The sequence below is a fragment of the Pseudomonas sp. GM60 genome (genome assembly GCF_000282415.1).
Lineage (GTDB): Bacteria > Pseudomonadota > Gammaproteobacteria > Pseudomonadales > Pseudomonadaceae > Aquipseudomonas > Aquipseudomonas migulae.
In genome coordinates, this window is sequence record NZ_AKJI01000020.1 from 1 (window position 1) to 50,919 (window position 50,919).

The 50,919-nt window shown below is 58.9% G+C and carries 43 protein-coding genes and 5 pseudogenes; 19 read left to right on the top strand and 29 right to left on the bottom strand.

The features are described from left to right. Window positions 1-97 precede the first annotated feature (97 nt). Window positions 98-730 (bottom strand): response regulator, encoded by a 633-nt coding sequence (locus tag PMI32_RS26670; protein WP_017339266.1) that lies wholly within the window; start codon window positions 728-730, stop codon window positions 98-100. Window positions 731-756: 26 nt separating this feature from the next. Beyond that, window positions 757-2,118, bottom strand: coding sequence for a cache domain-containing protein (locus PMI32_RS26665; protein ID WP_008024711.1), 1,362 nt, complete (start codon window positions 2,116-2,118; stop codon window positions 757-759). A gap of 444 nt (window positions 2,119-2,562) precedes the next feature. Between PMI32_RS26665 and PMI32_RS26660 the strand changes: the two genes are divergently transcribed. Together PMI32_RS26660 and PMI32_RS26655 are read left to right on the top strand one after the other, a co-directional pair. After that, window positions 2,563-4,620, top strand: coding sequence for a carbon starvation CstA family protein (locus PMI32_RS26660; RefSeq protein ID WP_008024713.1), 2,058 nt, complete (start codon window positions 2,563-2,565; stop codon window positions 4,618-4,620). A 14-nt stretch (window positions 4,621-4,634) separates the two neighbouring features. Continuing rightward, window positions 4,635-4,832 carry a YbdD/YjiX family protein gene (locus tag PMI32_RS26655; RefSeq protein WP_007900300.1) on the top strand — a complete coding sequence of 66 codons (198 nt, stop codon included), beginning with the start codon at window positions 4,635-4,637 and terminating at the stop codon, window positions 4,830-4,832. A gap of 136 nt (window positions 4,833-4,968) precedes the next feature. Here the strand turns inward: PMI32_RS26655 and PMI32_RS26650 are convergent, their stop codons facing one another. Then, a complete protein-coding gene (locus tag PMI32_RS26650) occupies window positions 4,969-5,196 on the bottom strand; it encodes a hypothetical protein (protein WP_238541013.1) in 228 nt (75 codons plus the stop codon). Between the two features lie 233 nt (window positions 5,197-5,429). Between PMI32_RS26650 and PMI32_RS26645 the strand changes: the two genes are divergently transcribed. The 3 genes and pseudogenes from PMI32_RS26645 (at window position 5,430) to PMI32_RS30995 (ending at window position 8,652) form a co-directional block, all read left to right on the top strand. After that, a complete protein-coding gene (locus PMI32_RS26645; protein ID WP_008024720.1) occupies window positions 5,430-6,161 on the top strand; it encodes a CPBP family intramembrane glutamic endopeptidase in 732 nt (243 codons plus the stop codon). Window positions 6,162-6,771: 610 nt separating this feature from the next. Beyond that, window positions 6,772-7,794: pseudogene (locus tag PMI32_RS30990) on the top strand (methyl-accepting chemotaxis protein); the annotation flags it as partial. A 102-nt stretch (window positions 7,795-7,896) separates the two neighbouring features. Beyond that, window positions 7,897-8,652, top strand: coding sequence for a methyl-accepting chemotaxis protein (locus PMI32_RS30995; RefSeq protein WP_411736698.1), 756 nt, complete (start codon window positions 7,897-7,899; stop codon window positions 8,650-8,652). A gap of 61 nt (window positions 8,653-8,713) precedes the next feature. Here the strand turns inward: PMI32_RS30995 and chrA are convergent, their stop codons facing one another. The 3 genes and pseudogenes from chrA to PMI32_RS26630 form a co-directional block, all read right to left on the bottom strand. Next, window positions 8,714-10,072: a chromate efflux transporter gene (gene chrA / locus PMI32_RS26635; protein WP_008024725.1), complete on the bottom strand. Its 1,359-nt coding sequence runs from the start codon at window positions 10,070-10,072 to the stop codon at window positions 8,714-8,716. Then, window positions 10,065-10,199, bottom strand: a pseudogene (locus PMI32_RS30540) (chromate resistance protein ChrB domain-containing protein); the annotation flags it as partial. The gene chrA and the pseudogene PMI32_RS30540, both read right to left, overlap by 8 nt. A 19-nt stretch (window positions 10,200-10,218) precedes the next feature. Continuing rightward, complete coding sequence (locus PMI32_RS26630; protein ID WP_008024727.1) at window positions 10,219-11,136, bottom strand: LysR family transcriptional regulator; 918 nt, start codon at window positions 11,134-11,136, stop codon at window positions 10,219-10,221. A 278-nt stretch (window positions 11,137-11,414) separates the two neighbouring features. On the opposite strand from PMI32_RS26630, the gene PMI32_RS26625 reads away from it, so the two are divergent. After that, a complete protein-coding gene (locus PMI32_RS26625) occupies window positions 11,415-12,179 on the top strand; it encodes an SDR family NAD(P)-dependent oxidoreductase (RefSeq protein ID WP_008024728.1) in 765 nt (254 codons plus the stop codon). Between the two features lie 45 nt (window positions 12,180-12,224). On the opposite strand, the gene PMI32_RS26620 is transcribed toward PMI32_RS26625, so the two are convergent. Beyond that, entirely contained in the window at window positions 12,225-13,127 is a 903-nt protein-coding gene (locus PMI32_RS26620; protein WP_008024731.1) for a helix-turn-helix domain-containing protein, read from the bottom strand. Between the two features lie 154 nt (window positions 13,128-13,281). On the opposite strand from PMI32_RS26620, the gene PMI32_RS26615 reads away from it, so the two are divergent. The 3 genes and pseudogenes from PMI32_RS26615 (at window position 13,282) to PMI32_RS26610 (ending at window position 14,182) form a co-directional block, all read left to right on the top strand. After that, the gene (locus tag PMI32_RS26615) at window positions 13,282-13,722 is read left to right on the top strand and encodes a DoxX family protein (protein WP_008024732.1); all 441 of its coding nucleotides are present in this window, start codon (window positions 13,282-13,284) and stop codon (window positions 13,720-13,722) included. Between the two features lie 106 nt (window positions 13,723-13,828). Further along, window positions 13,829-13,909: pseudogene (locus PMI32_RS30215) on the top strand (oxidoreductase); the annotation flags it as partial. Window positions 13,910-13,924: 15 nt separating this feature from the next. After that, entirely contained in the window at window positions 13,925-14,182 is a 258-nt protein-coding gene (locus PMI32_RS26610; RefSeq protein ID WP_008024734.1) for an Atu4866 domain-containing protein, read from the top strand. Window positions 14,183-14,224: 42 nt separating this feature from the next. Here the strand turns inward: PMI32_RS26610 and PMI32_RS26605 are convergent, their stop codons facing one another. Next, a complete protein-coding gene (locus PMI32_RS26605) occupies window positions 14,225-15,136 on the bottom strand; it encodes a LysR family transcriptional regulator (RefSeq protein ID WP_008024735.1) in 912 nt (303 codons plus the stop codon). 122 nt (window positions 15,137-15,258) lie between these two features. On the opposite strand from PMI32_RS26605, the gene PMI32_RS26600 reads away from it, so the two are divergent. Then, window positions 15,259-16,158, top strand: coding sequence for a pirin family protein (locus tag PMI32_RS26600; RefSeq protein WP_008024736.1), 900 nt, complete (start codon window positions 15,259-15,261; stop codon window positions 16,156-16,158). Window positions 16,159-16,258: 100 nt separating this feature from the next. Here PMI32_RS26600 and PMI32_RS26595 read toward each other — a convergent pair whose 3' ends face one another. Continuing rightward, window positions 16,259-17,650, bottom strand: coding sequence for an aldehyde dehydrogenase family protein (locus PMI32_RS26595; protein WP_008024739.1), 1,392 nt, complete (start codon window positions 17,648-17,650; stop codon window positions 16,259-16,261). A gap of 100 nt (window positions 17,651-17,750) precedes the next feature. On the opposite strand from PMI32_RS26595, the gene ptrR reads away from it, so the two are divergent. Beyond that, window positions 17,751-18,632, top strand: coding sequence for a putrescine utilization regulator PtrR (ptrR, locus tag PMI32_RS26590; RefSeq protein WP_008024741.1), 882 nt, complete (start codon window positions 17,751-17,753; stop codon window positions 18,630-18,632). On the opposite strand, the gene PMI32_RS26585 is transcribed toward ptrR, so the two are convergent. From PMI32_RS26585 to PMI32_RS26545, 9 genes are all read right to left on the bottom strand, one after another. Then, window positions 18,621-19,409 (bottom strand): SDR family oxidoreductase, encoded by a 789-nt coding sequence (locus PMI32_RS26585; protein WP_008024743.1) that lies wholly within the window; start codon window positions 19,407-19,409, stop codon window positions 18,621-18,623. The two genes, ptrR and PMI32_RS26585, sit on opposite strands and share 12 nt — an antisense overlap. 55 nt (window positions 19,410-19,464) lie before the next feature. Then, window positions 19,465-21,012, bottom strand: coding sequence for an amino acid ABC transporter permease/ATP-binding protein (locus tag PMI32_RS26580; protein ID WP_008024746.1), 1,548 nt, complete (start codon window positions 21,010-21,012; stop codon window positions 19,465-19,467). 55 nt (window positions 21,013-21,067) lie between these two features. Next, on the bottom strand, window positions 21,068-21,868 hold the full coding sequence (locus PMI32_RS26575; RefSeq protein ID WP_008024749.1) for a transporter substrate-binding domain-containing protein: 801 nt from the start codon (window positions 21,866-21,868) through the stop codon (window positions 21,068-21,070). Window positions 21,869-22,053: 185 nt separating this feature from the next. Then, window positions 22,054-23,538, bottom strand: a complete 1,485-nt coding sequence (locus PMI32_RS26570) for an aldehyde dehydrogenase (RefSeq protein WP_008024751.1) — start codon at window positions 23,536-23,538, stop codon at window positions 22,054-22,056. A gap of 49 nt (window positions 23,539-23,587) precedes the next feature. Beyond that, window positions 23,588-25,198: a 5-guanidino-2-oxopentanoate decarboxylase gene (locus tag PMI32_RS26565; protein WP_008024753.1), complete on the bottom strand. Its 1,611-nt coding sequence runs from the start codon at window positions 25,196-25,198 to the stop codon at window positions 23,588-23,590. A 76-nt stretch (window positions 25,199-25,274) separates the two neighbouring features. Beyond that, window positions 25,275-26,810 carry a purine-cytosine permease family protein gene (locus PMI32_RS26560; protein WP_008024754.1) on the bottom strand — a complete coding sequence of 512 codons (1,536 nt, stop codon included), beginning with the start codon at window positions 26,808-26,810 and terminating at the stop codon, window positions 25,275-25,277. 237 nt (window positions 26,811-27,047) lie between these two features. Beyond that, window positions 27,048-27,998 carry an agmatinase gene (gene speB / locus PMI32_RS26555; RefSeq protein ID WP_008024756.1) on the bottom strand — a complete coding sequence of 317 codons (951 nt, stop codon included), beginning with the start codon at window positions 27,996-27,998 and terminating at the stop codon, window positions 27,048-27,050. A 27-nt stretch (window positions 27,999-28,025) separates the two neighbouring features. Further along, window positions 28,026-29,345, bottom strand: a complete 1,320-nt coding sequence (locus PMI32_RS26550; RefSeq protein WP_008024758.1) for an aspartate aminotransferase family protein — start codon at window positions 29,343-29,345, stop codon at window positions 28,026-28,028. Beyond that, entirely contained in the window at window positions 29,342-30,409 is a 1,068-nt protein-coding gene (locus PMI32_RS26545; protein WP_032828568.1) for a phosphotransferase, read from the bottom strand. Before PMI32_RS26545 ends, PMI32_RS26550 begins: the two co-directional genes overlap by 4 nt. A gap of 333 nt (window positions 30,410-30,742) precedes the next feature. Between PMI32_RS26545 and pdxR the strand changes: the two genes are divergently transcribed. After that, a complete protein-coding gene (gene pdxR, locus PMI32_RS26540) occupies window positions 30,743-32,218 on the top strand; it encodes a MocR-like pyridoxine biosynthesis transcription factor PdxR (RefSeq protein ID WP_008024762.1) in 1,476 nt (491 codons plus the stop codon). A 10-nt stretch (window positions 32,219-32,228) separates the two neighbouring features. Here pdxR and PMI32_RS26535 read toward each other — a convergent pair whose 3' ends face one another. The 8 genes from PMI32_RS26535 to PMI32_RS26500 form a co-directional block, all read right to left on the bottom strand. Further along, entirely contained in the window at window positions 32,229-32,843 is a 615-nt protein-coding gene (locus PMI32_RS26535) for a helix-turn-helix transcriptional regulator (RefSeq protein ID WP_008024764.1), read from the bottom strand. Window positions 32,844-32,951: 108 nt separating this feature from the next. After that, window positions 32,952-33,512 carry a helix-turn-helix transcriptional regulator gene (locus PMI32_RS26530; protein ID WP_008024765.1) on the bottom strand — a complete coding sequence of 187 codons (561 nt, stop codon included), beginning with the start codon at window positions 33,510-33,512 and terminating at the stop codon, window positions 32,952-32,954. 140 nt (window positions 33,513-33,652) lie between these two features. Further along, a complete protein-coding gene (locus PMI32_RS26525; protein ID WP_008024768.1) occupies window positions 33,653-34,771 on the bottom strand; it encodes an aminotransferase in 1,119 nt (372 codons plus the stop codon). A gap of 42 nt (window positions 34,772-34,813) precedes the next feature. After that, window positions 34,814-35,776: an ornithine cyclodeaminase family protein gene (locus PMI32_RS26520; protein WP_008024770.1), complete on the bottom strand. Its 963-nt coding sequence runs from the start codon at window positions 35,774-35,776 to the stop codon at window positions 34,814-34,816. Between the two features lie 262 nt (window positions 35,777-36,038). Beyond that, a complete protein-coding gene (gene aotJ / locus PMI32_RS26515) occupies window positions 36,039-36,815 on the bottom strand; it encodes an L-arginine-binding protein AotJ (protein ID WP_008024772.1) in 777 nt (258 codons plus the stop codon). 122 nt (window positions 36,816-36,937) lie between these two features. Beyond that, window positions 36,938-38,077 carry a succinylglutamate desuccinylase/aspartoacylase family protein gene (locus PMI32_RS26510; protein WP_008024775.1) on the bottom strand — a complete coding sequence of 380 codons (1,140 nt, stop codon included), beginning with the start codon at window positions 38,075-38,077 and terminating at the stop codon, window positions 36,938-36,940. A gap of 254 nt (window positions 38,078-38,331) precedes the next feature. Continuing rightward, on the bottom strand, window positions 38,332-40,119 hold the full coding sequence (locus PMI32_RS26505) for an IlvD/Edd family dehydratase (protein ID WP_008024776.1): 1,788 nt from the start codon (window positions 40,117-40,119) through the stop codon (window positions 38,332-38,334). A 47-nt stretch (window positions 40,120-40,166) separates the two neighbouring features. Further along, window positions 40,167-41,348, bottom strand: a complete 1,182-nt coding sequence (locus tag PMI32_RS26500) for a fumarylacetoacetate hydrolase family protein (protein ID WP_008024778.1) — start codon at window positions 41,346-41,348, stop codon at window positions 40,167-40,169. Window positions 41,349-41,462: 114 nt separating this feature from the next. Here PMI32_RS26500 and PMI32_RS26495 point away from each other — a divergent pair, with 114 nt between their 5' ends. From PMI32_RS26495 to PMI32_RS26475, 5 genes are all read left to right on the top strand, one after another. After that, window positions 41,463-42,413 (top strand): LysR family transcriptional regulator, encoded by a 951-nt coding sequence (locus PMI32_RS26495; protein WP_008024779.1) that lies wholly within the window; start codon window positions 41,463-41,465, stop codon window positions 42,411-42,413. 128 nt (window positions 42,414-42,541) lie between these two features. Continuing rightward, window positions 42,542-44,122: an aldehyde dehydrogenase (NADP(+)) gene (locus PMI32_RS26490; protein WP_008024781.1), complete on the top strand. Its 1,581-nt coding sequence runs from the start codon at window positions 42,542-42,544 to the stop codon at window positions 44,120-44,122. Window positions 44,123-44,211: 89 nt separating this feature from the next. Next, complete coding sequence (locus tag PMI32_RS26485; RefSeq protein WP_032828569.1) at window positions 44,212-45,594, top strand: MFS transporter; 1,383 nt, start codon at window positions 44,212-44,214, stop codon at window positions 45,592-45,594. Continuing rightward, window positions 45,591-46,331, top strand: coding sequence for an SDR family oxidoreductase (locus tag PMI32_RS26480; protein ID WP_008024784.1), 741 nt, complete (start codon window positions 45,591-45,593; stop codon window positions 46,329-46,331). Before PMI32_RS26485 ends, PMI32_RS26480 begins: the two co-directional genes overlap by 4 nt. 38 nt (window positions 46,332-46,369) lie before the next feature. After that, complete coding sequence (locus tag PMI32_RS26475) at window positions 46,370-47,218, top strand: ureidoglycolate lyase (protein ID WP_008024786.1); 849 nt, start codon at window positions 46,370-46,372, stop codon at window positions 47,216-47,218. Window positions 47,219-47,364: 146 nt separating this feature from the next. On the opposite strand, the gene PMI32_RS26470 is transcribed toward PMI32_RS26475, so the two are convergent. Together PMI32_RS26470 and PMI32_RS30220 are read right to left on the bottom strand one after the other, a co-directional pair. Next, complete coding sequence (locus PMI32_RS26470) at window positions 47,365-47,820, bottom strand: VOC family protein (RefSeq protein WP_008024788.1); 456 nt, start codon at window positions 47,818-47,820, stop codon at window positions 47,365-47,367. Window positions 47,821-48,012: 192 nt separating this feature from the next. Next, window positions 48,013-48,186: a hypothetical protein gene (locus tag PMI32_RS30220; protein WP_157214342.1), complete on the bottom strand. Its 174-nt coding sequence runs from the start codon at window positions 48,184-48,186 to the stop codon at window positions 48,013-48,015. 214 nt (window positions 48,187-48,400) lie between these two features. On the opposite strand from PMI32_RS30220, the pseudogene PMI32_RS31000 reads away from it, so the two are divergent. Further along, window positions 48,401-48,754 (top strand): annotated as a pseudogene (locus PMI32_RS31000) (methyl-accepting chemotaxis protein); the annotation flags it as partial. Window positions 48,755-48,958: 204 nt separating this feature from the next. Beyond that, window positions 48,959-49,957: pseudogene (locus tag PMI32_RS31005) on the top strand (methyl-accepting chemotaxis protein); the annotation flags it as partial. Between the two features lie 145 nt (window positions 49,958-50,102). On the opposite strand, the gene PMI32_RS26460 reads toward PMI32_RS31005, so the two are convergent. Further along, window positions 50,103-50,919 (bottom strand): sensor histidine kinase (locus PMI32_RS26460; RefSeq protein WP_008024791.1); only part of this gene is annotated, 817 nt, incomplete at its 5' end.

The following is a 50,919-nucleotide window of genomic DNA, read 5'->3' on the forward strand; positions in this document are numbered from 1 at the left end:
ACGCCCCCCCCTGTAGGAGCCAGCTTGCTGGCGATGGCGATCTTGAGGACGCCATCGCCGGCAAGCCGGCTCCTACAGGGGGTAGTGTTCAGCTGGCTTATGGGGAAATGATCCCGTGGTCGATAGCGTACTTGACCAGCGCCGCCGGTTTGTCGATGTTGAGTTTGCGGCGGATGCTCAGGCGATGGGTTTCAACCGTGCGCACGCTGATGTCGAGGTCGCGGGCCATTTCCTTGTTGTTCATCCCCTGGGCCATTTTGTACAACACCTGGCTTTCACGCGGCGTCAGCTCATTGTCGGTACTTTTGTCAGCAATGAGCCGCTGGGCAATTTCCGCGCTGTAGAACGTGCCGCCGCTGGCAATGGCTTCGATGGCGGCGATGATTTCCCGTGACGGCGCGTTCTTCAGCACATAGCCGCTGGCACCCGAACGCACGGACTCGCTCACGTATTCATAATTGTCGTACATGCTCAGCACCAGCACTTTGAGCGACGGGTACTGGCTGCGCAGCAACCGGGTCAGCTCCAGCCCGTTCATGTCCTTGAGGCTGATGTCGACCAGCAACAGGTCAGGCTGGCAGCGTCCGACCATCTCGATGGCGTCCGCGCCATTCTCGGCTTCACCCACCACTTCCAGCGGGGCCATGACGGACAGCAGCGCCTTGATCCCGTCGCGAACCAGGGAGTGATCGTCGACCAGGGCGACGCGGATCGGGGAGGGCAGGTTAATCACGGGCATTCACTCTTGTTGTCTGATCAGCGTTTTGCGCCGGGCATTTTCATGGGCAGCAGCACGTCCAGCTCACTTCTTCCCGGCACCGAGATCAGCTCGAACCGGCCGCCAAAGTGCTCGACACGTTCACGGATATTACGCAGGCCGATGCCGGCATGGCCACGTTCGACCTGGGCGACGTTGAAGCCGATACCGTCATCGATCACCGTCAGCCGGATGGATTCTTCAGAACCGTGCAGGTTGATGGAAACGTTTTTTGCCTGTGCATGGCGTTCAATGTTGGTCAGGCCTTCCTGCACAATGCGAAACAACGAAACCGCCGCGCCATCGACCAGATGGCAGTCGAATTCGTTGTCGTTATAGGTCACGGTGAGGCCGCTGCGTTGCTCGAATTCCTCGGCAAGTTGACCGATGGCCGCCGACAGCCCCAGGGTGTCGAGCAAGGATGAGCGCAGGTCGTGGGAGAGGCTGCGCACCTCGCCAATCGCTTCGCCGAGACGTTCCGTGGCCTCTCTTAAAATACTCAAACCCTTGTCTTGTCCATTCTCCAGCACATGGCTGGCAAGTTCGAACTGGAACTTGATGGAGACGAGCACCTGACTGATGCCGTCGTGCAGTTCACGGGAAACCCGCGAGCGTTCTTCCTCCTGCAAACTGACGATTCGCTGGGTCAGGCGTTGCAGTTTTTTGTCGGCCAGACGGTGCTCGCTGACGTTCAGCGTCATGCCGCTGGCAAACACGAACAGCACCGCCACGAGCGCCACGGCGGCAATCGCCAGCATGGTTTTGCGGATGCCCTGGGCCACCTCGTCACGCGCCTGTTGGGTCGCGCGCTCGACGTCCTCAAGGTATATGCCGGTGCCGAGCATCCAGCCCCAGTGATCCAGCATCACCACGTAGGCGAGCTTGTCGGTGACCTGGCCGGAAGAGGGCTTGTTCCAGGCGTAGCGTTGAAAGCCTTCGCCCGATTGCGCACTTTTGAGCAATGCCTGAATCACCGGCAGGCCGTGCGGGTCCTTCATGTCCCACAGGTATTGGCCGACCAGTTCCGACTGCCGCGCGTGCATCAGGCTGCGACCTTCGCGGTCGTACACGAAGAAGTAGCCATTGATGCCAAAGCTGAGTTTGCGCAGTTCTTCCAGCACGCGTTGCTGGGCGTGTTCGTCACCGTGGCCGTCGTCGTACAGCGGCGCGATCAGGCTTTGCGCCATTTCCACGTAGTTTTTCAGTTCGGCGCGCTTGCTCGCCAGGATGCTGTCTTCGATCAGTTGCGCCTGTTGATCACCCACCTGGCGGTTCAGGGAAATCACCAGCCCGCAGATGACAGCGATCGCCAACACCAGCGGCAAAATCCCGAGCGCGACGATTTTGTGTTTGAGCTGCATCTGGGCTCCTGAGAACTTTGTAGGAGCGAGCTTGCTCGCGATGGTCGTTCACGAAAACGCGTGTTTGCCGGATACACGCGTTGTTCTTCAGACCATCGCGAGCAAGCTCGCTCCTACAAGGGCGGCGTTAGGCGAAGGCCGGCATCATATGCCAAAGATGCGCACGTCCAGTAGCGCTGCTGGACGGAATGACCGGACAACGCCGAATTGTAGGAGCCGGCTTGCTGGCGATGGCGGCGTGACTGATACACCGCGTCGCCTGGATCGCCAGCAAGCCGGCTCCTACAGGTTTTGCGCTTCTACGTAGAACTACGTAGAGAGCGCGTACGTAGTAACGCGGATTTATTTGTAGACGGCATGCGCGGATATTGGGCCAGCTCCGCACAGCGGACACAATTATAAAAATTACCGCCGCAGTCACAAACTGTCGGCAGGAGACACGCTATGCCCCGTCTGGCTAAACACCTCGCCTGGTTTGCCGTGGCTGTTCTGGGAGCGTTTGCGCTAAGTGTCGTGGCCCTGCGCCGCGGCGAAGCGATCAACGCCCTTTGGATCGTAGTCGCAGCCGTCGCCATCTACCTCGTCGCATACCGCTACTACAGCCTGTTCATCGCCAACAAGGTGATGCAACTGGACCCCAATCGAGCCACTCCCGCCGTACTCAATAACGATGGTCTGGACTACGTTCCGACCAACAAGCACGTACTCTTCGGTCACCACTTCGCAGCCATCGCCGGCGCAGGCCCGCTGGTCGGTCCGGTATTGGCGGCGCAGATGGGCTATCTGCCCGGCACACTTTGGCTGATCGCCGGTGTGGTGCTGGCCGGTGCGGTTCAGGACTTCATGGTCCTGTTCATGTCCACCCGCCGCAACGGTCGCTCCCTGGGCGATATGGTCCGCGAAGAAATGGGCCGCATCCCCGGCACCATCGCGCTGTTCGGCTGCTTCCTGATCATGATCATCATCCTCGCGGTGCTGGCGCTGATCGTGGTCAAAGCCCTGGCCGAAAGCCCGTGGGGCATGTTCACCGTGATGGCGACCATCCCGATCGCGATGTTCATGGGCATCTACATGCGCTACATCCGTCCGGGCCGCATCGGTGAAATCTCGATCATCGGCGTGTTCCTGCTGCTGGGCTCGATCTGGCTGGGCGGGCAGATTGCCGCTGACCCAGTGTGGGCCAAGGCGTTCACCTTCACCGGCATTCAAATCACCTGGATGCTGATTGGCTACGGTTTCGTTGCCGCGGTACTGCCGGTGTGGCTGATACTGGCACCGCGTGACTACCTCTCCACGTTCCTGAAAATCGGCACCATTGTGGCATTGGCGATCGGCATTCTGATCACCATGCCCGAGCTGAGAATGCCGGCACTGACCCAGTTCATCGATGGCACCGGTCCGGTGTGGAAGGGCGGTATGTTCCCGTTCCTGTTCATCACCATTGCCTGTGGCGCGGTATCGGGTTTCCACTCGCTGATCGCTTCCGGCACCACGCCGAAGCTGCTCGCCAGTGAAGGTCATGCCCGCTACATCGGTTACGGCGGCATGCTGATGGAATCCTTCGTCGCCATCATGGCCATGGTTGCGGCATCGGTGATCGATCCGGGCGTGTACTTCGCCATGAACAGCCCAGCGGCGATTGTCGGCGCGGATGCTGTTTCGGTTGCGCAGACTGTCAGCAGCTGGGGCTTTGCCATTACCCCGGAAGCGCTGCAAGCGGTGGCCAAGGACATCGGTGAAACCACCATCCTGGCCCGTGCCGGCGGTGCACCGACCCTGGCGGTCGGTATCGCGCAGATCCTGCACCACGTCCTGCCGGGTGAAAACACCATGGCGTTCTGGTACCACTTTGCGATCCTGTTTGAAGCGCTGTTCATCCTGACCGCAGTCGATGCCGGTACCCGTGCCGGTCGCTTCATGCTCCAGGATTTGCTCGGTTCCTTCGTGCCGGCACTGAAACGCACCGAATCGTGGACCGCCAACCTGATCGCCACCGCCGGTTGTGTGGCGATGTGGGGTTACTTGCTCTACCAAGGCGTGATCGATCCACTGGGTGGCATCAACACCTTGTGGCCGCTGTTCGGTATCTCCAACCAGATGCTGGCCGGTATCGCGCTGATGTTGGCGACGGTTGTGCTGATCAAAATGAAGCGCCAGCGTTACGTCTGGGTGACCATGCTGCCAGCGGTATGGCTGCTGATCTGCACCACCACCGCCGGTTTCATCAAGCTGTTCGACGCCAACCCGGCCATCGGCTTCCTCGCGCTGGCCAAGAAGTACAGCGATGCCTTGGCCAACGGTCAGGTACTCGCGCCGGCCAAGAGCATCGAGCAGATGCAGCACGTGATCTACAACGCCTACACCAACGCGACGTTGACCGCGCTGTTCCTGTTGGTGGTGTTCAGCATCCTGTTCTTTGCCCTCAAGGTCGGCATTGCCGCGTGGGGAACCAAGGAGCGCACGGATAAAGAAGCGCCATTCCAGGCCCTGCCGAATGCGTGATCGAGGAGTGCAGCATGTTCAATGACCTGAGTCGCCTCGGTAAATACCTCGGTCAGGCCGCGCGCCTGATGGTCGGCATGCCCGACTACGATACTTACGTCGAGCATATGCAGACCAAACATCCGGACAAACCGGTGATGAGTTACGAGGTGTTCTTCCGGGAACGCCAGGAAGCGCGTTACGGAAGCAAGGCCGGGCCAAAGTGCTGTTGACCCGGTTGTCGGTTTAACAGCAATCCCTGTGGGAGCTAGCCTGCTGGCGATGGCGGCTGAACATTCAACATCACTGTTGATTGACAGTCCGCCATCGCCAGCAGGCTAGCTCCCACATTGTTTTGCGCAGTAATTTTCAGGGTTTACGTTCGATGAGGGTTCGCCCCGGTTCATTGCGGCATACAAGCTTGTCCCGATAGTTGTCACACAGCGATTTCAGCACATCACTCGCGCAAGCCCCGCTGATCTGCCGATCAATCGCAAAACCCGCCACGTCCCCCTTCAGTTGAATATCCACCCCCGACACCGTCTCCAATCGCTGCTTGATCGGTGCTTCTGCTGTTTGCACGGCCTCGCGGAACATTGAACTGTGCAAATGGCCGCACGTCCAAGCCATTAAGCCGGTTTGAGCATTTCAATGTTTCTGGAGGCGGGTGATGTCGAGGCGGGCGCTGATTCGGTTTTTTGCGGTTTATCTGTCCGCTTTCCTGGTGTTCGGATTGGGCGTGGCCGCGGCGTCTCCCTGGATTGCCACTCACATTTTCCTGAAGTGGATGCTATAACCCGGCACTCGCCTCGACGCCAACGGACAGACACATGATTGAAGAGGGACTTTCGCTACTGATCGATTACGGCACTTATCTGCTGCCCGGTTTTAGCCTCTGTGCTCTCTGGTTCTGGCTGACGCCGAAGACGCAACCCGGTTTGCGCATTGCGATCCTGCTGCTGACCTTCGTCCTGATGCGCGATGTGATGACACCGCTGCGTTTATGGTCCCTGAGTGGCGATGTGCAGATCGGCTTTGTTGCGAATCCGTTTGTCCTGGCCGTGCTGGGTGCGCTGTCGCTGGCGATCGTGGCCGTGCTGGCAAGGATCGCCCCGCAGCTTTGGCAACTCGTCATCTGGAGGAAAGGCAATCTGGCCGCAGGGCTTGCGCTGGGTGTTGCGGCCGGGTGTGCGATCGGCGTTCCGCTGCAGCTCTATCAAGGCATCGGTGTAGGCGAAGTAGCCGGTTACTGGCCCTGGTTGATGGGCATGGTCGTGCTGGCCTACGGCGGGAATGCGTTGGAGGAAGTGCTGTTTCGCGGGTTCCTGCAAGGTCACCTCGAACACCACACCTCTGCGATACGAGCCGCCTTGATCAGCGCTGTCGCGTTCTCGGCCTGCCATTCGTTTCTGGCACTGAGCGTCACCCGGATTGGCTGGCCGATTCTACTGTTCACGTTGCTGGAGGGGCTGGTCTGTGCTTTCGTCCGCATGCGCTACGGCGTGATCGCCGCCACCGCTGCACACGGGACGGCGATATTACTCATCGCCGTTCCCATGTGATTGATCAGCATTGGGGGCTGCTCAGGGTTTGCAGATCTCGACTCGGTGCTCAAGCGATTAGCAGCCAGATCGCGCATGTGGAGGCCGCTCAGGTAGTGATTCAAGTAGAGATAGTCTGTCGCAAAATTTTACACAGGGGCCCTATGTCTGCCGCGAGGAGGTTCCAGTTTTCTTATTAAGTAATTGTAATTTAAGGTGTTTATGTCTTTGGCGTGAAAAGTGCTGGTGATTGATGTCAGGGGGCCAGTACTGCTTGCTGAGCTGACCCGATCCACGTTGCCGTCGGGTTCCGCCGTCAATGCGCGCATCGTCGGACCTCAACCAGTATCTCCGCACAAGGACTGCTTCAATGCCTCTTGACCGACTTTCCATCCAGTGGAAGATCACCCTGCTGACCGGCCTCTGTCTGCTGGCTATCGTTGCCATGCTCATCGGCATCTCGCTCTACCGCATGGGGGCCGGGACCACGCTGGTCAAGGCGAGCAGTGCGCAGATGCTCGAAGCATCGGCCCGCGAACGCATGCAAGGGGAGGGCAAGGTTCAGGCGTTGACCATCCAGCGTTACTTCATGTCGGCCTATCAGGATGGTCTGAACTTATCCCGCGAAGTAATGCGCCAGCGTCGCCAGGCGCAGAAACTGAATCTGGACGGTCAGGCCCTGCGTGATTCGCTCAACCAGCAGATCAAAGAGGCGTTGCAGGCCAACCCGCAACTGCTCAGCCTCTACCTGGTTTTCGAACCGGATGCGCTGGGCGGCGACGATTCCGCCTTTGCCGGCCGTGCCGAAACGGGCAGTAACGAACAAGGCCGCTTTGCCACTTACTGGGCACAGCGCGGCGCTAGCCTGAACACCCTGGCGGTGACCGAAGACATGATCAGCGACGCCACGCCCATGCTCGACGGCAGCCCTTTCAATACCTGGTTCAACTGCCCCAAGCAAAGCCTTGAGCCCTGCTTGTTGAATCCCTACTTCGATGACGCCTCGGGGCAGAAGACGCTGATCACCACCTTGACCTTTCCGGTGATCGAGAACGGTCGCATGATCGCGGTGGTCGGCATGGACATCAGCCTGAGCAATCTTCAGCAGTTGGCGACGGCGGGCAGTCGGGGCCTTTATCAGGGGCAGGGCGCCATCAGTATCCTCAGCCCGGCCGGCTTGCTGGCCGGTCACAGTGTGGACGCCGGCCTGCTCGGCCAGAACCTGTCCAAGGCCTACCCGGGCGAAGCGGCCGAGCTGCTGGACTTGCAACGCCAGGGGCAAGGACATGAACAGCAGACGAACGACCATTTGCAGGTGCTGGCACCGCTGCAACCCATTCCAGATGCCAAGCCCTGGGCCGTGTTGCTGGACGTACCCATGACGACCCTGCTGGCGCCGGCCATGGCCTTGCAGAACGATCTGGACGTGCGCAACACCCAGGGAACCTGGCTGGAGCTGCTGCTCGGGATAGCCGCCGCCATCGCCGGTCTGCTCCTGGTGTGGCTGACCGCGCGCGGCGTGACCCGACCGATCCTTGGGGTCGCCAGCATGCTCAAGGACATCGCCAGCGGTGAAGGCGACCTGACCCGTCGCCTCGACTACTCGCGCAAGGACGAGTTGGGCGAACTGGCCGGCTGGTTCAACCGCTTCCTCGACAAGCTGCAACCGGTGATTGCCGACGTGAAACGCTCGGTGCAGGACGCCCGCAGCACCGCCGATCAGTCTGCGGCGATCGCCAGCCAGACCAGCTCCGGCATGCAGCAGCAATATCGCGAAGTGGACCAGGTGGCCACGGCCTCCAACGAGATGAGCGCCACCGCCCAGGATGTCGCCCGCAGCGCGGCGCAGGCCGCTGAAGCGGCGCGTGGTGCCGATCTCGCCACCCGCGAGGGCCTCGGCATCATCGGCCACACCACCAGCGCCATCGATGCCCTGGCTCGCGACATGAGCAGTGCCATGGCGCAGGTCGAAGGCCTGGCGGCCAACAGTGAACAGATTGGGTTGGTGCTGGAGGTGATCCGCAGCATCGCCGAGCAGACCAACTTGCTCGCCCTCAATGCCGCCATCGAAGCTGCGCGTGCCGGTGAAGCCGGGCGCGGCTTTGCGGTGGTTGCCGACGAGGTGCGCAACCTGGCCAAGAGGACCCAGGACTCGGTGGAGGAAATCCGTCAGGTCATCGAAGGTTTGCAGAAGGGGACCCGCGAGGTCGCCAGTTCAATGAACAGCAGCTACCAGCAAGCACAGGGCAGCGTCGTACACGTCGAACAGGCGGTCGCCGCCTTGCGTCGAATCGGCGAATCGGTATCGGTCATCTCCGACATGAACCTGCAGATTGCCAGCGCCGCCGAGGAGCAGAGCGCCGTGGCCGAAGAGATCAATACCAACGTGGCGACCATCCGCGATGTCACCGAATCCCTTTCGGGGCAGGCCGAGGAATCGGCCCAGGTGAGCCAGGCGCTGAACCGCCTGGCCAACCATCAGCAGGGGCTGATGCAGCAATTTCGGGTTTAGTCTGTTCAGGGCGTGGGTGAAGGCCATTTATGCGATTCACCCTCGCATTCCTTGCACCAGGCTAACGCAACAGATGCACGGTCAAACCGACGAGCGCGCAGGCCATCAACACCTGAATGACACCCCGCTTGAAGCGGAACAAGGCAACCGCCGCGGCGATCGCGATCAGCGCGGAGGGCCAGTCCAGGTTGCCGCTGAAGCCTGTTGGCCAAAGCACGTGATAGCCGAAGAAACACGCCAGATTGAGGATCACTCCAACCACGGCGGCTGTTATGGCGGTAAGCGGTGCCGTGAACTTGAGTTCGTTGTGGGTCGACTCCACCAGCGGGCCACCCGCGAGGATGAACAGGAACGAGGGCAGGAAGGTGAACCAGGTCACCAGCGAGGCCGCCACGGCACCGGCCAGAAACACCTGATCGGCTCCGAACACTTGCGAGACATAGGCGCCGACAAAGCCGACGAAGGCCACGACCATGATCAGCGGCCCCGGCGTGGTTTCCCCCAGTGCCAGCCCGTCGATCATCTGTGTCGGGGTCAGCCAGCCATAGTGTCCGACCGCGCCCTGGTAGACATACGGAAGCACGGCATACGCACCGCCAAAGGTCAGCAACGCGGCTTTGGTAAAGAACCAGCTCATTTGAGTCAAGGTGCCTTCCCAGCCGAAGAGGAGGGTCAAGATGCCCATCGGCAATGCCCAGAGCGCGGCGCCGATAAATGCGAGCGACGCCAGTTTCAGCCAGTTAAAGCGGGCATGCTCAGGGGAGGGGGTGTCGTCATCGATCAAGGCTGGCCCGAAGGATTTTTTGGCGGAACCATGGCCCCCGGTCCTGAACTTCTCGGGCGCCAGACGCCCTCCGACATAGCCGATCAAAGCGGCGCTCAGCACGATCAGCGGGAATGGAACGTTGAATGCGAAGATCGCGGTAAATGACGCCGCCGCTATCGCCCACAGCCAATTGTTCTTCAGTGCCCGAGAGCCGATCCTGTGTGCCGCTTGCACCACGATGGCCGTCACGGCGGGCTTTATCCCATAGAAGAGCCCGGCCACCACGGGTATTTCGCCGAACGCGATGTACATCCACGACAACGCAATCAGGATGAACAGCGAGGGCAACACAAACAGTGCACCTGCAATGACTCCTCCCCATGTCCGATGCATCAGCCAGCCAATGTAGGTCGCCAACTGCTGAGCCTCAGGCCCGGGCAGCAACATGCAGTAGTTGAGGGCATGCAAAAATCTCCGTTCCGAAATCCAGCGCCGCCGTTCTACCAACTCCTGGTGCATGATCGAGATCTGTCCTGCCGGCCCGCCAAAACTGATGAAGCCGAGCTTTAGCCAGAACCAGAACGCCTCACGCAAACCGACCGGCTGGGGCCTCGACAGATTCTCGTCAACGTCCAATGTGGAAACCTTACTCATCGGGTTGTTCCTCTTTCACAAATTCGTCGAGCAGGCCGTCGAAGATGGCGCTTGCCGCAGCGAGCAAGTAGTCGTCATGGGAAATGGTTTCACGCAGCCCTGCCAGCACCCGTTCGAGAGCTGATGCAGGCAGGGCGAAATCGTCCTCAAGCGGCGCTATCCAGCACCGAGCCTTGTTGTACGAACCGGTCGATCAACCACCTTGCCGCAGGGCCCGGTGGCAGATCCGTACGGTAGATGACGTCGAAGGTATATTGGCCGCTTTTGTATTCCGGTATGTTCAATTGCACGAGCCGGCCGCTCTCCAGATCTTCCTGGACCATCGGCAACGGCATGTTCCCCCAACCGATGCCTTCACGCAGCAGCATGTGCTTGGCACCCAGGTCCGCCAGGCGCCAGGTGCGGTTACTGAGCACGGCGAAATCCTTGCCTTTGGTCAGAAGCGAGCGATCGGACAGCACCAGTTGCGTGAACTCTCGCCCGGCACCGGGCACATTCGAGTCGCTTGAAGCCAGTGGATGATTCGGGGCTGCCACCGGAATCAACTCCACGCTGCCGACGCCAATTCTTTCGATACCGTCGATGCCTTCGTTCATCGGCCCACTGACGCCGACGATTGCACCACGGTTGATCACCAGTTCCGTGACGGCGCCGAGCGCTTCCATATGCAAGTGCAGGGCAACCGTAGGAAATTCTTCGCGAAAGGATTTGAGTGCGTCGACCACGCGCTCCGGGGGAAGCATCACATCGAGCACCACGTGGACTTCGGCTTCAAGCCCCTGAAGCAGCCCTTTCACTTTGGCGCGTAAACCGTGAATGCCATTGGCGATGGTCCGGGCTTCGGCCAGAACGGTGCGGCCGGCGTCGGTGAGCTGCGGCTTGCGTGTCGTCTGACGGTCGAACAGCGACACGCCGAGCTGCATTTCCAGGTTGGCAATCGAGTAGCTGATGACCGAAGTGGCTCGATGCAGCTTTCTGGCAGCCGCTGCAAAACTGCCAACTTCAACGACCGTCAGGAACACGCGCAGTTGATCCAGTGTCGGTGTTCCGGGATCAGAAATCATGCCTGTTTCCTCGAACGTAATGGCCAATATTATCCCGGTATTGCTAACCGTTTCATCAGCCTGAATTGCCTGTCCGGCTTGCGGTTTCAACCCGACCCTCAGGGAAACTGAAACGCCAGACAGATAAGCGCAAAGCCCCGACAGGGTGAGCAAGGCTCCTAAAGAGTGGCGGGTCGCAATCGGCGACAGTTGAGTCGTCGATTGCGACACCCCCATACGTTCAGGCGTATGCGCAGCGGCTGGAATTACTCAGCTGCGCTCTTAACAGGAGAAACAAGATGACTGATTTCATTCCTACCCCCAACGAGATCGCCGGCAAAGTCGTGATTGTGACGGGCGCCGCCAGCGGTATCGGCCGTGCCATCGCCGAGCTGTTTCATGCCCGTGGCGCCAAGATCATAGCCGAAGACATCAACCCTGAAGTGAATGCTCTTGAGCGCCCGGGGCTGGTGCCTTTGGTGGCGGATATCACGGTCGATGGCTCGGCTGAACAGGCTGTTGCACTGGCCGTTCAACACTTCGGCAAGCTCGATGTGCTGGTCAATAATGCGGGACGGATCATCTACAAGCCTCTGGTCGAGATGACCCGCGAGGACTGGAGCTGGCAGATGGAGACAAACGTGACGGGTGCATTTCTCCATTCCCGCGAAGCGGCGAAAGAAATGATGAAGAAAAAGTCAGGCGCTATCGTCAACATTGCCTCCTATGCCTCTTACTTTGCCTTCCCCGGTATCGCGGCCTACACCGCGTCGAAAGGGGCACTGGCGCAGTTGACCCGGACCCAGGCGCTGGAGGCGATAGAACACGGAATCCGGGTCAACGCGATTGGCGTGGGTGACGTGGTCACCAATCTGCTCAATCACTTCATGGAAGACGGCCCGGGCTTCCTGCAAGAGCACGGGAAATCCGCCCCCATTGGCCGTGCCGCTTCCCCCGGGGAGATCGCCGAAATCGTGGCATTCCTGGCCTCCGAGCGCGCCAGTTTCATTGTCGGCTCGGTGGTCATGGCCGATGGCGGCATGAGCATTCCCGTGGGCGGTTGATGGGGCGGTTGTACCTGCGGCACGGTGCACGCCGTGCCGCGTTTTTCATTTGCGGTAGTGGCTGGGCAGGACGCCGACTTCCCGTTTGAACGCTTGAGAGAAATGGCTGGCGCTGCTGTACCCGACTTCCAGTCCGGCATCGATGATGCTCATGTCGGTTTCAATCAGCAGCTGCCTGGCTTTGGTCATTCTCAACCTGATGAAGTAGCGCGAGGGTGAAAGCCCCGTGGCGCGTTTGAACAGGCGACTGAAGTGGTACTCGCTCATGCCGGCTTCGTCGGCCAGGTCACCCAGACAAAACGCCTCACTCAATGACCTCTCCATCGCGTTCAGCACACGCTTGAGCTTGAAGGCCGGCAGGGCGTTGCGCTGCACGATGTTGTCCGCTTGCGTATCAAGGTACCGGCGCGCCAGATGCACCGCGATGCACTGGGCGATGCCTTGCATCAGCAGGGGGCTGGATTCTCCCTGGGTAGTCAGTTCAACTCTGAATTGTTCGAACAGCACTGACAGCGCTTCATCTCGACCGCCGGATATTTCCCGCAGGCAAATCGCACCGGTGACCTCTTTGTGGGTTTCCTGGATTGCACGTTCAAGCAATGGCAGACCGAGGTAAATGTGCATCACCACGAAGGGCTCCGCACTGTTCACGTGCCAGCGCATTTCGTAGGGCACAGCACTGGTGGTCAGGAAAAAATCACCCTTTGTCACCTCACTCGCCAGCCACTCTTTGCCGGGCTCCCGTTCTTCAATGGTGGCGCTCCCGCACAGCACCCAGACAATCAGCGGTTCAGCCACGGCGGGAACGACAAAGCTCTGTTCGATCCTTTCCCGGGTAAAGATCTGCACCAGCACATCGTTGGAAAAAACATCCTCGGAGGCGGCCAGACGCTGACCGCGAATGTGCGATTCCAGGCCTGTTGCAGAGGTTCGCTCAACGATTTGCACGATTGAACTCCCTGTTGATGGGGTGAATTACTTGCCTATTTATTCGAATCTAATGATCTAAATTAGTCGGCTATTCAGAGGAGAGGGCAAGACGCAAAATTTCTTCACAGCAGCGATTCATGGCGAGTCGCACAAACTTTGAAGGAAATACCTCATGACTACTTCTGCAAACATCGCTCATTCCACCGGCTCTGAACAGAGCCGCCGCGACGTGACCCAAGCCTCGGCTTCGTTGATCGGTCGCGTACTGCTCAGCGCAATCTTCATTCTCTCCGGTTTTTCGAAACTGGCCGCTCCCGCGATGATGGTCGGCTACATCAGCTCCGTGGGTCTTCCGCTTCCGGAACTGGCGCTGGCGTTGGCGATCATTGTCGAAGTCGGTGGTGGCCTGGCACTGATCGCCGGTTACCGCACTCGCACCGTTGCCGCTGTACTGGCCGTGTTCAGCGTATTTACCGCACTGGCTTTCCATAACGCACTGGGCGATCAAAACCAGTTCATCCACTTCTTCAAGAACATCGCGATGGCCGGTGGCCTGTTGCAGGTCGTGGCCTTCGGTGCCGGTCGCTTCAGCCTCGACGCTCGCCGTCGTTGAACCGGTAAGTCGCAGCCCGTTATCCCGACAGGATCAGGCAAGTTGTCAGAAGGATCTGACTAACTGGCTGCCCACCGTTATCCCTAATCTGGACTGGCAGCGAGACGCTATCGCTTACGCCATCGAACAGCCTGCCTATGTGGACGTCAGTGAGCTGATTGTCCGCCCGACCGCCAGCGCGTTCTGAACAGAGGAGTTGAACATGACGGTAAAAAAATCCGCTGATCAGGACAAGTATGTCGGTATGTGGGTCACGGCAGACGGGCTCATCCGCCATGAGCTCTTGCCGGGTGGCCGGTACGATGAAGCCCGGGGCCGGAAGGCGAGTGCCTACCAGGGGCGGTATTGGCTGGAAGGTGACCACATCGAGTATGTCGATGACACCGGGTTCACGGCTGATGGCGAGTTCCGCGACGGGATTCTGTACCACGCGGGCATGATTCTTTATCGCGAGGTGTAGAGGCCTGGCACCGCCGTGACGGGTTGCCCGCAATGGGGGCCGTTACTGATGCACAAGCGAAGAGTCGGCCGCATTCATCTTCCGGATGACCAACTCGATGAACGCTGATACCGCCAGCGGCAACTGTCGGCGGCTCGGATACAACACGTTCAGGCCGTAACCGTTGGGCTGGTATTGAGGCAGCACCGGGACCAGTGCGCCGGCCTCCACTTCAAGCTTGGCCATCACCGGCGGCAGCAGCGCGATGCCGAGGCCCGCGATGGCGGCCTTGCGCAGTGCCTGGGCGGTATTGCCGCTGAAGCGTCCGGTCACTTGCACTTCTTCCTCACCGTTCGGGCCGACCAAGCGCCAAGTGGCATGGCCGCCTGGATGCGCCGAGATCACACAATCGTGGTTTATCAGGTCTTGCAGCGTGCGGGGTGCCCCCCGCGCCGCGAGGTAGGCGGGGCTGGCGACCATCCCGACGCTGCGCGGGTCAAGGATCTGACGACCGACATAGCCTGAATCGCGCAAGGGGCCGCCGCGAAAGGCGACGTCGATCTGCTCGGCGATCAAGTCGGCCTTCGCGTCGCTGAGCACGAAGTCGAGTCGCACGCGCGGATGCGCGGTCAGAAACTCCGTCACCCATTGCATCTGAAAAAAGTCGAAAAAGTCGGCCGGGGCCGCCACGCGCACCCGACCACTGGGTTCGTGACTGCCCGTCATCAACGCCTGTCCCGCTTCGAGCAGGCCCTCGACGGCGCCCACGCAACGCTCATGAAAGCCAAGGCCGGCACTGGTGAGCGTGAGCTTGCGAGTGGAGCGCTGCATCAGCCGAGTGCCGAGCTGCGTTTCGAGCTGCTGGATGCGCCGACTCACGGTATTGGGGGGCATGCCCAGCTGTCGCGCGGCTTCTGCAAAGCTGCCGCAACGTACTACCTGCACAAACATGGCGATGTCATTGAGGTCGAGCATGGCGAGTCATTCCTGATGCTGGTGGACGAGTGCAATCCAATTGTACCGGCTTATCAAGTAATCGTTCCGGGCCTATTGTCTGGAGCATCGGGCCGAAAGGCTGCCAACTTCGAGTCATCAAGATGTCCTTCAAGCAACAGCCTCAGTTCGCTACACAAGAAACCGTTACCCAGCGGGCCATCCGCTACCGCACCACCGGCAATGGGCATGGCGCGATTGTCCGGTTGATGAGCCCCTCAGACCTCGGCCAACTGCTCAAGCCTTTTGTGTTCCTTGACCTGTTTGAAGGCGAGAGCTCGTTCATCAACGGCATGCAGATGCATCCGCATTCGGGCATCGCCACGGTCACAGTCATTACCGAAGGGAATTTGCGTTTTGAGGAGGCGGATTCGGGTTCGGGGATGATTGACTATGGCGGTGTCGAATGGATGCGCGCGGGTGGCGGGGTCTGGCATGGCAAGGAAATGTCGGTAGGTACATCGAAGCGCATTCAGGGTTTTCAACTGTGGGTCGCACTCCCGCCGGCGCTGGAAAACGCCAGTGTCGATAGCCAATACCTGGAGTCAGGCGTAATGCCAGAAGTGGGACCGGCGCGTGTGATTCTAGGTGCATACCAGGGTGTCCAAAGCCCGGTTCGCGCTCCCGCCGGCATGAACTACCTGCTGGTCACGCTACCTGTCGGAGAATCCTGGAGTTATGTGCCGCCCACGGGTCATGAGTCGTTGTGGTTGAGTGTCAGTCGCGGATCGCTTTGCGCTCCGGAGATGGTCATGGCGGGAGAAATGGTCGTCTTCGAACCCGGTAGCGGCACCGTTACGCTCAAGGCCATGCACAAGGATACGGTCTTCGTGATCGGCTCCGCGCAGCCACATCCTTATGATCTCGCGCTGGGAAGTTATTCGGTGCATACCAACCCGCAAGCCTTGCGGGCGGGGGAGGCGAAAATTGCCGAGATCGGTGCACGGCTGCGTGAATACCTGAAAAAGCCGAACGGGTCAGCCAGCGTGCCCGTTTTCAAGTAACCCGGCTTTCAGGTGATTAAACGAGTATTGCCTGACCGCTCGTGCAGGGCGAGCGGGGGCAATGAACAACCTGTATCAGTTCAAGCGAATATCCCTGCACTTAGTGACGATCCAGCCACACCGTCTGCGCGTTGCAGAATTCCCGCACGCCGAAGTGTGAAAGCTCGCGACCAAAACCGCTCTTCTTCACGCCGCCGAAGGTGACGCGCGGATCGGAGGCGCAGTAACCGTTGATGAACACGCCACCGGTTTCCAGTTCGCCGGCCATCTGTTGGGCACGTTCTACGTTGCCGGTGTAGATAGTCGCAGCGAGGCCGAATTCACTGTCATTTGCCAGTTCCAGCGCGTGGGCGGCATCGCGTGCGGTGATGATCGACGCGACCGGGCCAAACAGTTCCTGCTTGAACGAGGTCATCTGGTCGGTGACATCAGCGAAAACCGTTGGCTCGTAGAAGTTGCCGGGGCCTTCTGCTTTCTTGCCACCCAGCAACAATGTCGCGCCTTCTTCCAGGGTATCGCGCACTTGTTGATCCAGTTCATCACGCAGATCAAAGCGGGCCATCGGGCCGACGTACGTGGTGGCGGCGAGTGGATCACCGACTACCAGTTTGCGCGTGGCTTCGACGAACTTGCGTGTGAACTCCTCGACGATGCCTTGCTCGACAATCAGGCGTTTGGCCGCTGCGCAGACTTGCCCGGTGTTTTGATAACGGCCAATGACGGCGGCTTTCACCGCATCGTCGAGGTCGGCATCGTTGAGCACGATAAAAGGGTCGGAACCACCGAGCTCCAATACACATTTTTTCAACGCTGCACCGGCCTGCGCGCCGATGGCCATGCCGGCCCGCACGCTGCCGGTGAGGGTCACCGCTGCAATGCGTGAATCTTTGATCGCCGTGGAAACGCCGTCCGGCGTGACGTTGATGACTTCGAAAACCCCTTCAGGGAATTCGGCTTGCTTGAAGGCATCCAGCAACAGGTAGGCGCTGCCCATCACGTTTGGTGCGTGTTTGAGCACGTAGGTGTTGCCGGCGAGCAGTACCGGAACGGCGCCACGTAGTACCTGCCAGATCGGGAAGTTCCACGGCATCACCGCGAGAATCGGGCCGAGCGGGCGGTATTCAATGCGCGCTTTCCCGCCCTCAACCAGTGTCGGTTCAGCGTTGAGCATGGCCGGGCCGTGCTCGGCGTACCATTCGCAGAGCTGCGCACACTTTTCGATTTCGCCACGGGCCTGACTGATCGGCTTTCCCATCTCCAGGGTGATCATGGTTGCCATCGCTTCTGCGTTGTTGCGCAAGACGCTGGCCAGGGCGATCAGCCGTTGCGCGCGTTGCGCCACCGGTGTGCCGCGCCAGACACGAAACCCGGCCGCAGCGCGTGACAGTGCGGATTGCAGCGCCGCATCGGATTCAAAAGGGTAGTGGCCGATCTGCTCGCCGTTGGCGGGGTTGATCGAAATGGCATGGGTGAGGCTGGAAACATTGGTCATGGCACCGTCCTGCGGGGTGGGGATGGGTTCAGACTACGGTGGCATTTGTTTTCTGGAAACTGAATAATACTGATCGTACCGTTCACGTTTGGAGAATGACTTGGATCTGGTTCAGCTCGAAATTTTCAAAGCTGTCGCCGAGCACGGCAGCATCAGCGTGGCCGCTCAGCATATCCATCGGGTGCCGTCGAACCTGACGACGCGGATCAAGCAACTGGAGCAGGATCTGGGCGTGGACCTGTTTATCCGCGAGAAAAGCCGCCTGCGGCTGTCGCCGGCCGGTTGGAGTTTTCTCGACTATGCCCGACGCATCCTCGATCTGGTCCAGGAGGCCCGCGCGACGGTTGCCGGGGAAGAGCCGCAAGGATCGTTTCCCCTGGGGTCGCTGGAGAGCACGGCGGCGGTGCGCATTCCTGAGCTGTTGGCCGCCTATAACCAGAAGCACGCCAAAGTCGAGCTGGCCTTGTCCACGGGACCTTCCGGAACCATGATTGACGGCGTGCTCTCGGGTCGATTGGCCGCTGCGTTTGTCGACGGTCCGGTGTTGCACCCTGCACTGGAGGGCGTGCCGGCCTTCGAGGAAGAGATGGTGCTGATCGCGCCGCTCAACCATGCCCCGATCCACCGCGCGCAAGACGTGAACGGCGAAAACATCTACGCCTTTCGTTCCAATTGCTCTTATCGCCACCACTTTGAAAGCTGGTTCGCCAAGGACGCCGCAGTACCCGGCAAGATTTTCGAAATGGAGTCCTATCACGGCATGCTGGCCTGTGTCAGCTCCGGTGCTGGCCTGGCGCTGATGCCGCGCAGCATGCTCGAAAGCATGCCGGGCTGCACCACCGTGAGTGTGTGGCCGTTGTCTGAGTCCTTTCGCTATTTGCGAACCTGGCTGGTGTGGCGCCGGGGCACGGTGTCGCAAAGCCTGACCATGTTCGTGCGTTTGCTCGAGGAGCGATGCGCAGCGGCAGACCTACTGACTTGAGCGAATCGCGCCGCCATCGATCAGCAGATTCTGCCCGGTCAGGTAGCCTGCGTGGCGGCTGCAAACGAATGCGCAAAGCGCACCGAATTCCTCGGGCGAGCCAAAGCGTTTCACCGGGATTTCGCTGCGACAGTCGGCGAGGAACGCTTCACTGTCTTGCCCCATCTCTTCGGCAGCGGCGACCAGGTTGTCACGCAGCCGATCGGTGTCGAATGAGCCGGGTTGCAGGTTATTGATCGTGACGTTGCGGCTGGCAATGTTGTCCTGCCGTGCAAGCCCGGCGATGAATCCTGTCAGGCCACTGCGTGCACCGTTCGACAAACCCAGGCTTTCGATGGGCGATTTGACCGCGCTTGAGGTGATGTTGACGATCCGGCCGAAGCCACGTTCGGCCATGCCGTCCACCGTGGCTTTGATCAGCTCGATCGGGGTGAGCATGTTGGCATCCAGTGCCTTGAGCCATGCCTCGCGGTTCCATTCTCGGAAGTCTCCGGGAGGTGGCCCGCCTGCATTGTTGATCAGAATATCGAAATGCTCATGGGCCGCCAGGGCGGCCGCTCGACCTGCCGGCGTAGAGATGTCTCCGGCAACGGCAATGACAGTCACTTGGGGATTGAGCGCTCTGAGCTGATCGGCGGTTTCATGGAGCATCTGTTCACCTCGGGCGGTGATCACGACGTTCACGCCTTCGCTGACCAATGCCTGGGCGCAGGCTTTGCCCAGGCCTTTGCTGGCCGCGCATACCAGGGCCCAACGCCCCGCAATACCAAGGTTCATAAATATTCTCCTGACGATGACTCAAAGAAAGGTATGGAGCAGGGGCGAGCGATGCTCATGCATGACCCACCGCTGCCGGCAGATTCGTCGGTCGGGTGCTGATCCCCATGAACCGTCGCACGCGTTCCGCTTCAGCGTTGCAGCGTATGGCTTCGGGTGCGGCATCCAGTTGGATGATCCCATTCTCCATGAAGACGACGCGGTCGGAAATCGACATGGCGAAGTCCATTTCATGGGTGACGATCACCATGGTCATGCCTTCATTGGCCAAGTCGCGTATGACGTTCAGCACGTCGCCGACCAACTCCGGATCGAGTGCTGACGTCGGCTCGTCGAACAACATGATATCCGGCTCCATGGCCAACGCACGGGCAATAGCCACGCGCTGTTGCTGACCACCGGAAAGCTGATGCGGGTATTTCTCCGCATGAGCCAGCAGGCCTACTTTGTCGAGAAGACGGTGGGCGCGTTCGTTACTCAGCGTTTTGTTCAGCCCGTGGTAGCGAGGTGCGAGGGTGACGTTGTCCAGGATGGTCCGATGCGGAAACAGGTTGAAGCTCTGAAACACCATGCCGATCCGGCGAACGCCTCGGCGAATTCGAGCGGTGTTCGGCGCATCGGTGTGACTGATGAACGCTTGCCCATAGAGTTCGATCGCTCCCTCATCAATGGTTTCCAGCCCGTTGATGGTGCGAATAAGCGACGTTTTGCCCGAACCCGACGGCCCGATGATCGACACAACCTGGCCGGTACTGATGGTCAGATCGATGCCTTTCAGAACCTGATGATCGCCGTAGCATTTGTGGATGTTGCGCAGTTGCAGTGGGTCTTGCGTGGCGTCGGAAGAAGCCTCACGGCGTTTGGCAGGCTGGGCACCCAGCGTATCGCGAAGCGCAGTCAATGCCGTTTCATTCAGGGTTTGAGGTTTGCGCTTGTTGAGGTCCAGCGAGCGTTCCAGCCATTGCAGCAGCCAGCCAAATACGGTGACGACCAGTACGTAGTAAACGGCCACGGCAGCCAGGGTTTCCATGACCAGAAAGTTCTGCGCGTAGAGGCGCTGACCCACAGTCAGGATTTCAGTGAGGGAAATCACCGAAACCAGCGAGGTCAGCTTCACAACCGTGATGTATTCGTTGATCAGCGTCGGCAGTGAAATTCTGAATGCCTGAGGAATGACGATCAGTCGCTCGATGCCGGTCATCCCGATGCCCAGCGCGCGACCGGCTTCTTTTTGCCCCTTGAGCACGGAAAGCAAACCGCCACGGTGAATTTCGGCCATGTAGGCGGACTCCGTCACCACCAAGGCAATCAGGCCAGAGTAGAAGGGGTTCTGCAGAACCACGCTGGCAGACGGAAACATCTGCGGGATGTTGTAGACGAACACCACAAGGACCAATAACGGAATGCTGCGGAACAGCCAGATGTAGCTCGCGGCCGGAATGCTCAGGGCGCGGCGGCTGGACAACTTGGCCGACGCCAGGAAAAAGCCGATCACCAACCCCAGGACCCACGTCAGTGCACTGAGTTCGATGACGACCAGACAGGCCTTCCAGAACGCAGGCATGGAAAACAACGAGATGAAGTAAACCCAGTCAAATTGCATATGAACCTCGAGTGGCCGCTTGCATGGCAAGCGGCTTGAAATCGATCAGCGGGATTTATTGAGTGACTTCTTCCAGGTTGTATTTCTTCAGGATCGCCGCGTATTCACCGCTGGCCTTGGTCTTTTCAAATCCTTTGAGCAAGGCCTGGTAGGTTTCTTCGTTGCCGGTTTTCACATAGATGCCGAGGATCTGCGGATAGATCTGTTTGCTGGAGGCAATCATCACCCGGCCGTTTGCACGCTGGACGATCATGTCCGCTGCCGCACCGATTTCGACCTGAGCCTGAACGTTGTTGGACAACAGTGCCTGGGTCACCTCAGGGGTCGAGGGGTACTCATTGACGGTAATGGCGCCCTTGCCGTTGGGCTCGCAATACTCGGTAGAGAGCTGGCGGAATTTGGGCACCCACGAGCTGGCTTGCAGCAGGCCCAGTTTCAAACCGCACAAGGATTCGGGTGAACTCGCGTCGAGCTTGCTGCCTGTCGGCATCAGCACCGAAGCCCCCGACTGCGCGTAAGCGATGGTCTGTGCCTGCGCTTGGCGTTCAGGCGTGATGTACATGCCGGAGATGACGACATCATATTTTCCGGACTTCAAACCCATGATCAGGGTCGGAAATTTGGTGTCCAGGAAGCTGCTGGTGAGCCCCATGTTTTTCGCGATGGCGGTAATCAACTCGGGATCGGCGCCCACGATATTGTTATTGGCATCGTAGGACTCGAAGGGCGGGTAGGTGATTTCCATGCCCACCTTCAGGTTCCCGGGTTCTTGAGTGACGGCGGCCATGGCCCCAGCGGCAAACATCATTGAAACCGCGATCAGGCCGGAATGAACAATGCGAGTATTGAGTGTCATGTTGGATGCTCCGATAAAAGGGGGTACGAAGAAAGAAAGCGCATCACAGGCTGTGAGCGTTTTTCGAGTCGAGGTCGGGGCAGTAAAAGCTCCCGCGTCCGTTGAGGGACGCAGGGGCGTTGCGGGTTTTCTTATTGTTTTCATTTTCTTCTCCCAGGTGTGTATCCCAAGATGATGCCGGCGCCTCAGATCAGGTTGATCCAGGTCGCTTTGATCTCGCTGTACTTGTCGAAGGCATGCAGGGATTTGTCTCGGCCATTTCCCGACTGCTTGAAGCCGCCGAAGGGCGCGGTCATGTCTCCGGCATCGTATTGATTGACCCACACGCTACCGGCGCGCAGTGCCCGGGAAACGCGATGAGCGCGTCCCAGGTCGCGGGTCCACAGTCCTGCGGCGAGGCCGTATTCCGTGTCGTTGGCAATGACGATGGCTTCGCCTTCGTCGGCGAACGTGAGCACGCTGAGCACAGGGCCGAAGACTTCCTCCCGGGCGATTCTCATCGCGCTGTTCACACCATCGAAAATGGTGGGTGTCAGGTAAGTGCCACCGCTTTGCTCCAGTACCTGCTGTCCGCCTTCACACAACACCGCGCCTTCGCGTTTGGCGATCTCGACGTATTCGAGCACTTTGTCCAGTTGCTGGCGGTCGACGATGGCGCCCAGTCGCGTGGCAGGATCCAGCGGGTTGCCCGGCTGCCAGCGTTGCAACTCAAGCCGGACTTTATCGAGCAGCGTTTTTTGAATGGACGCGTGGACCAGCAAGCGGGAGCCAGCCGTACAGACTTCGCCTTGGTTGAAGGCGATTCCGGCGGCCACGGCTTCTGCCGCGCGGTCCAGATCGGCATCTTCAAACACGATGTGAGGGCTTTTTCCGCCGGCCTCCAGCCAGACCCGCTTCATGTTTGACTGACCGGACGCCACCAATAGTTTTTTTGCGATGGCGGTCGACCCGGTAAACGCGAGCACATCAATGTCTGCGTGCAACGCCAGTGCGTTACCCACGCTGTGCCCGAAGCCGGGTAGCACGTTGAACACACCGTCGGGAACACCGGCTTCCTTGGCCAGCGAGGCAATCCGGATGGCAGTCAGCGGTGACTTTTCCGAAGGCTTGAGGATCACGGAGTTCCCCATCGCCAGTGCCGGTGCGATCTTCCAGCAGGCCATTTGCAGTGGGAAATTCCACGGCACGATGGCCGCGACGACACCGGCCGCTTCCCGAGTAATCAGACCGACCTGGTTGGCGGGAACCGGGGCGATTTCTCCATACAGTTTGTCGATGGCTTCGGCTGTCCAGGCCATGCACTCCGCCGATCCCGGGACATCCAGTGTCAGCGAATCGCTGATGGGCTTGCCCATGTCCAGCGTCTCGAGCAGGGCGAGTTCTTCGGTGTTCTGTTCGATCAGTCGAGCGAAACGCAGCAATACGTCCTTACGCTGCGCAGGGGCGAGCTGGCTCCATACGCCGGAATCAAAAGCGCGTCGGGCGCAGGCCACAGCCAGGTTTGCGTCATCTGCATCACAGCTGGCGACAGGCGTCAGCAAGCGTCCATCGATCGGGCTGTAGCAGGGGAAAGTTTCACCGTTTGCAGCCGCACAATAACGACCGTCGATGAACGCACGGCCTTCCATTTTCAGCACTGCGGCTTTGTGTTGCCAGTCACTCAGGGACATCGGGTACTCCGGGTATTCAGTCAATGGAACTGTTCATGAACGGCCGCCCTCAGGGGGCCGAAATGAAGGGCGCGGCTTCGCGAATTTCAATCAGTGTGGGCAGGGCGCTGTCTCGGGCTTGCAGCAACCGTGCGTGCAGATCCTGGTGATCGACGGCTCGCAGGCTGTTCCAGCCAAAGCCTTCAGCGATCTTGATGAAGTCCGGTGTGTAGATGTCGACCCCCAGGGGTTCCACATCGCGTTTGATCATGGCGGTCTTGATTTCGCCGTAGCCGCTGTTGTTCCAGAGCACAACAATGATCGGGGCGTTTGCCTCGACGGCACTGCTCATCTCGCCCAGGGTGAACTGCAAGCCGCCATCGCCAATCAGGCAGACAACCGTGCTGAGGGGATCGGCGATTTTCGCGCCGATGGCGGCGGGCAGCCCATAACCGAGGGTGCCGTAGCCGGTGGATGAGTTGAACCAGCGACGCGGACCGTCGAGCTCGACCAAATGATTACCGGTGTACACCGTCTGGGTGGAGTCGCCGACGTAGCGGGCGTCTGGCAGTGCGTCAGTGAGGGTGTCGAACAGCCGCGAGTAATCGCGCCAGCCTTGAAGCTCTTGGGCGATTTCCTCACGGACAGTCGCCGCGCGTTGAGCGCCGATGCTTTGCGGTGTGGTTGGCTTGCCGGGAAGGCGTTCGAGTAACGCACGTATCGCCAGGCCGGCGTCAGCCGTGATAGCAACGTCGGGCACGAAGTTACGGGTGAGCTGGCTCGGATCGATGTCGATGCGAATCAGCCTTCCATTCAGTTTGAAACCGCTGTTGAACACGACGTCATAGTCGGTTTCAGCCAGTTCAGTGCCAATCGCCAGCACGACATCTGCATCCGCCGCCAGTTTGCGCACAGGCACCAGCGACTGGTTGCTGCCAACCGCCAGGGGATGCCCCGGAGGAAGAATGCCCTTGGCGTTGATGGTGCACGCCGTTGGCGCATCGAGTGCGCCGGCCAGCGCCCGCACTTCCTCATAGGCGGACTGGCATCCGCCGCCGATCAACAGCAGAGGGCGTTGGGCATTTTCAAGCAGCGCGACAGCGGCACTCACGGCGTCAGGATCGGGAGCGATCCGACCTTGAACGGGCAGGTCCAGCAAAGGCAAGTGATCGGCATTGCTTTCGATCAAGTCCAGAGGGATTTCAATATGAACCGGTTGAGGACGCCCACCCTTGAACAGGCTGAAGGCGCGCAGCAACACCTGTGGCAATTGTTCGAGGCTCAGGACCGTGTGGCTGAACGCGGTCACGCCAGCAATCAGATTGCGCTGGCTGGGCAATTCGTGAATGAAGCCGTTGCCCAGGCCCAGGCGCGCCCGTTCGTTGACACTGGAAACCACCAGGATCGGAATAGAGTCCCCATAGGCCTGGCCCAGCGCCGTGGCGATGTTGGTCATGCCAGGACCGGTGATGCAGAAGCACACGCCCGGTTTGCCGGTCACGCGGGCATAACCATCGGCCATGAAGCCGATGCCTTGTTCGTGACGGGGTGTCACATGACGAATCGAGCTTTTCGGCAGCCCACGATAAAGCCCGATGGTGTGTACGCCGGGAATACCGAAGACGGTATCCACGCCCCAGTGTTCCAGCTGATTGACCAGGTATTCGGCACAAGTAGTCATTGCATCACTCCAGAAATTTACAAATTGTTGGCTCATGGCGCGGGCGGCCATAGGGGCAGGCCCGCGCCCCTCGGGATCAGTGGCCGAGCCTTCCAGCCAGCATTTTTTCTTCGTCCGGCGTCAGGGTGGGTGGCCGGGGCAACGCGAAGGGGCCGTTCGGGCCGTAGACGTTTTGCGGTTCCGGAAAGAGCATCAGCAGGGTCCAGTAGAGAACGGCCGCAAGGAGCAGCGAGACCACAAGGCTGATGTCGACGCCGCCGACCAGATAAGCCAGAGGGCCGACGAACTGCCCGGGAATGTTGACGAAGCACAGGCCGATGACGGCGCTGGGAATCCACGCCCCCAGCCCGCGCCAGTTCCAGCCGTGCTCGAACCAGTACGCGCCGCCTTTCAAGCGACGTGTGAACACTTGCAGGTCATCGGCGTGATAGAAGCCGCGACGGAAGATCAGCCCGAGGCCCAGCACAACCATCCATGGCGTGGTGCAGGTCACGATCAGCACCGTGAAGGTGGAGACGCTTTGCACCAGGTTGAAGCCGAAGCGACCGACGAAAATGAACGCTACCGCCACCAGGCCGATGACCAGGGTGGCCTTGGCGCGGGTGAAGAGGTTCGTTGCCAGGCTCGACATGTCCAGGCCCACGCCGTAGAGCGACGCGGTGCCCGTGGAGAAACCGCCGATAAAAGCGATGAGCGCCAACGGAATGAAATACCAGCCGGGCGAGATCGCCAGCAGGCCACCGACGTAGTTGTTGTCGGCCATGTACTGCGGCGCGTGCTGAGCGACGATGCACGCGGTCGCGAGGCCGAACAGGAAGGGCGAGAGGGTTGCCAGTTGCGCCAGGATGGTCGCGCCGATGACCCGATACTTGGGGGTGCTCGCAGGAATGTAGCGTGCCCAGTCGCCAATCGACGCCCCGAAGGAAATCGGGTTGCTCATCGCCAAAAGCGTAGAGCCGATAAAGGCGGGCCAGAAGGTGTCGGGACTGGCCAGCGACACCGTGCCGGCGAAGTCCGCATCAAAGGTGTCCTTGAACGCAAAGATGCCGACGAAGAACAGGATGCTCGCGCTCCACACCGCGATCTTGTTGACCCACAGCATGAACTGGAAGCCATAGATGCAGATCACCAGCACCAGGAAAGCGAAGAATCCGTAGATCAACGCCAGGGACAGATTGCTTTGCGGCAAACCGATCAAGCGATGCAGCGCACCTTGCAGTGCGTCGCCCGCGCTCCACACACCGATGGAGAAAAACGCGATGGCCACCAGCAACGCCAGGAAGGAGCCGACGATGCGCCCATGCACACCAAAATGCGCACCGGACGAAACCGCGTTGTTTGTCCCGTTGATCGGCCCCAGCAGCGACACTGGCGCAAGAATGATCGAGCCGAGCACCACGCCGAGGACAATCGAGGCCACACCGGCCCAGAATGACAAACCGAACAGTACGGGGAACGCTCCCAGCATGCAGGTGGCAAATGTATTGGCTCCCCCGAATATCATTCGGAAGAGGTCGAACGGCGACGCACACCGGTCTTTGTCCGGAATGCGTTCGACACCAAAGGTCTCGATACGCGTTAACGAGACGTGACTATCCTGTTGATGCGACATAGGTCACCTCAAAGTTTGAAATAGGGCAGATGTTTTGAACGGCAGGCGTTCGGCTCTGTGGCCGTTTCGCGTGTTTGCGCTAGTTCGACAGCGCTTCAGCGCTTTGTCGGGACAACACCGGCAACGTCAAACATTGAGCGGTGACCGGAAATGCTTGAGGCCTTTTATTGTTGTACATGGCTCGTTTTCCACGTTGAGAGGAAGGACGGAGGCGCGTGTCACGAGCCTCCTGTCTGATTAGCGTCGGATGACCCCGGGTAGCACGCACAACATCTCGTAAAGCAGATTCGCGCCTAACAACGAGGTGTTGCCTGACAGGTCATAGGGCGGTGAAACCTCAACCACGTCGCAACCGATCAGATCCAGTCCCCAGCAGCCGCGGATGATTTCCAGTGCCTGAATAGTGGTCAGCCCACCGACTTCGGGTGTGCCGGTGCCCGGTGCCCATGCAGGATCGATACCGTCGATATCGAAAGACAGATACACCGGTCCGCCGCCCACTTTTGCCCGTACTTCCTCCATGAGAGGGGTCAACGATTTGTGCCAGCACTCTTCGGCCTGGACCACGCGAAAGCCTTGCCGGCGACACCATTCGAAATCTTCCGAGGTGTAGCCCTGGGCACGCAGGCCGATCTGCACCACGCGGTCGCAATCGAGCAGGCCTTCTTCGACAGCCCGGCGAAACGTCGTGCCGTGCGCGATCTTTTCGCCGAATTGCAGATCGTTGACATCGGCATGGGCGTCGATGTGGACCAGGCCGACCTTGCCGTGTTTTTTGTGGATTGCACGCAAGATGGGCAGGGTGATGGTGTGGTCACCGCCCAGGGTCATGGGCACGATGTTGTGTTCGAGGTGGGCGTCGTACGCCTCTTCGATAATCTTCACCGCTGCCGGCAGGTTGAACGTGTTGATGGCCACGTCGCCGATGTCGGCAACGGACAGCGAGTCGAAGGGCGCGGCGCCGGTGGCCATGTTGTAGGGGCGAATCATCACCGACTCGGCGCGGATTTCGCGGGGCCCGAACCGGGTCCCCGGCCGAAGGGAGGTGCCAATGTCCAGCGGCACCCCGATGAACGCGGCATCCAGGCCTTCAGCGCTTGGGAAGTGGGGCAGGCGCAGCATCGTGGCGATGCCACCGAAACGCGGCATTTCGTTGCCGCTGAGTGGTTGGTGAAAAACTTTGCTCATGATCAATGTCCTCAGGCGGTTTGAGTACTACTGCAGATCCCGAAGGACGGCTTCGAAGCTCTCGATGAACAGGTCCGCATGCTCGCGTTCGAAAACGAGTTGTGGCCTGACTTTCAGAATGTTTTCCAGAGGGCCTGCCGAACTGATCAGTACGCCACGTTCGCGCAGGCCGTTGACCACACGGCGCGTGTGTTCGGCAGCGGGTGCCTTGGTCGCGCGGTCGGTCACCAGCTCGACACCGAGGAACAGCCCCGAACCGCGAACATCGCCGATCAGTTCGTAACGCTTGGCGAGTTCCTCGATTCCGCTCTTGAGGTAGGCCCCAATGGTGGCGCAGTTGTTCAGGAGGTCCTGGCCCTGGATGACTTCCAGTACGGCATTGGCGGCAGCACAAGACACCGGATTACCGCCAAAGGTATTGAAGTAGCGGGCGGTGCGGCCGAACTCTTCAACCACTTCTGAACGCATCACGGCAGCGGCAATCGGCTGGCCGTTGCCCATGGGTTTGCCCATGGTGACGATGTCCGGGCGCACGCCGTGACGCTCGAAGCCCCACAGGTGAGAGCCGGTGCGCCCGAATCCCGATTGCACCTCATCGGCGATGTAGAGCAAGCCTTCCTGCTGCGCCACGTCGATGGCTTCCTTCATGAAACCGGCAGGGTCAGCGAGTACGCCATCGCTGGCAAAAATACCGTCAAGCAAAATGGCGGCAGGCTTGATGCCGCTTTCGCGCATGTCGCGAATCGCGGCCCGCACGTCATCGGCAAAGATCTTCGAAACGTTCTGCGCGCCCAATCGGTAGGCATCGGGCGCTCTGACGGTGCGAACGAAATCGCCCAATGCCACACCGGCACCGAGGGAGGGCGAGGCCGCCGCCACTTGTTCGGTAATGCCGTGGTAGGCTAGCTGAGTGACGATGACCCCGGTGCCGCCGGTGTATTGCCGGGCGATACGCAAGGCCAGGTCGTTGGCCTCGCTGCCGGTGCACGTGAACATCACGTGATTGAGTTCGGCAGGGAAGGTGGCCAGCAGCTTTTCCGCATACCCGAGAATGCCTTCATGCAGGTAACGGGTGTGGGTGTTGAGGACCTTGGCCTGCTCGCAAATCGCATTCACAACGTGGGGATGGCAATGGCCTACCGACGCGACGTTGTTGTAGGCGTCGAGATAACGCTTGCCGTCCGCGTCGTAAAGCCAGACACCTTCACCCCTGACAATGTGCAGCGGGCGTTCATAGAAGAGGCGATAGGCCGGCCCGAGCGCCTTGTCCCGGCGCTCGATCAGTGAACGTTCTGCCTCGGACAAACGAGCTGCATCAGCAGCGGTAAAACCATTGACCATTGTCATAGCGCGGCCTCCTGAGAACAGGCGTGACGGATCTGTTGTTGTGCTGATTCACGGGTGAGGTTTGCGAATGCACGCAAACTGCTCCAGGCCAACGGCGCATTGCGCAGGATGTAGGCACTGTTGTCCGGGTACACGGATGCGCGCCAGTTGGTGATGGCAACGGTCATCACCAGTCGGGCAGTGATCAGATCGAAAAGAATGTGTTGCTCAAGCGTTTCCAGCGGGCAGACCCGGTGATAGGCCGCAATGAACTCGCAGGCCTGATCCAGCGGATTGCCTTCGCGCCCCAATTGATAGGACGCAGCGACGGCCACATCGTTGATCAGCGGTGCGTGAACCATGTCGCCGAAGTCCAGAATGTTGCGGATCACATCCGGTTGCTCGGCATCTACGATGACGTTGTGCAAGTTGAGGTCGTTATGAATGACCTGAGCGCGCAACCCTTTGAGCTGTGGCAGCGCATAGGTTTTGAAGTTGTCGAGGAAATGCTTGGCCAGTTGCCGATCTGCGTTGTTCGGGATGCACTCGATCAGATCGGTCAGGCGCGAGGAATGCTTGATGTCCCACAGCAGTTCGTGGCCGGCTGCCGGGTGGAAAAAGCCTCGCAGGGCCAGACCCAGATGGGCCAGTTGTGCCCCTAACTCAGTCCTGAGTTTGCGACTGGGCACGGCGACCTGATTCAACGGCGTGCCTTCGACAAAGGAAAACAGGCGTGCCAGCACCTTCTCGGCATTCAGAACGATTGGGGTCTGATAGTGGCCTCGCAGGTTCGGGTAAACCCTTTGAACAGGCAGCTGCGGATCGGTGTGAAGAATGTGCAGCAGCGCCTTGTTCTGAAAATCGGTGACGTGGGCGTCTTCTGCGGGGTTGGATAACTTCAGCAGATACTGCGAGCCATCCGCGCACTGCAGGTGGAAATTCAGGTCGCGTTCCCCCGCAAGCTGCACGGCGCGGGCTTGCAGGCCAAAGTGTTCGCTTGCCACGGCCTGGGCTTGCTCGTTCGAAGCATGGGCCGCCGCGGAACTGAGGACTTGATCAACGGTAGGTAGTGTTTGAATCGTCACTGTCGTCACTCTATCGATAACAACGGGAGCCATTGGGCTTACCTTTTTGCCTCAACCTTGTAGGGGCCGGCTTGCTGGCGATGGCGGTGTGTCTGGCGCCATCAATGTTGATTGATACGCCGCCATCGCCAGCAAGCCGGCTCCTACAGGTCCCTGAAGCGTTGTGTCGAAGATATGACAGGGATGGACATATCGTTTATAGCCAGATCTGTAATATTGATAAGTCCACTTTATGTGCGCCGTCCTTCAGTAAAGCGTCGGAAAAGGAGCTGACAGAACGACATTGCGGCCTTAGTCTGATCATCAGAATTCAGACCCTGGATAGCGCCACTTATGCCTTCACTGCTGCATGACCTGCTGATCGGCCAACTCGATCGCAGCACCGACACCACGTTGCAGCGACAGATTTGCAAGGTCATTCAGGAGTCGATTCTGCAAGGGCACCTTCCGGTGGGTTTCAAAATGCCCTCGACCCGGGCGCTGGCCGAACAACTGGCAATCTCACGTGTCACCGCGTCACTGGCCTATGAGCGGCTGACCGACGAAGGTTATCTTTACGCCCGTCCCGGCAGCGGCACTTTCGTGGCCGATACGCTGCCTCAGGCTTATCTCAAGGACGCCGTGCAGGCCGGGGAGGAAAGTGCCGAGGGATTGTTGTCACTGCGTGGCCGCGCGATCACCGAGCGGGTCACGGGGCTGGCGCGCTCCGGTGGTGCTTTTGTACCCGGGGTTGCCGACGCGGATCAGTTTCCTTTCCATATCTGGAAGCGCTTGCAGAATCGCTACTACCGCAAGCATCAGACCGAACTGACGGGCTATGTGGAACATGGCGGCTACCGTCCGTTGCGTGAAGCGCTGGCCTCGTATCTCTACGCTTCCCGAGCAGTCAAATGCACCCCGGAACAAGTCATCGTCACCATGGGCACGCATCAGTCGCTGGATCTGATCGCCAAGCTGTTGACCGATCCGGGAGATAGTGTGCTGGTGGAGAGCCCTACGCACTGGGGCACTCCCGTTGTACTGTCCGCCGCGGGGTTGCAGGTCCATTCGATGGAGGTGGATGAACAAGGGGCATGCCTGCCGAGTCTGGAAGAGCAATCGGTTACCCGATTTGCCTTCATCACCCCCTCACACCAGTACCCGACCGGAAACATCATGAGCCTGCAACGGCGTCGTGAATGGCTGGCTTTTGGCGAGGCGAAGGGCCTCTGGATTCTGGAGGACGACTACGACAGCGAGTTCCGCTATGACATCGATCCACTGCCCTCGCTGCAGGGGTTGGATACTCGCCAGCGGGTGATCTACCTGGGGACCTTCAGCAAGGTGACGTTTCCGGGCATGCGCCTGAGTTACCTGGTGGTGCCCGAGTCCCTGGCGGACTCGTTCAGCAAAGGCATGACGCAACTTTACCGGCCAGGATTCCTGCCCATCCAGGCCGCGATGGCTGACTTCATGCAGGAAGGCCATTTCGCCAGTCACATCCGAAAGATGCGGGCCGTCTACGCGGCGCGCAGGAGTTTGCTGCAGCAAAATCTGAAACATTATTTTGGTGATGAAGTGCAGTTTTCTTCGGGGCAGGCCGGGATCCACCTGGCTGTGACCCTCGGTGCTGCGGGCACTGCACGGAAAATGATCCAGTTAGCCCCTGCGCATGGCCTGACGTTGCGGGGGGCCTATCACATTGATCCCGACCGACTCGATGACAATCTGTTGGTGCTGGGCTACGGCGGTGTGAAAGAAGCGGATATCGAAGGTGCCGTGAAGCGCCTGAGAGGGCTGTATGACGTCGTGCGGTCCGGGCAGGCGTGACGTCTCTGAATCACGCGGCCTCACGCAAAAGCTTTACGTACTTGTAGACAGTGGCCCTGCCCATCGACAGAACGTTGGCGATGTAATCCGAGGCACTGCGTCCTTCGAAAGCGCCTTCGGCGAACAGGGCTTCCACCAGCAGGCGCTTGTCGTTGCGCGTCAGCCCTGGCAGTGACAGGTTATGTTCCTTGAGCCAGGCGTGCAGGAAGGTATTGATGCGTTCTTGCCAGTCATCCCGGAACAGTGCGTCGGGCTGCGGCAGCAGTCGGCTGGGCTCGAAGAAACTGTTCAAGGCTTCTCGTGCCATTTCCAGCACGGTGAAATTCATGTTGATGCAGAGCAGAACCTCTGGCTCGTCATCGTCATTTCTCAACACGCTGGTGATGGAGCGGATTTTCTGCCCGTTCCAGTTGAGTTTTTCGTAGGGCCCCAGGTTGCTGACGGCCGCGAAGTCGCCAGGCAACTCATGCAGGGCTGAATCATCTCCCAACTGCCGTTTTGAAATGTTATTGGCGATATGAACGATTTTTTGCGTTTTTACATCGTGAAGGATGACTTCAGCATGGGGAAAGTACAGCAACGCAATGCCGTCGGCGATGGTCTTGTAGTCGTTAAGTTTTTTCATGCTGGGGCAAATCGCAAGAGAGTCCATTAGGGGCACAAATGTAGCAGTTACGCGGTTTGACTACGAGCCGCGGATTGATGCACCCGTGAGGCAGAACACGGCATCGGGTCATATCGGTTTTCGCAGGGACTTCAGTTGGTTGAAGACGGTTGTCCTGCTCACGTTCAGCAAGCTGGCGACGAAGTCAGCAGCCTTTTTTCCTGCAAAAGCGCCTTCGATATACAACGCTTCCAGCAGCAAGGATTTCTCGTGGCGATTCAGGCCCTCAAGCGCCAGGTTGCGCTGTTGCAGCCAGCGCTGGACGAACGTATTGATGCGTTCCTGCCAGTCATCCTCAAACAGAGTGTCACGCACGGGTGAGATCTGACGGGGCGTCAAGAAATGGGTCAGCACCGCAACCGCTGTGTCGAGCGCCGAGAAGTTTACGTTGATACAAAGCAACGCCTCCGGCTCGCCCTTGTCGTTTTTCAACACGCGGGTGATCGAACGAATCTGCTCGCGGTCACGGCCGGGATTCTCATGGCGGGCAACCCTGTCGATGCCATCCAGTCGTCCTGACACATGGAGAATGGAGCGTGTCCTGGCATCGTGGATGATCACTTCGGCATGCGGGTAGTACAACGTCGCGATGCCATCAGCAATGGCTTTGTAGTTTTCAAGATTGTTCATGACGGGTCGGTGTGGCGCTATCGGCGCGCTATTCGTGCCGCGAGCGCGCATGGCATCAAACCAGAACGAAAATGCCGACGGCATCACCGTCGGCATCTTTCATTGGGCCATGCGACTCGACAAAGGCGTACAGGGAGGAATCAATACTCGGCGAGGAATTGCGACACCTTCTCCAGACCTTCCTTCAGGACCGAAAGATTGTTGGCATAACCAATACGTACATAACCTTCGATGTCCAAAGCACTGCCCGGCGTGAACATGACGCCCTTGCTTTCCAGCAGCTTGATGCACAAGTCACGGGAGGACAGGTCCAGGTCGATCTTCAAAAGGGCAGTGGTGCCCGATTTCGGTTTGACGTACGAAACCTTGGGTTCTTTCGCGACCCACTGATCCAGGTACTCGAGGTTGGTGCGAGTGATGGACTTGTTGCGGGCCAGGATCTTGTCCTTGCTTTCCAGCGCAATGCAGGCGAAATGGTCATCCAGCATGCCGACGCTGATGGTGTTGTAGTCGCGGTGAATGGAGACGCGATGAATCAGGTCGGTTGGCGCAACGATCCAGCCCAAGCGCAGACCGGCCAGCGAGAACGCCTTGGACATACTGGCGGTACTGATACCTTTTTCGTACAGGTCTGCCACCGAGACGGTGAAGCCGTCGCCGTCCTGGTCAATACCGCGATAGACCTCGTCACTGAGCAGGTAGGCTCCGGCCGAACGGGCGATCGCCACGATCTGCTCGAGCATCGCCTGGTCCATCAGCGCCCCGGTCGGGTTGTTCGGGTTGTTGATGGCAATCACTTTGGTGTTCGACCGCACCAGCGCTTTCAGTTCTTCCAGATTCGGCAGGAAGCTGTTTTCTTCACGCAGTTTGAGGATCGAAACGTCGGCGCCGTAACTCTCTGGAATCGAGTAATGCTGCTGATAAGTCGGCGCCACGGAAATGACGTGATCACCTGGCTCAACGAGGGTTTCATACACCAGGGCGTTCGCACCGATCGCGCCGTGGGTGATGATGACGTTGTCCTTGCTCTGCTTCGAATACAGCGCCGCTACGTTGTTGCGCAGGCGATCAGAACCTTCGATAGCGCCATACGTCATCTTCAACGGCAGCAGCTCGGAAAGGATGCTGTCTTTTTTGCCTGCCATCTCCAGCAGTTGTTCGATGGTCAGGGACTCGACGCAGGTTTCGGCCAGGTTGTATCGGCAGTCGTTTTCGTAGGCGTTCATCCAGATTTCAACGCCGAACTCTTTGATCTTCATGTGGGTACCTTTTGTTTTGATTTGTCAGTTAACAAGCGGTGATCAACGTTGAGTCAGCGCTTTATAGATTTCCAGAGACACAGCAACATCCTCCAGCCCAAGGCCGATGGACCGGAAAAACACGTGGCGCTCATAGCCGGGCAGCGGCGCCGCACCGTTGGACAGCTCTGCCAGGTCGCCGACCAGATCCCGGGTTGACCACCATTCGCGTTCGGCTGCGATGACCATCTCTCCGGCAGCCAGTGGCGTGGTGTGCCGGTAATCGCAATACACGTCCATTTTCGACAGCTCTTGCGGGGCAATTTCATGCGCACGATAAGCATTGGTGCTGATCGACGTGATGAGGGTGGGCTGCCCGAGGATTTCCGTCTGCAGAACGGGTTTTGGTGACGATGTGCACAGCATCACGACGTCGGCATTGGATACCGCCTTCGATTGCAGTTCGCACAGCACAATGCGCGGATCGATGGCCAGAATCGACTCGCGTTGTTCGTCGCTCATGGACGGGATTTCCAGGGAGTAGATGGAGATTTTTTCCCACTGGCGCAGTCCTTTCACGAACTCGACATGTCGCAATGCAATAGGTCCGCTGCCAATCACCGCCAGGCGCTTGCTGCCTTTGGGGGCCAGGTGGTCGATGGCCAAAGCAGTGGTTGCAGCGGTGCGCAGGGTGGTCAGCAAGCCCGCGTCTGCCAGCAAGAGCGGAGTACCGGTTTCCATGGACATCAGCATGGACCATGCGGTTACGAGTGGCTTGCCGTCGGTCTTGATGTACGGGGACGTTTTGATTCCATACACCTTTTCTTCGCTCATGACCCCCAGGTAGTTGATGAAGTCGCCCTGTCCATTTGGGAACTCCACCAGTTGTTGCGGCGGTTGTACGGCGTTGCCGGCACCCAGCGATTCGAACAGGCGGCGCATGGCTGCCAAAACGTCCAATTGCGGGAGCAATGCCGTGACATCGGATTCCTGGACGATAAGGGGGGCTTGAATAGTTGTGGACATGGATGACGCTCTCAAAGGCGGCTATGCAGTAGGGCAATCACGAAGATAAAAAATCTCTCGTGGATATAAAATCCATTATGGATATTTTATCTGCATAGGCAAGCGTTTTTTCGCACCGAAAACCGGGCGACCACGATCAAGAATGAAAAATGATTCCGGGGCCTGAGGGCCCCGGAATGACACGGATGTGCTGCTTGAGTGTGACGCAGGTTCAAGGCGTATCGGAGCGCAGCAAGCGCCCCTGGAGTATTGATGTCAGCGGTTACTTGCCATAAACGTCGAAGTCGAAATATTTCGCGTTGATGGCCTGGTAGATTCCTTTCGCTCGCAATGCCTTGATGGCGTCATTGAAGCTTTGTACATGTGCGGTATCGCCTTTGCGCAGGGCGATGCCGATGCCGTCACCGAAATACTTGGGATCGGTCAGTTGCGGGCCAGCGAAGGAAAATCCCTGGCCGGTAGGCAGTTTTAGAAACGACTCGCTGAGAATGATCTGATCGGCGACAGTTCCATCCAGCCGGCTGGAATTCATATCCAGGTAGATCTCGTTTTGCGAGGTGTAGCGGACGATTTCCGCACCTTTGGGGGCTAGGACTTCGGTGGCGAAGCGGTCGTGGATGCTGGAGCGCTGCACGCCGATGCGCTTGCCGTTCAAGCCGGATAGATCATCCCCGATTTGAGTTCCGCTTTTCATCGCCAGTCGAGCGGGGCTCTGATAGTACTTGTCGGTGAAGTCGACTGATTTCTTGCGCTCCTCGGTGATCGACATCGACGACAGGATCGCATCGACTTTTTTGACTTTCAAAGCGGGAATCAGGCCATCGTATTCCTGCTCGACCCATTGGCACTTGACCTGCATTTCTGCACAGAGTGCATTGCCGATGTCGTAATCGAAACCGGTGATTTCGCCGTTGGGAGACTTGGAGGCAAAGGGCGGGTAGGCCGCTTCGATACCGATTTTCAGTGGTTGATCGGCTGCGTGGGCCATGGACATTGAGAGAGCGAGCGTCAGACCGCTGAACACTGCGAGCATTTTCATTTTTACGTGCCTCAGATTGATTGTCGGTGTTGTTGGTCGAGCCGCGAAATGCAGCTCGCCAAGGCAGTTTGAAAATTGAGTCGTGGTGACTTTTTGATAGGTTTTTGTACCTGTTCTTGTTGTTAGAAAGCTTGCATCAGTTGACCGGTGATGCGTCCGGGAAGCGGTTCGGTTCCTGCCGCCATGCCAATCCGCTGGCCTGCTCGAACCAGTCTGATGTGGTGCCTTGCAACGAGAACGCCATTCACAGGGCTCGCTACCGGAATACGCGGCGTTGCGAGTTGCATGTCCAGCGGCAGGATTTCGGCGATGATGTCGCCGCGCTGCACGGTTGAGCCCAGCGCTTTTTTCCAGGCGATGATGCCGGTGCCGGTTGCCTCCAGATGGGCGACACCTTCCAGCGGATAGACGATCACCTGCTCCGGTTCTATGGGGTGTTTCGGGGCTTCTTCCTCTCGGATCAAACCTTCTGCGCAGAGAAAGCGGAGCAGTCCCAAGGCATCCTGTTCGGCAATGTCGTCCTCGACATCGGCCTGGCCGCGTAGCTCGACGGTAGCGGAGAAGCCAAGGTGTTCTGTGTCCACGAGCGCTTTGGCGTACAGCGTTTTCCAGGCTTTGGCGTAGGCCTCGTCCAGTGGGAAACCACCGGCTTCATCTTCGAGAAATACCGCCTCGACGCCCATGCTGGTCGCCAGGCGTAGGGCTCGTTCGCGCTGATTGAGGTTGGCGTAGATGTGCAGAATGCTCGAGGTGTCGCAGTGCAGGTCGATAAAAAGATCGTGCTGCAACGCCTCGTGCAGTAGCAGGTATTTGTTGGCGGCGACTGTTTCCGCTGGCATCGAGTCGCCGAGCACGGACAGCATCAGTGCCTTCATTGCCGTGGTGTCGTTATGAGCGGGGCGCGTGGCGGTCAGCACGGTCTCCAGCTTGGCGACGATGTTCGGGAAGTTGCGGTTGAAGTTTTCACCGTTGGCCAGATTGAAACGTCCGGGCAACTGGCCAAAGACCTGTTGCCCCATGCCGACCGGATTGGCGAAAGGCCTGACCACAATCCGACCGTCAATCCGACCTTGCTTTTCCAGCTGTTGCAGATGAACAAGCAGGTGCTGGATGACAAGCAGTCCCGGGTGTTCGTCGGCATGCAACCCGGCCTGAATGTAGGCACTGCGTTGGCCCGAGCCTCCACTGAACGTGTGCTTGCAGAGCCTGTGCACGACGCCGGGAGTTTGCGAGGGAAGGTTGGTTTCTACGGTTTGGGCCATGACTGTGGTGCCTGAGCGTGTGATATTTATCCATGGTGGACTTAATGTCTCGTTTGATCAAGAGGCTGTTTGCGGGTTTTTGGGCGAAAAAAGAGCCAGCGACAGGCGCAAGAGCGTTCTTGTCTCGGGTCGACAGCAGGGGCTGAATTTGGGGCGGGGGGAGTGGGTGAGCGGTGAACAAGGAAGATTTGTGCTTTGATTTTTCAACCTGCTATTCCGGTGGAGGCCGGGATAGCAGGGCAGTGCAAAAGCCGTCAGTGCGAATGACGCGGCTCGCCGCCACTTCGAGCGATGACCCGCATATGCAAGGTGGCCGGCTCCAGGCATCCGCCCGTCGATAACTGTCCGACCAATTGCCGGTACAGCTCTTGCCAGGGCGTTTGGGACGCAGGGATGTTAGGCGTCCACTCGGCGCGACGGCGGGCCATTTCGGCTTCGTCGACCAGCAGGTTTACCGATCTTGCGTTGAGGTCCACACGCAGGCGGTCGTTGGTTTTCAGCAGCGCCAAACCTCCGCCGACAGCGGCTTCCGGGGACATGTTGAGGATCGAAGGGCTGGCCGAGGTGCCGCTCTGGCGACCGTCGCCCAGGCACGGCAGAGAGTCGATGCCTTGCTTGATCAGTGCTGCCGGTGGCGCCATGTTCACCACTTCGGCGCTACCGGGGTAGCCCACGGTGCCGGCGCCACGAATCACCAGGATGCAACGCTCGTCGATTTCCAGCGCCGGGTCGTCGATTCGGGCGTGATAGTCCTCCGGTCCTTCGAACACAATTGCCCGTGCTTCAAAGCTGTTTTCTGCGCCTGGCTCGGATAGATAGGTCTTGCGGAACGCCTCGCCGACCACCGACATTTTCATGATTGCGCTATCGAAGAAGTTGCCGCTGAGAACGATGAAGCCCGCGCGATGTTTGAGAGGGGTCTCGAAGGGATAGATCACGTCAGCGTTGCTGGTCAGACTGCTGCTGACGATTTCGCCGATCGTCTTGCCGCTGACCGTGGCGCAGTCTTCGTGCAGGCGTCCGGCTTTTTGCAGTTCATGCATGACCGATGGCACGCCGCCCGCACGATGGAAACCTTCGCCCAGGTATTTGCCGGCCGGCATGCAATTGACCAGCAGCGGCACATCTTCGCCAATCCGTTGCCAGTCATCCAGGCTCAACTCGACGCCCATGTGCCGGGCGATGGCGATCAGGTGCGGAGGGCAGTTGCTTGACGCGCCGAGCGCCGACGCGACGGCGATGGCGTTTTCGAAGGCTTCGCGGGTCATGATGTGTGACGGGCGTACATCCTGCATCACCAGTTCGCAAATGCGCTTGCCGGTGGCGTAGGCCATTTGACCGCGCTCGCGGTAGGGCGCCGGAATACTCGCGCAACCCGGCAACGACATGCCCAACGCTTCGGCCAGTGCGTTCATCGACAGTGCGGTGCCCATGGTGTTGCAGTGACCCACCGAGGGCGATGCCGCGGTGGTCATTTCCATGAAACCTTCGTAATCGATTTCACCGGCCGCCATCAGGTTGCGCGCGTGCCAGAGTACGGTGCCGGAGCCGATCAGTTCGCCCTTGTGATGACCGTCGAGCATCGGCCCGCCGGACAGCACAATGGACGGCAGGTCAGTGGTGGCGGCGGCCATCAGGCAGGCCGGGGTGGTCTTGTCGCAACCGGTGGTGAGTACAACACCATCCAGCGGATAACCGTGGAGAATCTCCACCAGTCCCAGATAGGCCAGGTTCCGATCCAGTGCGGCAGTAGGCCGGCGTGACTGTTCGGCGATCGGGTGGACGGGGAATTCCATGGGGATGCCACCGGCATCACGAATGCCGGCCTTGACCCGCTGCGCGAGTTCCAGGTGATGACGGTTGCAAGGTGTCAGGTCGCTGCCGGTCTGGGCGATGCCAATGATCGGGCGACCCGATTGCAGCTCTTCTCGGGTCATGCCGTAGTTCATGTAGCGTTCGACATACAGGGCAGTCATGTCCGCGTGGGCAGGGTCGTTGAACCATTGCTCGCTGCGCAGACGGCGTTTAGGGGTGTCACTCATGATTCATGTCTCTCTTGTAATTGGATGAATCGACAATCTGTTCCGGCTCAGCGTGGCAGCAGTCCTCGGGACGCCAGGTTACGCAGCAAGGCGCTCACGCCAAAGGTCCATGGCGTCGCCTCGCAGCTGTGGGTCACCTGATTGTGCAGGCTGCCGAGCAACGGGCTGCTGATGCTGACCCGGTCCCCCAGTTTGTGGGTGAAACCACTGCCGACATGATCGCGATCTTCGGTGGGCGCGAACAGGGTACCGAGAAACAGCAGGAAACCATCGGGGTATTGGTGATTGGCGTTGAGGGTCTGGCCGGCGAGGTCCTGCGGGTCACGGCTGATCTGGCTCATGGAGCTCGATCCGTGCATCCGGTAACCGTCCTCACCTTGCACCTCAAGGTCGACCACGCAGGCACGGACATCGTCCAGGCTGAAGTGCTCGTCGAACAGGCGGATGAACGGCCCGATCGAGCAGGATGCGTTGTTGTCCTTGGCCTTGCTCAGCAGCAGCGCGCTGCGGCCTTCAAAGTCCCGCAGGTTGACGTCGTTGCCCAGGGTCGCACCGTGAATCTGCCCGCGACTGTTCACCGCCAGCACCACTTCCGGTTCCGGGTTGTTCCACTGCGAACCCGGATGAATGCCAATCCGGCTGCCGCTGCCAACAGAGGCCAGAACCGGTGCCTTGGTGAAAATTTCCGCGTCCGGGCCGATGCCCACTTCCAGGTATTGCGACCACATGCCTTGTTCGATCAACAAGGCTTTCAGACGCATGGCCTGCTCTGAGCCAGGAACGATCGAACGCAGGTTGTCACCGATCACGCCGTGCACGGTGGCCCGCACGGCTTCGGCTTTGGCGGCGTCACCACCGGCCTGCTCCTCGATCACACGCTCGATCATGCTGGCGGCGAAGGTCACGCCGGCGGCCTTGATCACCTGCAAGTCCAGAGGGGCCAGCAGGTAAGGTCGGGACGGGTCGGCGTCAGGTCCGGTGTTGGCGAGCAGGGCCTCGATGCTGGCAATGAAGGTGCCCGGCGTCTCGCGCACTGCCGACAGAGGAGCGTCCGATTCCAGCAAGTCACTCAGGGTCGCGAAGCGCTCCGACAGATCGAACACGCCGTCGGCGCGCAGGACGATCGGCGAAGGTCCGGCGATCTGGCCTGGTACCCAGGCGCGGCCGATCAAGGTACCGGCGACGCCATCGACGGGCAGGGTGTTTTCGGGAGTAAGCAATAGCGACATGGGGCATCTTCCTGGTTCGTAAAGACTTCACGCTAGGACGGACAGTCGATAAACTCCAATGAGATAAATTCAGTATTCGATAACTTGCGGTTATTACTTGTGCGAGGCGTGTTCATGTCAGATCTGTCCTTCTCCAGTTTCTGCGGTTGGCTCAAGTTCAGGCATTTGCTGCTGATCGACACGTTGGGGCGCACCCGTAACATGCACCTGGCGGCGCAACAGATGAACCTCAGCCAGCCGGCCATCAGCAAGATGCTCAAAGAGATCGAAAGCCTGCTCGGTTTCGCCTTGTTCGAGCGCCAGCCACGGGCCATGCCGCCCACGGCGCTGGGCGAGCACGTGCTGCGCTATGCGCAAATCGCCTTGAACGATGCGCGCTCCTTCGTCGAGCAAATCAGCAGCCTGCGCGAAGGGGGGCACGGTCACCTCAAGGTCGGCGGAATATTTGCCGCTACGGCGGTGGCCCTGCCCGAGGCGATCTTGCAGATCAAACAGCGCTGGCCATTGCTGTCGATCGAGGTGGTGGAGCAAACCAGTAACCATCTGATGGAAATGCTTGAAGAGAAAAAACTGGACCTGGCCATCGCCCGTTTCACCGATCAAAGCCAGCAACAGCGGTACGACTTTCAACCGCTGGCTCCCGAACCGTTCTGCATTGTGGTCAACGACCGGCACCCGCTGGCAGGTGTCGGCCCCATCTCGTTGGAGCAACTGGTGGACTTGCCATGGATTCTTTACCCGGTGGGTACGCCGATTCGCGGGCGCATGGAACTCGCGTTCGCCGAAGCCGGCGTGGGCATGCCCCGCAACACCGTCGACACCATTTCGATGCAGACCTTCCTCCAGGTGCTGCAGCGTGGGCCGATGATCGGGATGCTGCCCAATGCCATGGTCAACCCACTGCTCGAAAGCGGTCAGCTCAAGACGCTGGATACGCCTTTGCATCTGGTCCCGCAGGACTACGGCATCCTCACCCGCAAGGGCGAGCAACTGGTGGGAGCGGCTCTGGAATTTGCCGAAATACTCAAGGACAACGCCCGTTTGAACAACGATTCGGCGAGTTAAATACGATGGGGTTTATCGGCTAATTCGATAACGGATCGTTATCGGTTAATCCAAAAATGCCATTGGGAAAGAATCGATTCGCGACAGTACAGTAGCGACCAGCTTTCAATCAGGGTCAGGAGACTGTCATGCCCGAACTGTCCGGACACAATTTCATCGCGGGAGGCCGCAGCGCCGCCGGATCGGTGGTGTTGCACAGCGTTGATGCGACGACCGGGCAACCTTTGCCCACGGCCTTCATTCAGGCCACGGTCGAGGAAGTGGACGCCGCGGCAACGGCCGCCGCCCAGGCCTATCCGGTTTATCGCAATCTGCCGGCCGCCCGTCGTGCCGAGTTCCTTGAGGCCATTGCCACAGAGCTGGATGCACTGGGCGATGATTTCGTTGCCCTGGTCTGCCAGGAAACCGCTTTGCCGGCGGCACGCATCCAGGGCGAACGCGCTCGCACCAGCGGCCAGATGCGCCTGTTCGCCCAGACCCTGCGTCGCGGTGACTTCTACGGTGCACGCATCGATCTGCCACTCCCGGCACGCCAACCCTTGCCGCGCGTCGATCTGCGTCAGTGTCGCCTGGGTGTCGGCCCGGTGGCGGTGTTCGGCGCCAGTAACTTTCCGTTGGCATTTTCTACCGCTGGAGGTGACACCGCAGCTGCGCTCGCCGCCGGTTGTCCGGTGGTGTTCAAAGCCCACAGCGGACACATGGCGACCGCCGAACGAGTGGCCGAAGCCATCGTTCGCGCCGCCGAGCATACCGGCATGCCCGAGGGCGTGTTCAACATGATCTTCGGTGCCGGTGTGGGTGAAACGCTGGTCAAGCATCCGCTGATTCAGGCCGTCGGTTTCACCGGTTCACTCAAGGGCGGCAGGGCGCTGTGCGACATGGCCGCCGCCCGCCCGCAACCGATCCCGGTATTTGCCGAGATGAGCAGCATCAACCCGGTACTGGTCCTGCCCGAGGCACTGCAAGTGCGCGGCGAGCGCATCGCTACCGAACTGGCGGCGTCGGTGGTCATGGGCGCGGGGCAGTTCTGCACCAATCCCGGCCTGGTCATCGGCATTCGCTCACCGGCCTTCAGCCACTTTGTGCAGACGCTCAGTGCCTTGATGGCTGATCAGCCCGCGCAAACCATGCTCAATGCGGGCGGCCTGCGCAGTTACGTTCACGGTTGCGAAACGTTGCTGGCGCATCCGCAGATCATTCATCTGGCAGGGCCGGCTCAGCAGGGCAACAAGGCGCAGGCGCAATTGTTCCAGGCCGATGCCAGCCTGCTGCTGACGGGCAACGAGTTGCTGCAGGAAGAAATTTTCGGCCCGGCCACCGTGGTGGTTGAGGTGGCCGATCGGGCCGAATTGTTGGCGGCCTTGCACGGTTTACGCGGCCAACTGACCGCGACCTTGCTGGGTGAGACGGCAGAGTTGGAACAGTCCGCCGACCTGGTGGCGCTGCTTGAGCAAAAAGTCGGTCGCGTACTGGTCAATGGTTACCCCACCGGTGTGGAAGTCTGCGATGCCATGGTCCACGGCGGTCCTTGGCCGGCGACATCCGATGCCCGTGGCACCTCGGTTGGCACATTGGCCATCGATCGCTTCCTGCGTCCGGTGTGCTACCAGAACTTCCCGGACGCCTTGCTTCCTGACGCGCTGAAGAACCGCAATCCATTGGGACTGACGCGCCTGGTCAACGGAGAAAAAACCACCGAAGCACTCTAGTCATTGCGCTATGCCGAGTGAACGGTTCACTCGGCCTGACCCATTCGATAAAAACAATCAGGCATGTCCACATGCCCAGGGGTTACCTCATGCAAACGATATCCGAGCAATTGCCCGCGCAGGCGCAGGCCAGCGCACTCGAATTTGAAGACCGGACCTACCGCAAGGTGATCTGGCGAATTCTTCCTGTCCTGCTCCTGTGTTACATGGCCGCTTACCTGGACCGGGTCAATATCGGCTTTGCCAAACTTGACATGCTCAACGAGCTGCAGTTCAGCAACACCGTCTATGCCTTGGGCGCCAGTATGTTCTTCTGGGGCTACTTCCTGTTTGAAGTGCCAAGCAACCTGTTGCTGCATCGCTACGGCGCGCGCTTCTGGATCGCCCGGATCATGTTGACCTGGGCCGTGATCTCCATGGCCGTGGCGTTCACCGTACCGCTGGCGGGTTTCTTCCACATCGAATCGAGCACGATGTTCTACGTGCTGCGTTTCTTGTTGGGCATCTGTGAAGCCGGCTTTTTCCCTGGTGTGATTCTGTACCTCAACTACTGGTTTCCGACCCATCGGCAAAGCCGGGTGATGTCCGGGTTCCTGATGGCATTGCCGGTCAGCCTGACCCTGGGCGGGATCCTTTCCGGTTGGTTGATGAACAGCATGCAAGGCGTGCAGGGCATGTCCGGATGGCAATGGATGCTGATCATCGAAGGCATTCCCTCGATCATCATGGCGTTCGTCGTCATCGCCTGCCTGGCCAACAACATCGACTCCGCCAAATGGCTGTCCGCTGCGGAGAAAGCCTTGCTCAAGGCCAATCTGCAAACCGATAACCAGGGCAAGGCTTCGCGCCTGAGCGAGGTGTTTTTCAATCCGCGGGTGTGGTTGCTGGTGCTCATTCTGCTGACCTTCAACACCGGCTTCTACGGCCTGGCGTTCTGGATGCCTTCGATCATCAAGAGCACGGGCATCACCAACAGCTTGCACATTGGCCTCCTGACCGCCATTCCCTATTCGATTGCCACGGTTGCGATGCTGCTCAACGCACGGCACTCCAACCGGACCGGTGAGCGTCGTATGCACGCGGCGATTCCGGCCTTCATCGGTGGTTTGGGGTTGATTCTGAGCGCATATTTCGCCGACAACCTGGTGTTGTCCGTGTTGTTCCTCAGCGTATCTGCCTCGGGGATCCTCAGCCTGATGCCGATTTACTGGACCCTGCCGGGGACCGTGCTTTCCGGCGTCGCCGCTGCGGCGGGTATCGGCATGATCAACGCCTTCGGCAACCTGTCCGGTTTCACCGGCTCGATGATCACCGCCGTCGCTGAAAACCTGACCGGCAATATCAACAACGGCACCTACGTTCTGGCTCTGTGCTTGTTCGTCAGCGGCGGGCTGATCCTCGCCATTCCCGCGTCGATGCTCGGCAGAACCCCTAAAACAGCACCCCTCACCGCGAAGCTGGAGGCTGCATGAACCTGCAGAACAAACGGGTGCTGATCACGGCGGCGGGGCAGGGTATCGGCATGGCCAGCGCCATTGCCTTTGCCCGGGCCGGTGCCGAAGTGTTTGCCACGGACCTCGATATCAGCAGGCTGGAAGGGCTTGAAGGCATAACGGCGATTACCCTGGACGTGACATCGACCACCGCCATCAGCGAAATCAGTGAGCGCATCGGCGCACTGGACGTGCTGTTCAACTGCGCGGGCTACGTGCACAGTGGCAACATTCTCGAATGCGATGAAGCGGACTGGGCGCGGTCGATGGACATCAACGTCACCGCCATGTACCGCATGATCCGCGCGTTCCTGCCGGGCATGCTGCAACGCGGAGGTGGATCAGTCATCAACATGTCATCGGTGGTTTCCAGTATCAAAGGCGTGCCCAACCGTTTTGCCTATGCTGCCAGCAAAGCGGCGGTGGTAGGGCTGACCAAGGCGGTTGCCGCCGACTTCATCAGTCAGGGCATTCGCTGCAACGCCATTTGCCCCGGTACCGTGGAATCGCCGTCGCTGCGTCAGCGCATTGCCGCACAGGCTGCACAACAAGGCGTCGACGAAGCACGGGTCTACCAGCAATTCCTTGACCGCCAACCCATGGGTCGCATCGGCAGTGCCGACGAGATCGCCCAGTTGGCTTTGTACCTGGGCAGCGATGCGTCCGCCTACACCACAGGCGGCGTGCATGTCATCGATGGCGGCATGAGCATCTGAAACCCGCTTCGCACTTTCGGTTTGAGCAGGAGAACTAAATGAAACTGTTGCGTTATGGCGAAAAAGGTTCGGAAAAACCGGGCCTGCTGGATGCCGATAATCAGATCCGCGACCTCTCGGCGCATGTACCGGATATCGCCGGACTGGCCCTGAGCCCGGAAAGCCTGGCAACGCTTGCTGCCATCGATCCGTCCAGCCTGCCCATCGTTGCCGGTAAGCCACGGATAGGCGCCTGCGTCGGCCAGGTCGGTAAGTTTGTCTGCATTGGTCTGAACTACGCCGACCATGCGGCCGAGTCGAACATGGAAGTGCCTAAAGAGCCGATCATCTTCAACAAATGGACCAGTGCCATCTGCGGCCCGAACGACAACATCGAGATCCCGCGCGGTTCAAAGAAGACCGATTGGGAAGTCGAACTCGGCGTGGTCATCGGCAAAGGCGGGCGCAACATCGATGAAGCCAACGCCATGGAGCATGTCGCCGGCTACTGCGTGATCAACGATGTCTCTGAGCGCGAATGGCAACTGGAGCGGGGCGGCACCTGGGACAAGGGCAAAGGCTTCGATACCTTTGGTCCGCTCGGGCCATGGCTGGTAACCCGCGATGAAATCACCGATCCGCATGCGCTGGACCTGTGGCTCGATGTCGACGGACACCGCTACCAGCAAGGGAATACGCGGACGCTGATCTTCAACGTGCCGCAACTGATTGCTTACCTGAGTCGTTGCATGAGCCTGCAACCTGGCGACGTGATTTCGACGGGTACGCCACCGGGCGTTGGGTTGGGCATCAAGCCACAGCCGGTTTTCCTGCGCCCGGGGCAAACCATTCGCCTGGGCATCGCGGGGTTGGGCGAACAGCAGCAAGTCACCGTGCAAGCGGATTGAGGCAAGCAAATGCCGGGCGATTGCTGAACTCGTTTCCTTTCTGAGGAGCGGCGTGGGCTGGCAGCTTTCCCAAACACCAGAAATGACAAAGCCCCGAGCAATCGGGGCTTTGTGGTTTTTCTCGCCGGTTACATCGCAGATGTCTTTCAGGCAAACGCATCCTCGACAAATGCCTCCAGCGCCTTTTCTTCCAGAATTTCGATAGAGAAATGCCCGAAGCGCTTGGGTAGCCAGATGATGCGAGCCCCGGACGGGGATTGCAGGTTTGCGCGGGCCAATGGCTGTCCGTTTTCGTCTTCAGGCTGAACACCGGCGACCATCAATTCGTCATAGGCTTTCTCGATGTCCGGTGTCGAGTAGCAGTGGCGATAAATCATCCCTTCGCCCGAGGCGTCCAATAGCTCTTTCAGGTTTCCCGCCAACGGCTGTACCAGCATGAAGCGCTCTTGACCGATCAGCGCAATCGCGTAGCGCACGTGCAGACCACCGCGCTCCCAGACGAGCGTTCTGGAGATTCTGGCTTTCAGTATGTGTGCGTAGTACGTGCAGGCTTCATCGAGATTGTTGACGAGTACATCGACGTGGCTGAATTTCAGTTCCATTGCATGCCTCCTTCCGAACCGGCCTCCATGATAATCACCGTCTCCTCGGAATTCGAGGGGGGGTCATGAGGCGTTGTCGCAGTGGCGTCTATTGAGCAATGGCTGAGAAATGGGTTGATCTGAATCTTGAACCCAATTGCGATCTTTTAATGCGTTACCCGTATTCGTCCATCCTGTAAGACTGGTTTCAGGTTATTCAACCTTAAAAGACTGTTCAATATGTTGGCAAAGCTGATCCTGAAGAGATCGATAGTGAGATTCCAAGAGTTCAATTTCGCCCATTTTCGAAAGCCAGACATCATCGCAGGCATTGGCAAACAGACTGGCCGTATTCTGCCAGTTCTCTCTGGCGATCTTTATTTTCATCACCAAGTTCAAGATGGTTGTATCTGCTGAATGTGATGTCGTTCCATCCGGAAATCTCGGCATTCAATCGATCTTCACTGTTCGAATTGGACTTTAATGTACTGGGTTGGAACCGGTTGGCGATATACGACCAATGGCTAATGCAGGGAATCAAGTTCGGATCGATATCTATCTGGTCGCTTTCTTGCGCCTATATCAGTGAGTCGGAGTAATTATGTTTGGCTGGATTAGCAATGTCCGTGTCGGGGCGAAACTTGGGTTGGGCTTTGGTGCTGTATTAGTAGCTGCGTTGCTATTGGTTGCGGCCGGTTGGCATGCCCTTGATACCCTGATTGATCGCGGTATTAAAGTTAAGGAGATTACCCTGGTAAGTGATGATACGCGGGACCTGCGAATCCAGCGCTTGCGTTTAGGCTCAAACAGGCAAGCTGAGTCATTACAGTCTCTTCAGCAAATACTAGATCGAATGGCCGAGCACCTTGCGAATCTTAAGGGAAGTTTAGCTTCAGCCTATGATCTTGAGTTAGTTGAACGGCAGATTAAGTCGGCTGAGCACTATCAACGTATCCTCCGGGAACTAAGCATTCCAGATGCCAATGTGGGGCCTCTGTATGAACAGATGGCTCAGTTGGGCGATGACTTGCTTAATACCGCTCAAAAATTAATCGACTCTCAGGACACTAAGCGCAATGCAGATGCGAACTCCGCAAAAGCATTGTTGAGTTTTGTAGCGGCCATAGCATTTTTAATGGGGGCGCTGATTGCGTGGGTTATTTACCAACAAATCGTCACGCCGTTGCGACAGACGCTCAAAGTCATGGAGGCACTTGCGAAGGGGGATTTGAGCCAGGATTTAGTCGTTGAACGGCGTGACGAACTAGGCCAGCTGCAGTCAGGCCTGAAGCAGCTGATACTCAGCCTTCGCGAATTGATTGGCGGTATTCACACGGGTGTTGTTCAGGTTGCCAGTGCTGCTGAACAGTTGTCGGCGGTCACTGAGCAGACAAGTGCAGGCGTCAATAATCAGAAATCGGAGACCGATCGCGTTGCAACAGCGATGCATGAAATGGCCGCAACCGTGCAGGATGTTGCTCGAAATGCCGAAGAAGCTGCGCAGGCAGCCGCGACTACCGATCAACATGCTCGTGCAGGAGAAAAAGTGGTTGCAGACGCTATTGTCCAGATTCAGCACCTTGCTCTGGAAGTCGGTCACTCCGCGGACGCGGTCGGAAAATTGAAGGAGCAAAGCGATAAGATCGGCGGTGTATTGGACGTTATCAAGGCGGTAGCGCAGCAAACTAACCTGCTCGCGTTGAACGCTGCGATAGAGGCTGCCCGAGCGGGGGAAGCCGGGAGAGGTTTTGCTGTAGTGGCGGATGAAGTGCGCAACCTCGCTTTGCGCACTCAGCAATCCACTGAAGAAATTGAAAGCCTTGTAGTGGGCATTCAAACCAGTACGAATACAGTTTTCCTTAGCATGGAAAGCAGCCTTGAAATGAGTAAAAGTAGCGTCGAATTTACACGCAGTGCGGTTAGCTCGTTGGAGGATATTACTCGCTCGGTATCCACTATTCAGTTGATGAATCAACAGATTGCCGCAGCATCAGAACAGCAAAGTGCGGTGGCCGAAGAAATAAATCGAAGTGTAATCAATGTGCGTGATATATCCGATCAAACCGCTGAAGCGAGCGAAGAAACTGCGTCTTCGAGTGTCGAGCTGGCTCGTCTTGGGCACGAGTTAGAGGGGCTTGTTACACGCTTCAAGTTGTGAATCGATTAGGGTTTGCCTAGCGTTCGCAACCATTACGCTGTCGCAGTGCATGTAGGTAAGTATTGTGGCGAATTGCAACAGGGAGCGCTCCCGGATAGGGGCCGCTCCCTTGCGCCCCAACCGGTCTTGCTAATTCAAACTCAACTTAGCGAGGACAAATCACTAACGTCGCACGGGTCCCCGTTGGCGTTCGATTTTCCAGCTTGATTTCCCCTCCCGTACGATCTGCGATTGCCTTGACGATGGCCAGCCCCAGGCCTGCCCCTTGGCCATTGCCACGGCTGTAAAAGCGCTCAAGGAGCCGATTGCGCTCCGACTCTTCGATTCCCGGGCCTTCGTCCTCGACGGATAACTCATAGCGATCTTCTTTTCTTTCCAGGCGCACGCTGATCAAACCGTGAGCCGGTGAAAAGTTTGCTGCATTCGTCACTAAATTGTTCAAGGCAATGTGGATGTCGGCCGAATCGATCCTGACCGGGCCGATGTCATCATCCGCATCGAAAACCAGTTCAAGTCCTTTGCTCAAAATCCAGGGAGTCAACTGCACCAGGCTTTCTCGAACGGTGGCTGTCAGGTCAATGGGGGGAGGGATTTTGGCTCCCGTTTTCGGTTCGAGACGCGCCATGGTCAGCAATTGGTTGACCAGCCGGCTGGTACGATCGACGCCGGCGATCAGGTGTTCAAGTGATTCGCGCCGGTCATTTTCGGTGCCGGCCTCCAGCAGGTTTTGTGCGTGCACCCGCAAGACGGCCAAGGGCGTGCGCATTTCGTGGGCGGCGTCGGCAATGAAGCGCCGCTCACGTCCGAGCACGTCCTGAATTTGCGCAAGCATGCGGTTGAGTGCCGCCTGCATCGGTTCCAGTTCGCTGGGCAGCGGTGTCATTTGCAGCGGCTCCAGCGAGCCGCTATGGCGTGCGCGCAGGGTCGCGGCCATATCGGCTAACGGCTTGAGCCCCCAGCCG

Bases quoted from the DNA above. Each gene is read 5' to 3' on its own strand.
- PMI32_RS26645 (WP_008024720.1), top strand. From the start codon at position 5,430: ATGATTGAAGAGGGACTTTCGCTACTGATCGATTACGGCACTTATCTG.
- PMI32_RS26535 (WP_008024764.1), bottom strand. From the start codon at position 32,843: ATGAAAAAACTTAACGACTACAAGACCATCGCCGACGGCATTGCGTTG.
- PMI32_RS26660 (WP_008024713.1), top strand. From the start codon at position 2,563: ATGCCCCGTCTGGCTAAACACCTCGCCTGGTTTGCCGTGGCTGTTCTG.
- PMI32_RS26490 (WP_008024781.1), top strand. From the start codon at position 42,542: ATGCCCGAACTGTCCGGACACAATTTCATCGCGGGAGGCCGCAGCGCC.
- PMI32_RS26615 (WP_008024732.1), top strand. From the start codon at position 13,282: ATGACTACTTCTGCAAACATCGCTCATTCCACCGGCTCTGAACAGAGC.
- PMI32_RS26560 (WP_008024754.1), bottom strand. From the start codon at position 26,810: ATGTCGCATCAACAGGATAGTCACGTCTCGTTAACGCGTATCGAGACC.
- PMI32_RS26595 (WP_008024739.1), bottom strand. From the start codon at position 17,650: ATGACCAATGTTTCCAGCCTCACCCATGCCATTTCGATCAACCCCGCC.
- PMI32_RS26585 (WP_008024743.1), bottom strand. From the start codon at position 19,409: ATGAACCTTGGTATTGCGGGGCGTTGGGCCCTGGTATGCGCGGCCAGC.
- speB (WP_008024756.1), bottom strand. From the start codon at position 27,998: ATGAGCAAAGTTTTTCACCAACCACTCAGCGGCAACGAAATGCCGCGT.
- PMI32_RS30220 (WP_157214342.1), bottom strand. From the start codon at position 48,186: ATGAAAATAAAGATCGCCAGAGAGAACTGGCAGAATACGGCCAGTCTG.
- PMI32_RS26470 (WP_008024788.1), bottom strand. From the start codon at position 47,820: ATGGAACTGAAATTCAGCCACGTCGATGTACTCGTCAACAATCTCGAT.
- PMI32_RS26655 (WP_007900300.1), top strand. From the start codon at position 4,635: ATGTTCAATGACCTGAGTCGCCTCGGTAAATACCTCGGTCAGGCCGCG.
- aotJ (WP_008024772.1), bottom strand. From the start codon at position 36,815: ATGAAAATGCTCGCAGTGTTCAGCGGTCTGACGCTCGCTCTCTCAATG.
- PMI32_RS26625 (WP_008024728.1), top strand. From the start codon at position 11,415: ATGACTGATTTCATTCCTACCCCCAACGAGATCGCCGGCAAAGTCGTG.
- PMI32_RS26520 (WP_008024770.1), bottom strand. From the start codon at position 35,776: ATGTCCACAACTATTCAAGCCCCCCTTATCGTCCAGGAATCCGATGTC.
- PMI32_RS26575 (WP_008024749.1), bottom strand. From the start codon at position 21,868: ATGACACTCAATACTCGCATTGTTCATTCCGGCCTGATCGCGGTTTCA.
- PMI32_RS26530 (WP_008024765.1), bottom strand. From the start codon at position 33,512: ATGAACAATCTTGAAAACTACAAAGCCATTGCTGATGGCATCGCGACG.
- PMI32_RS26525 (WP_008024768.1), bottom strand. From the start codon at position 34,771: ATGAAGATCAAAGAGTTCGGCGTTGAAATCTGGATGAACGCCTACGAA.
- PMI32_RS26510 (WP_008024775.1), bottom strand. From the start codon at position 38,077: ATGGCCCAAACCGTAGAAACCAACCTTCCCTCGCAAACTCCCGGCGTC.
- PMI32_RS30995 (WP_411736698.1), top strand. From the start codon at position 7,897: ATGCAGCAGCAATATCGCGAAGTGGACCAGGTGGCCACGGCCTCCAAC.
- PMI32_RS26580 (WP_008024746.1), bottom strand. From the start codon at position 21,012: ATGCAATTTGACTGGGTTTACTTCATCTCGTTGTTTTCCATGCCTGCG.
- PMI32_RS26650 (WP_238541013.1), bottom strand. From the start codon at position 5,196: ATGTTCCGCGAGGCCGTGCAAACAGCAGAAGCACCGATCAAGCAGCGA.
- pdxR (WP_008024762.1), top strand. From the start codon at position 30,743: ATGCCTTCACTGCTGCATGACCTGCTGATCGGCCAACTCGATCGCAGC.
- PMI32_RS26495 (WP_008024779.1), top strand. From the start codon at position 41,463: ATGTCAGATCTGTCCTTCTCCAGTTTCTGCGGTTGGCTCAAGTTCAGG.
- PMI32_RS26570 (WP_008024751.1), bottom strand. From the start codon at position 23,538: ATGTCCCTGAGTGACTGGCAACACAAAGCCGCAGTGCTGAAAATGGAA.
- PMI32_RS26630 (WP_008024727.1), bottom strand. From the start codon at position 11,136: ATGATTTCTGATCCCGGAACACCGACACTGGATCAACTGCGCGTGTTC.
- PMI32_RS26480 (WP_008024784.1), top strand. From the start codon at position 45,591: ATGAACCTGCAGAACAAACGGGTGCTGATCACGGCGGCGGGGCAGGGT.
- PMI32_RS26550 (WP_008024758.1), bottom strand. From the start codon at position 29,345: ATGACAATGGTCAATGGTTTTACCGCTGCTGATGCAGCTCGTTTGTCC.
- PMI32_RS26485 (WP_032828569.1), top strand. From the start codon at position 44,212: ATGCAAACGATATCCGAGCAATTGCCCGCGCAGGCGCAGGCCAGCGCA.
- PMI32_RS26565 (WP_008024753.1), bottom strand. From the start codon at position 25,198: ATGACTACTTGTGCCGAATACCTGGTCAATCAGCTGGAACACTGGGGC.
- chrA (WP_008024725.1), bottom strand. From the start codon at position 10,072: ATGAGTAAGGTTTCCACATTGGACGTTGACGAGAATCTGTCGAGGCCC.
- PMI32_RS26505 (WP_008024776.1), bottom strand. From the start codon at position 40,119: ATGAGTGACACCCCTAAACGCCGTCTGCGCAGCGAGCAATGGTTCAAC.
- PMI32_RS26500 (WP_008024778.1), bottom strand. From the start codon at position 41,348: ATGTCGCTATTGCTTACTCCCGAAAACACCCTGCCCGTCGATGGCGTC.
- PMI32_RS26600 (WP_008024736.1), top strand. From the start codon at position 15,259: ATGTCCTTCAAGCAACAGCCTCAGTTCGCTACACAAGAAACCGTTACC.
- PMI32_RS26605 (WP_008024735.1), bottom strand. From the start codon at position 15,136: ATGCTCGACCTCAATGACATCGCCATGTTTGTGCAGGTAGTACGTTGC.
- PMI32_RS26665 (WP_008024711.1), bottom strand. From the start codon at position 2,118: ATGCAGCTCAAACACAAAATCGTCGCGCTCGGGATTTTGCCGCTGGTG.
- PMI32_RS26610 (WP_008024734.1), top strand. From the start codon at position 13,925: ATGACGGTAAAAAAATCCGCTGATCAGGACAAGTATGTCGGTATGTGG.
- PMI32_RS26475 (WP_008024786.1), top strand. From the start codon at position 46,370: ATGAAACTGTTGCGTTATGGCGAAAAAGGTTCGGAAAAACCGGGCCTG.